General features: G+C 72.4%; 30 protein-coding genes and 1 riboswitch. Of the genes, 9 read left to right on the top strand and 21 right to left on the bottom strand.

What is annotated here, in order from left to right:
* The 14 genes from I6A81_RS34910 to fbaA form a co-directional block, all read right to left on the bottom strand.
* Positions 1-2,280 (bottom strand): tetratricopeptide repeat protein (locus I6A81_RS34910; RefSeq protein WP_203010416.1); only part of this gene is annotated, 2,280 nt, incomplete at its 3' end.
* 148 nt (positions 2,281-2,428) lie between these two features.
* Positions 2,429-5,002 (bottom strand): sensor histidine kinase, encoded by a 2,574-nt coding sequence (locus tag I6A81_RS34905; protein WP_203001171.1) that lies wholly within the window; start codon positions 5,000-5,002, stop codon positions 2,429-2,431.
* A gap of 113 nt (positions 5,003-5,115) precedes the next feature.
* A complete protein-coding gene (locus tag I6A81_RS34900; protein WP_307875124.1) occupies positions 5,116-5,757 on the bottom strand; it encodes a response regulator transcription factor in 642 nt (213 codons plus the stop codon).
* A gap of 992 nt (positions 5,758-6,749) precedes the next feature.
* On the bottom strand, positions 6,750-9,218 hold the full coding sequence (locus tag I6A81_RS34895; protein WP_203001176.1) for an MMPL family transporter: 2,469 nt from the start codon (positions 9,216-9,218) through the stop codon (positions 6,750-6,752).
* A gap of 295 nt (positions 9,219-9,513) precedes the next feature.
* Positions 9,514-10,425 (bottom strand): phosphoribosylaminoimidazolesuccinocarboxamide synthase, encoded by a 912-nt coding sequence (locus tag I6A81_RS34890; protein ID WP_203001177.1) that lies wholly within the window; start codon positions 10,423-10,425, stop codon positions 9,514-9,516.
* 168 nt (positions 10,426-10,593) lie between these two features.
* Positions 10,594-11,901, bottom strand: coding sequence for an adenylosuccinate lyase (gene purB, locus I6A81_RS34885; protein WP_203001179.1), 1,308 nt, complete (start codon positions 11,899-11,901; stop codon positions 10,594-10,596).
* Positions 11,898-12,416, bottom strand: coding sequence for a 5-(carboxyamino)imidazole ribonucleotide mutase (gene purE / locus I6A81_RS34880; protein ID WP_203001181.1), 519 nt, complete (start codon positions 12,414-12,416; stop codon positions 11,898-11,900). The genes purB and purE overlap by 4 nt, the downstream gene beginning before the upstream one ends.
* A gap of 66 nt (positions 12,417-12,482) precedes the next feature.
* On the bottom strand, positions 12,483-13,799 hold the full coding sequence (gene purD, locus I6A81_RS34875) for a phosphoribosylamine--glycine ligase (protein WP_203001232.1): 1,317 nt from the start codon (positions 13,797-13,799) through the stop codon (positions 12,483-12,485).
* Positions 13,800-14,292: 493 nt separating this feature from the next.
* A complete protein-coding gene (locus I6A81_RS34870; RefSeq protein WP_203001183.1) occupies positions 14,293-15,420 on the bottom strand; it encodes a hypothetical protein in 1,128 nt (375 codons plus the stop codon).
* 155 nt (positions 15,421-15,575) lie between these two features.
* On the bottom strand, positions 15,576-16,859 hold the full coding sequence (locus I6A81_RS34865) for an adenylosuccinate synthase (protein ID WP_203001185.1): 1,284 nt from the start codon (positions 16,857-16,859) through the stop codon (positions 15,576-15,578).
* 134 nt (positions 16,860-16,993) lie between these two features.
* Positions 16,994-17,425, bottom strand: coding sequence for a DUF3151 domain-containing protein (locus I6A81_RS34860; protein ID WP_203001187.1), 432 nt, complete (start codon positions 17,423-17,425; stop codon positions 16,994-16,996).
* 323 nt (positions 17,426-17,748) lie between these two features.
* The gene (locus tag I6A81_RS34855) at positions 17,749-18,489 is read right to left on the bottom strand and encodes a transglycosylase family protein (protein WP_203001189.1); all 741 of its coding nucleotides are present in this window, start codon (positions 18,487-18,489) and stop codon (positions 17,749-17,751) included.
* Positions 18,490-18,665, bottom strand: a riboswitch (cyclic di-AMP (ydaO/yuaA leader).
* Positions 18,666-19,332: 667 nt separating this feature from the next.
* Complete coding sequence (locus tag I6A81_RS34850) at positions 19,333-20,160, bottom strand: transglycosylase family protein (protein WP_203001191.1); 828 nt, start codon at positions 20,158-20,160, stop codon at positions 19,333-19,335.
* A 2,067-nt stretch (positions 20,161-22,227) separates the two neighbouring features.
* A complete protein-coding gene (gene fbaA / locus I6A81_RS34845) occupies positions 22,228-23,262 on the bottom strand; it encodes a class II fructose-bisphosphate aldolase (protein WP_203001193.1) in 1,035 nt (344 codons plus the stop codon).
* Positions 23,263-23,618: 356 nt separating this feature from the next.
* Between fbaA and I6A81_RS34840 the strand changes: the two genes are divergently transcribed.
* The 4 genes from I6A81_RS34840 (at position 23,619) to I6A81_RS34825 (ending at position 27,850) form a co-directional block, all read left to right on the top strand.
* On the top strand, positions 23,619-24,272 hold the full coding sequence (locus I6A81_RS34840; RefSeq protein ID WP_203001195.1) for a DedA family protein: 654 nt from the start codon (positions 23,619-23,621) through the stop codon (positions 24,270-24,272).
* Positions 24,273-24,526: 254 nt separating this feature from the next.
* Entirely contained in the window at positions 24,527-25,747 is a 1,221-nt protein-coding gene (locus tag I6A81_RS34835) for an NAD-dependent epimerase/dehydratase family protein (RefSeq protein WP_203001197.1), read from the top strand.
* 52 nt (positions 25,748-25,799) lie between these two features.
* A complete protein-coding gene (locus I6A81_RS34830) occupies positions 25,800-26,336 on the top strand; it encodes a GNAT family N-acetyltransferase (protein WP_203001199.1) in 537 nt (178 codons plus the stop codon).
* A gap of 413 nt (positions 26,337-26,749) precedes the next feature.
* Positions 26,750-27,850, top strand: a complete 1,101-nt coding sequence (locus I6A81_RS34825) for a nucleotidyltransferase domain-containing protein (protein ID WP_203001201.1) — start codon at positions 26,750-26,752, stop codon at positions 27,848-27,850.
* Positions 27,851-27,891: 41 nt separating this feature from the next.
* Here the strand turns inward: I6A81_RS34825 and I6A81_RS34820 are convergent, their stop codons facing one another.
* A complete protein-coding gene (locus I6A81_RS34820; protein WP_238428518.1) occupies positions 27,892-28,614 on the bottom strand; it encodes a hypothetical protein in 723 nt (240 codons plus the stop codon).
* Between the two features lie 336 nt (positions 28,615-28,950).
* Positions 28,951-31,113 carry an MMPL family transporter gene (locus tag I6A81_RS34815; protein WP_203001205.1) on the bottom strand — a complete coding sequence of 721 codons (2,163 nt, stop codon included), beginning with the start codon at positions 31,111-31,113 and terminating at the stop codon, positions 28,951-28,953.
* Positions 31,114-31,464: 351 nt separating this feature from the next.
* Here I6A81_RS34815 and I6A81_RS34810 point away from each other — a divergent pair, with 351 nt between their 5' ends.
* The 3 genes from I6A81_RS34810 to I6A81_RS34800 all read left to right on the top strand — a co-directional run bounded on the left by I6A81_RS34810 (position 31,465) and on the right by I6A81_RS34800 (position 34,413).
* Positions 31,465-32,244, top strand: a complete 780-nt coding sequence (locus I6A81_RS34810; RefSeq protein WP_203001234.1) for a hypothetical protein — start codon at positions 31,465-31,467, stop codon at positions 32,242-32,244.
* A gap of 508 nt (positions 32,245-32,752) precedes the next feature.
* Entirely contained in the window at positions 32,753-33,460 is a 708-nt protein-coding gene (locus tag I6A81_RS34805; protein ID WP_203001207.1) for a hypothetical protein, read from the top strand.
* A 188-nt stretch (positions 33,461-33,648) separates the two neighbouring features.
* Positions 33,649-34,413 carry a hypothetical protein gene (locus I6A81_RS34800; protein WP_307875123.1) on the top strand — a complete coding sequence of 255 codons (765 nt, stop codon included), beginning with the start codon at positions 33,649-33,651 and terminating at the stop codon, positions 34,411-34,413.
* A gap of 301 nt (positions 34,414-34,714) precedes the next feature.
* On the opposite strand, the gene I6A81_RS34795 is transcribed toward I6A81_RS34800, so the two are convergent.
* Positions 34,715-35,701: a pseudouridine-5'-phosphate glycosidase gene (locus I6A81_RS34795; protein ID WP_203001209.1), complete on the bottom strand. Its 987-nt coding sequence runs from the start codon at positions 35,699-35,701 to the stop codon at positions 34,715-34,717.
* Positions 35,702-36,181: 480 nt separating this feature from the next.
* Between I6A81_RS34795 and I6A81_RS34790 the strand changes: the two genes are divergently transcribed.
* Positions 36,182-36,961, top strand: coding sequence for a hypothetical protein (locus I6A81_RS34790; RefSeq protein ID WP_203001211.1), 780 nt, complete (start codon positions 36,182-36,184; stop codon positions 36,959-36,961).
* A 331-nt stretch (positions 36,962-37,292) separates the two neighbouring features.
* Here I6A81_RS34790 and clpB read toward each other — a convergent pair whose 3' ends face one another.
* Positions 37,293-39,911 (bottom strand): ATP-dependent chaperone ClpB, encoded by a 2,619-nt coding sequence (gene clpB, locus I6A81_RS34785; protein WP_203001213.1) that lies wholly within the window; start codon positions 39,909-39,911, stop codon positions 37,293-37,295.
* Positions 39,912-40,290: 379 nt separating this feature from the next.
* Between clpB and I6A81_RS34780 the strand changes: the two genes are divergently transcribed.
* Positions 40,291-40,998 (top strand): hypothetical protein, encoded by a 708-nt coding sequence (locus I6A81_RS34780; protein WP_203001214.1) that lies wholly within the window; start codon positions 40,291-40,293, stop codon positions 40,996-40,998.
* Between the two features lie 123 nt (positions 40,999-41,121).
* Here the strand turns inward: I6A81_RS34780 and I6A81_RS34775 are convergent, their stop codons facing one another.
* From I6A81_RS34775 to grpE, 3 genes are all read right to left on the bottom strand, one after another.
* The gene (locus I6A81_RS34775) at positions 41,122-41,754 is read right to left on the bottom strand and encodes a heat shock protein transcriptional repressor HspR (protein ID WP_203001216.1); all 633 of its coding nucleotides are present in this window, start codon (positions 41,752-41,754) and stop codon (positions 41,122-41,124) included.
* 402 nt (positions 41,755-42,156) lie between these two features.
* On the bottom strand, positions 42,157-43,317 hold the full coding sequence (gene dnaJ / locus I6A81_RS34770) for a molecular chaperone DnaJ (protein WP_203001218.1): 1,161 nt from the start codon (positions 43,315-43,317) through the stop codon (positions 42,157-42,159).
* 98 nt (positions 43,318-43,415) lie between these two features.
* Positions 43,416-43,928, bottom strand: coding sequence for a nucleotide exchange factor GrpE (gene grpE, locus I6A81_RS34765; protein ID WP_407661427.1), 513 nt, complete (start codon positions 43,926-43,928; stop codon positions 43,416-43,418).
* Positions 43,929-44,134 lie beyond the last annotated feature (206 nt).

The raw sequence follows: 44,134 nt of genomic DNA, 5'->3' as shown, positions 1-44,134 counted from the left end.
GAGGACGTCTTCGAAGAGGTTGATTGCTTCGTGGACGCGGCCGGCGACTCGGTAGGTGTAGGCGAGGTTGTGCCGCGCTGTCAGTGTGTCGGGGTGGTCGTTGCCGAGTACGCGGACCTGGTCGGTGAGGACGTCTTCGAAGAGGTTGATTGCTTCGTGGACGCGGCCGGCGACTCGGTAGGTGTAGGCGAGGTTGTGCCGCGCTGTCAGTGTGTCGGGGTGGTCGTTGCCGAGTACGCGGACCTGGTCGGTGAGGACGTCTTCGAAGAGGTTGATTGCTTCGTGGACGCGGCCGGCGACTCGGTAGGTGTAGGCGAGGTTGTGCCGCGTCGTCAGTGTGTCGGGGTGGTCGTTGCCGAGTACGCGGACCTGGTCGGTGAGGACGTCTTCGAAGAGGTTGATCGCCTCGCTGCCTCGCCCCGCGACCCGGTATGTACCGGCCAGGATGTTCCGGGTGGTCAGTGTGTCGGGGTGGTCGTTGCCGAGTACGCGGACCTGGTCGGTGAGGACGTCTTCGAAGAGGTTGATTGCTTCGTGGACGCGGCCGGCGACTCGGTAGGTGTAGGCGAGGTTGTGCCGTGCCGTCAGTGTGTCGGGGTGGTTGCCGCCGAGCATCCGGACGCGATCCGCCAAGACCTGTTCGAAGAGGCGGATCGCCTGGTCGACCCGGCCCGCTGTTCCGTAGGCGCCCGCCAGGTTGTGCCGCGCGGTCAGCGTGTCCGGATGGTCGACACCGCGGTGGGCGGTGTCGAGGTCCAAGCCGCGACACAGGTAGGGGATCGCGAGGTCGGGCCGGCCGTGATGCTCCAGATACCGGCCGACGAGGTCGCACAGCAAGGAGACGATGGGGACGGCATCGTCGTCCCAGGTGGCATCGTCACGGTCGAGTATCGCGAAGACGTGGGGGAGCAACGTGCGCCACCGCGGCCAGCCGGCCGGATCGTAGATGTTGCGTGGCAGCGCTAGGGACAACATGCGGGTCACCGTGGCAACGGCGTCGTGGTGGCGGGCGACGTCCAGTGCGGCGCGGGTCGCGGCGGCGGTCAGGCGGTGTACGACCAACGAGCGACCGTCCCGGCGGGCCAGACCGTAGCCCACCAGCGCGCCCACGGCGTCCGCCCACGCCACAGGGTCTTCCGCCGCGCGACGCAGCGGTCCGTCTCGAAGTTCGTCGATGCCGTCAGTGACCAGGTCGAGCGGGACGGGATCGGGAGCGCAGACCGCGCATATCTCCAACAGGCTCACCGCTGCTGGTTCGTCAGCCTCCAAGCGGGCTGTGGACAGTCGCCACAGGTTCGCGACAGTGTCCCTGGGCCGATCGGCTACGCGGCCGCGCGAGAGCATGTCACTCAGCCGGGTCTCGAGAAGCGTCACGTACTCGCTGGGCGGCAGGCTGGTCTGCGTCAGGTAGCTGGCAGACTGCTCCAGGGCCAGCGGCAGAAAACCCAGTAGAGCGGCGATCTTTCCTGCTGTCGCCGGGCCGATCCCCGGCAGCCTGCAAGTGAGCAGTCTGGTCGCCTCGTCGGCCGTGAACTCCCGGACGGTTATCGCCTCGCCGGCCCCGTCCAGGCCGGCGAGCCGAGATGTCACCAGCAGCCGGCCGTAAGGGTCTGCCGGCCGGAATAGGCCGACGATGTCGGGATCGTCGACGTTGTCGAGCACCAGCAGCCAGCGTCGCCTGTTGGCGCGCAGCGATGCCGCCACCGCTGGCCAGTCCGCGTCGTCGCCTAGCCCGAGGGCCGCACCCAGCGCGGCGACATGCCCCGACAGCAGGTCCTGATCCTGTGCCGGCAACCACCAGACCACCTCGAACTGGCTGGCCCGAAGGTGCGCGTATTCGACGGCGAGGGCTGTCTTGCCGACTCCGCCCAGGCCCTGCAGCGCGCATACCGCGGCTGTTCGTTGTTCAGCCAGCACCAGGTCCAGTTCGTCAAGCAGGTTGGCGCGGCCAGTGAAGTGCGCGAGCCGCGGCGGCACGCTCCACACCCCCGGCAGGTGGTGCGCGCCGCCCACGACCTGGCCCGGTGCCGGATCGGCGAAGACGTCGTTTTCCGGATACCTCGCCCGCAGTACGTTCAGCAGCCGGTCCCTTCCACCGGCCGAGACGCCCGCGGCGAGTTCGTCCGACAGCGCTGTCCAGAACGTCCTCGGGACGAACGAGCCCCAGGGGAGACCCTCGGTCGGAATCCCCGCCTCGGCGAGCAGTTGGCGCGCCGCCAGCTGATCGGCGAACAGCCCCGCGAGCGCGGCGACCTGCCGGCCGGTCAGGCCCGGTTCCATGCCACCCTCGACTGATCGAGCTGTCCCGGACGGACAACGTCCTCTCGTTCGTCAACCTCGTTCGTTCGCGGCACACCGCCTGGGCGGCGAGGAGCTCGCCGCGGGCCCGTGCCGCCTTCGGTGGACCGGTTGACAGATCTGAATCGAGTCATGGGGCGACATCCCGGGTGCGCGTGCACGGGACGTTTGCTGTCTTGCCGCGATTCGGATTCTCCTGATGCCTCTCGTCGGTAGGGGTTGGCTGCGGCGGATCAGGAGGAAGCAGAGGCCACCGGAGCTCGACGATTGCCGTTCCCTCCTCGACGCTGGCATCGACGGAGATTGAACGGGAACCCGTGTCCACCCGTTTCGCTGGCTGGTCAGATCCGCCGGTGAAACGACCGGGAGGTGGTACCGTCGCTGGATAGGAAACGTAACCTTCGCCAAATGCTCCGCCGGAAAGGAGGGTGATCGTCACCCGACCGGGAGGCGCTCCTTCCAGGGTCTCGCTGAGAAGGTCAACGAGTTCGTCGCGCGCGTCCCGGGGAATCGCGGCGAAGTCGCCGGCCACCTGCAGGGTGACGACGACGCCCCGGGCCTCAGCCGCGTCGATCGCGGTCTCCAGCTCAGCCAGCGGGCCAGCGCGTCCCCCTGAGCCCGCGAGCATGCGGCGCACTGCCCGCGCCCGGCCCGCATACAACCTGCGATTGCTCTCATCGGTCGGATCGGCCAGGCCATCCGCGATCGCCCGCAACAGCGGCAGCACGTCACGGTTGAGCCGAGCGAGCCTGCGCGCCCGGTCTCGCCGTACGGCGGCCGCCGCGGCCTGACCCGCGTCCAGCTCGGCGTCCAGCCTGGCGGCCCGGATGACTGACTCGGCGGTGGTCCGCAGCGCCGGCCAGATCATGGCGATGAAGAGCTGCATCACCGAGAACCCGTACAGGGTTCCTATGAGGCGAACCAGCTCGAGCGGTGCGGTCCCGACCCGGCCAAGGCCGAGTACCAACTGGGTCACAACCACCGCGATGACCCCGCCCGCCCACTGCTTCCAAGGCCGCGAGACCGTGACTGGCAACAGCAGCAATGCCGGGGCGGCGATGGCCACCCAGTTGTAGATGCTGATGACGTCGCCGCCGGAGGTGGCTGCGGCGCCGGCGAGCACTAGGAGAACGGTGCTCCCCTGCGTGACCAAAGCCTCGATCACCGTGAGTGGCCGCCGCCAGATGATGGCGACACCCCACGTCGCGAGGGCGGCAACCAGCAACCACAGCACGAGCGACACAGCCGGCGAGAACGGGGCGAGCGCCGCCACCGACGGCGGTGAGAGCCCGCGGTAGGCGACCGCAGGCAGCGCGAGGAGAGAGACACCGACGACCACCGCGACGCCTGCTGCCCGACGAGCGGCGCGCTCATAGGACTGGCGCAGGTCGGTGGCGTCCGCGGGCGGCACCATGGGTGAATGGGGTCGTTGCCAGTTCAGCTCGACGCGGGTGCCAAGTCCCGGAGTGGAAAAGATCTGCGCCCATCCGCCCACGTCTGCCATTCGGCCATGGATTGACCGCGTAATACCCAGGCGAATGTCCTCGGGGTGGTGGTCGCCGCCGCCGGGCACCGCGGAGAGCGGATCTGGCCCAAAACGGGTGGCGTCAAAACCGCGGCCGTCGTCGTCGATCCTCAGCTGTACCCCGTCGGTCCACCGCGTGACGCTGATACGAGCGGAGTTCTCGCCCGAGTGCCGCTGAACGTTTCTCAGTGCCTCGCGTAGCGCCGCGGTGAGCACGGCAACCACGTCGGCCGGAATCTGCTCCTCCGTCAGGACCGACGGCCTGTCGGCCGGAGCGGCTCGCTCTGGCCATCGCGGCTGGCCGGTCCGCGTGAAACCGACGGTCACAGTCAGGCCGTCTGTCGTCGCGTCCTCCGCCAGCTCGGCCACCCTCGCGTCCAGCAGCACATCGGGGTCACCGGAGGTCTCGTCGCCGGTCCTCAAGCCGTCCAGTGAGCCCTCGACCAGCGCGATGATTCGCCGACATCGTGACCGCACCTGCGCCAGCGTCTCGGAGTCGGCCGCCCCCGTAGCCACCGCGCCTCCGAGGCTGAGACCAGCCAGCGTGTTCAGAACGGTGTCGTGCAGAAGGCGCTCATGCGCGCGGTCGGCCCGGGCCCGGGCCACCGCTATCGTCTCGGCACGCGCTCGGCCCGCGACGGCCGCCAGCCAGGAGTCGGCCTCCAGCGCCACTCGTCGTAGCCGCGCCGTCGCCTGGCTCAGCCCGGCGCCGACGAACAGCATCAGCGCGGTCGATGTGAGCACCTGTGGGCGGTAGTCGATGGCCGGCCACAGGTGAGCGGCGCCTAGCAGGACCATGGCGATCAGCGCCCAGACGGCGCGTAGTGCGATGACTGCGTTCATTCCGGCCAGCAGGACGGCGAGCAGGACCCACGAACTCGTGTCTCCCACCGACGCGTCCGGCACCGTCCACGGGGCCGTCAGCCCGACAAGACAACCGATGACGATGTCGGCGACCACGACAGCGCGCGGAGGTGCCCGGCGGGCAGCCGCCACCGCGCAGTACAGATTCCAGGCGGCCACGATGCCCGGGACAACCAGGGCCCATGGCCGCGGGTGATACAAGGCACCCCACCAGATCGCGACGTAGGAAACCGTGAAAACCGCCGCGAGGGCACGCAGGACCGCCAGCCCACGGAAGAGCACCGCAGCCAACGCGTCTTGAGCGCGGGTGCTCATCGACGCTCACAGTGGGGAGTCGTCATGGGCCGTCCGAACGGAGATAGATTTCAGGTCTCCTTCGACGCTGACAGGCTCGTGGAGTGGCGGATGGATGATCTCCGGGATCCTGGCTACTCCGGAATAATTCCGTCCTCAACGGCCCGCAGTCGTAGGTCGATCTTGCTGCGCGCGTCGCGACCCGCGTCGCGGTACTTCCTGCGGACGCGAGCGATGTACTCCTTCGCTGTCTCAGGGGAAAGGTCCATGCGCTTCGCGACCACCTTCACGGGAAGGCCTGTGCTATACAGCCTGAGAACCTCCCGTTCTTGCGTCGACAACTGCGGCCTGCTCGGGGCGTCGTCCGTCAGCATGATGAAGGCCAGGGCCGGGGAGACCCAGCCGCTCCCCGAGCGCGCGGATCTGATGGCCGACATCAGGTCTTCCAGCGCGTCGGTCTTGGTGATATAGCCGGCAGCGCCCGCGCGAATCGCAGCGCGAACTGTCGCCGGATGCGCCGCCGCCGAAAAGACGAGAACCGAGACTCCTGCCTCCATCAACCGCCGGATATTATCCGCCGGCCGAGAGCCATCCCCGAGGTCGAGATCGAGCAGTACCACATCCGGAAGTGCCTCCTGGCCATCGAAGAAATTACCGAGGTCGGTTGCCGTCACGGTGATCATTAGATTTTCCTGCTCGTGGAGGGCTTTTTCCAGTCCATGCAGGACAATAGGGTGATCATCGATGACGCCGACCCTGATCACGGCCTCGGTCACCGGGTGGCCTCCCGTCGGTGTCGGCCATCGCCCGCCTCGGTCGGGCAGGCCTCCGCCGGTGGCGACTGTCATTCCAGACGCGCTGGAGACAGCGTAGCCCGGTCCGGGGGCAATGTGTAGCCCGAATGGGGGACATCGTGGCGCGGAAGGCATCCGGAGCTGGACGGCGGGTCGTGTCACCTCGCCCTCTGCCAGCAGATGTGTGGTTCGAGGCGGCAGCGGGAGGCAACGAACTGGGCGGTTATCTCGTCGACCCCGGGGAGGCGCGCCTCGCGTCGGTCTGCCCGTGTCCCCCGCGCGGGGGACACGGTGCTGGACTGGCTGAAGTTATGGCGTGGCGGCGGTGAGTGTTCTGTCGTGCTGGCCAGCCTGGCGGCCCCCGTGTCGGCCATCGGCATGATCGGGCGGATCGGGCTCATCTTTGGGCGTGGATCCGGTCGCTGACGTTGCTGTCGGCGCTACTGGGCCCCTGATCTGCCGCGCCGTCGCCCCACGCGCCGTCCATGTCGGCGACGCCAGCTGCGACGTGCGGCGCGCCCGCGCGGCGGGGTCACCTTCGTCGCAATCACCGGTGGTGATGTTGGTGATCCTCTACCCCCGTCGCGGATGTCATCGACCACCCGCTCCTCTCGAAAGATCCATCGCGGGTCCGCGGCCTTCTGTGGTCATTACGTGAAGGCCGAAGACTCCCTGTGGATCTTGCCAGGGCTGTTGGATCGCTGATCCGTGCACACATCGGATGATCACTCTCGTATGTAAGGCCTGGCGCATCCTTGATCGTCAAATGTGTGCGGCCTTCGGCGATTTCTGTCCGTTTTGTCCCTGAACTTCGCACAGATCTGGCGATCTTCCAGAGAGGCGGGGCTGGGACGGATTGATGATCGCTGGTTGTGTGCACGGATCGGCGATCCTGGTTGCGGCGCTGGCTTGACGGACATGGCTGTGCCCGCCCTGCCGGGGAGCCGGCGAGGGCGGGCACAGGAACGAGTGGGTTAGCTGGTGTGTGAGTGGGCTCGGAGTTGCCCGGTCTGCTGGGCGGGGAGAGTCGCCGCCGGGAGGTCGCCCGCGCCGGTGCCGGCTGCGGGCGTGGCGCCGGCCTTGGGCCGCCACACGCGGTCGCCGAGCAGGGTGAGCAGGGCCGGCATCAGCAGCACCCGGATGATCGTCGCGTCGATCAGGATCGCGGCGCCGAGGCCGATGCCGAGCTGCTTCATGCTGACCTGGGACAGCGTCGCGAAGATCCCGAAGATCGCGACCATGATGATCGCGGCGCTGGTCACGACGCCGGCGCTGCGGCGCAGGCCGGTCAGCGCGGCCGTCCGCATGTCCTGGCCGGCCATCCGGGCCTCCCGCACCCGGGAGAGCAGGAACACCTGGTAGTCCATGGACAGGCCGAACAGGATCACGAACAGCATCAGCGGCATCCAGTTGGCGATGGTGCCGGTCGCCGTGTAGTCCAGCAGCCCGTCGGCCCAGTGGTGCTGGAAGATCAGCACCAGCAGGCCGTACGCCGCGCCCACGGACAGCAGGTTCAGCCCGACCGCCATGGCGGCGACCGCCGCGCTGCGGAAGGCCACCAGCAGCAGGCCGAACGCCAGGATCAGCACGAATCCGATCACCAGTGGGGTGCGCACGTTCAGCTGGCTGTTGAAGTCCAGCGAGCCGGCGGCCCAGCCGCCGACGTCGGCGCTCGCGCCCGGCACCGTCTCGATGGTCGCCGGCACGAGGTCGTCGCGCAGCGCGCGGACCGCGTCGATGGAAGCGTCGTCGGTGCCCCCGCCGGCCAGCGGCAGCAGCACCCGCGCGACCTGCTTGTCCTCGCTGACGGTGACGACCATCGGGTCGAAGCCGACCTTGGCCTCGATGGCGCGGGCGCGCAGGTCGTCGATCGCCGCGGTCACCGGGGCGGCGGTCACGTCGGGGGCCGAGACGACGATCACCGCGGGGGTCGGGCCGCCGGGGAACGCGGTGGTGATCCGCTGGTAGGTCTTCATGATCGGGATGTCCTGGGGCAGGTCGGACACGCCCTGCTCGGCGGTGTGCATGCCCAGCGTCGGCACGGCGAGCGCGACCAGCAGACCGCCGGTGACGACGGCGACCGTCCCCGGCCGGCGCATCAGCCGGTCGAGCAGCCGGACCTTGCCCGGCCGGCCCGCCGCGTCGGGGGCCGCGCGATCCGCGGCGATGGTGGCGCCCAGCACCTGGGTAAGCGCGGCGGTGTCGCCACCCGCTGTCCCGGCCCGGGCGGCGCGGCGCGCGGCCCGCCGGGCCCGCCGCGACCGCGGCGCGTCCGGCGCGGCCGGGCGGTGCCAGGGCAGCCGGCCGAGCTCGATCCGGTCACCGAGCATCGACAGCAGCGCGGGCAGGACGGTGAGGGAGCCGAGCAGCGCCACCAGCACGACGACCATCGTGCCGATCGCGATCCCGGTGAACGCGCTCATCCCGGTGATCATCAGGCCGGCCAGCGAGACGGCGACGGTCAGGCCGGAGACCAGCACGGTGTGCCCGGAAGTCTCGGCGGCGATCTCCAGGGCCTGCTTCGGGCTGTGGCCCTTCGCGCGCTCCTCGCGCTCGCGACGGATGTAGAACAGCGCGTAGTCGACGCCGACGGCCAGGCCGATCAGCAGCATGACCGATGTCGCGATCTCGTTGGTCGGCATCAGCCGGCTGGTGAACGCGACGACGCCGAGCGCGCCGACGAACGCGGTCAGCGCGAGCGCGACCGGGACGAGGGCGGCGACCAGCGCGCCGAACACGACCAGCAGGATCGCGATCGTCATCGGGATGGAGAAGATCTCGGCCCGCTGGAAGTCGTCGCCCATCGTCTCGTCGAGCGCCTTCTCGCTGCTGGCGTCGCCGAACTGCTCGACGGCGAGCCCCTGGTGGGCCGCGCCGGCCGCGGTGACGGCGTCCATCACCGGCTCGACCCGGTCGGCCGCGGTGTCGACCTCGCCGGTGATGTCGAAGGTGACCAGCACGGACCGGCCGTCGGTCGAGACCAGGCCCGGGTCCTCGGTGGCGCCGGGCGCGGCGACCGGGGCGCGCACCGCGGTCACCTCGCCGGTGGCCTGGATCCGCGTGACCACGTCGGTGACCGCGGCGGACACCGCCGGGTCGGTCAGCGGGCCGCCCGCCGGGGCCGTCGGGAGCTGGATGAGGACGTTCTCGCCGGCGTGGCTGACGAAGCCGTGGTCGCGCAGGGTCTGCTGGGCGCGGCCGTCCTCGCCGAGGAGCCAGTCCTCCTCCTTGAGGGTCGTCGTGCCGATCAGGTTGCCGATCAGCAGGACGCCGACGACGACGCCGAGCCAGCCGAAGACGGCGAGCTTGCGGTGCCGCACGCTCCAGCGGGCGGCCCGGGCGGCGAGGTGGCTGGGACGGGCCTCGGCGCCCGAGGGCGACCGGGCCGGGGCGGGGTGGCCGGCGGGCTGGCCGGCGGTCTGCTCTGGGGATCGTCTGGGCATGGCCCAACGTTCCCGTAGCGGGCCCGCAAGGTCATTGGAGCGGGCCGCCGACTCTGAGGTCGGGCCAGCAGTGTGGCCGGTGGTAGGTGAACACCTCCGGCCGGGGTGGGGCTGTCCCCACCCCGGCCGGCGCCGTCGGCGTCGACTCGCCGCCCGCGGGCCCGTGACCAGCGCGTTCGCGGCGGCCCTCGGGCCCCCGCCGGCGCGGGTGCCGACGGGGGATCCCCGCGCGAGCCGGTGGATTCCCCGCGGCTGACCCCGCCGGAAGCGGCCGCGCGGGGTCAGCCGGGGGGTGTCAGGAAGTCGACAGGTAGTCGTCGAACGAGATGCCGGTCAGTCGCTCGTACGCCTCGACGTAGCGCGCCCTGGTCGACTCGACGATGTCGTCCGGCAGCTCGGGCGCGGGGGTGTTCGGGTCCCAGCCGGTGTTGACCAGGTAGTCCCGGATGAACTGCTTGTCGAACGACGGCTGCGCGCCGCCCGGCGCCCAGCCGTCCACCGGCCAGAACCGCGACGAGTCCGGGGTGAGCACCTCGTCGCCGAGGCGCAGCACGCCCGCCCGGTCATGGCCGAACTCGAACTTGGTGTCGGCGAGCAGGATCCCGCGCTCGGCCGCCAGGTCGCTGGCCCGGCCGAAGATCTGCAGGGTGAGCTTCTCCAGCTCGGCGGCCAGCTCGTCGCCGACCCGGCCCGCCGCGTCGGCCCGGCTGATGTTCTCGTCGTGCTCGCCGATCGGCGCCTTCGTGGACGGCGTGTAGATCGGGTGGGGCAGCTTCGAGCCGTCGACGAGGCCCTCGGGCAGCGGGTGGCCGCTGACCGAGCCGGTCCGCCGGTAGTCCTTCAGCCCGCTGCCGGTCAGGTAGCCACGCGCGACGGCCTCGATCAGGACCATGTCGAGCCGGTGGCACAGCATCGACCGGCCGCGCAGCTGTTCCCGGTAGGGGGCGAGCTCGGCCGGGTACTCGTCCACGTTCGAGCTGATCACGTGGCTGGGCACCAGGTCGGCGAGCTGGTCGAACCACCACAGGGACAGCCCGGTGAGCACCGCGCCCTTGTCCGGGATCTCCGTGGGCAGGATGACGTCGAACGCCGAGATCCGGTCGCTCGCGACCAGCAGCACGGCGTCGTCGCCGACGGCGAACATCTCGCGGACCTTGCCCGAGCCGAGGTGGGTCAGCCCGGCGAACTGCTCGTGCGTAAGCGGCATGATTTCTCCGAACTCAACTGACTGAGCGCCGCGAGGCCTCCCCCCACCGATCTGCCTGGTAGACCCGATCCGCGGGTTCGGCGCGGTCGGTGGGTCGGGGGCAGCTCGGGCGGGGACCCTTGACAGGGTTGAGGTCTTCTCGAAGCACCTGAGACCGATGTTTGTCTGTCAGGTCAACGCGGTGAGACGGTCGAACACGGGGGAGAGTCGTTCCACGTAGCGCTCGGGGCGGCTGACCTCGTCGAGGCGGGGCTCGTCGAGGGGGAGACCGCGGTCGGCCGCGTGCTTGCGCAGCGTCTCCCGGAACGGCACACCGGTCTGCCAGGTCTCCATCGCCGCCGCCTGGGTGATGGCGTAGGCGTCCTCGCGGGACAGCCCGGTCTCGACCAGCTCCAGCAGCACCGCCGAGGTGTAGACGAGGCCGCCGGTGGCGTCCAGGTTCGCCCGCATCCGGTCCACGTCGACGACCAGGCCGGTCACCAGCCGGGTCGTCAGGTTCAGCAGGTAGTCGACGCCGGCGGCGGCGTCCGGCAGGGCGATCCGCTCCGTCGACGAGTGCGAGATGTCCCGCTCGTGCCACAGCGGCACGCCCTCCAGGACCGGGACGTACTGGGCACGCACGATCCGGGCCAGGCCCGCGATCCGCTCGGACATGATCGGGTTCTTCTTGTGGGGCATCGCGGACGAGCCCTTCTGCCCCTTGCCGAACGGCTCGGACAGCTCGCGCACCTCGGTGCGCTGGCCGTGCCGGACCTCCAGGGCCACCGCCTCGCACACCGTCGCGAGCCCGGCCAGCGCGGCCACCCAGCTCGCGATCCCGTCGCGCAGCACCACCTGGGTGGCCACCGGCGCCGGGGTGAGCCCGAGCCTGTCGGCGACGTAGCGCTCGACGTCCGGCTCGATGTTCGAGTACGTGCCGACCGCGCCGGAGATCTTGGCGACCGCGACGTCGGCGCGCGCGGCCCGCAGCCGGTCCCGGCAGCGGGCCAGGCCGAACGCCAGGTCGGCGACCCGGTGGCCGAACACCGTCGGCTCGCCGTGGATGCCGTGGGTGCGCCCGACCCGCAGCGTTCCCCGGTGCGCCAGGCCCAGGTCGCGCAGCGCCGCGACGAGCCCGTCCGCCTTGGCGAGCAGGATGTCGGTCGCCTCGACCAGCTGGCAGGCCAGCGCCGTGTCCAGCAGGTCGGACGACGTCATCCCGAAGTGCGCGTAGGCGGCGGCCGAGCGCGGCTCGGTCCGGTCGGCCCAGGCGGTCAGGAACGCGATCACGTCGTGCTGGGTGACGGCCTCGATCTCGGCGACCGCCTGCGGGGTAGGCGCCGGCGCGGCCCGCACCGGCTCGACCGAGTCGGCCGGGATCCGCCCCGCCGCCGCGTGCGCCTCCATGACCAGCACCTCGACGCGGCACCACAGCTCGTACTTGTGCGCCTCCGACCAGACCCGGCCCATCTCGGGCAGGGTGTAGCGCTCGATCACGCCGAGGTCCCGGCCGCGGCGCGGGCCAGGCCGTCGGCGGCCGCCCGCTCGAAGTCGTCCTTGTAGGTGGCGAGCCTGGCCGCGAGCTCCGGGTCGGACAGGGCCAGGATCTGGACCGCGAGCACGGCCGCGTTCGTGGCGTTGTTCAGCCCGACGGTCGCGACCGCCACACCCGGCGGCATCTGCGCGATCGCGAGCAGCGAGTCCATCCCGTCGAGCGCCCCGCCGGAGATCGGGACGCCGATCACCGGCAGCGTGGTCAGCGCGGCGACCGTGCCGGGCAGCGCCGCGGCGAGCCCGGCGCCCGCGATGACCACCGCGACGCCGCGGTCACGCAGCCCCTCGATCCAGTCGGCCAGGGTGCGCGGCGCGCGGTGCGCGGAGAGCGCCGCCTCCTCGTACTCGACACCGAACCGGCCGAGGGTCGCGCCGGCCTTGCTCATCGTCTGCGCGTCCGACGCCGACCCGTACACGATCGCCACCTTCGGGCGGCCAGAAGACGGGGTGCTCGACATGCCTGCTCACTTCTCCTCGTCGTCGGGGAGGGCCTCGCCGGGGCTCTCACCGCCCCGGCGGCCTGGTCAGCCGGGTTCGCCCGGCGCGCCGCGCCGGTCGGCGGGGTCGCCGACCGTGCCCGCTCGGCGGACGTCCGCCGCGTGCCGCAGCCGGGCCGGGTCACCGATGTCGGTCCGGTACTGGGCACCGGCGAGCGAGATCCGGCTGATGGCCTCGTATGCCGATCCTCGCGCGGACTCGAGGTTCGAACCGATCGCCGTGACGGACAACACCCGCCCGCCCGCGGACACGACCTGCCCGTCGGGGCTTCGCGTCGTGCCGGCATGCAGCACGTCCACCCCGGTCAGCTTCTCGGCGGCGGCCAGGCCACGGATCGGGTCACCCAGCCGGGGCGTGCCCGGGTAGCCCGCGGCCGCCACCACCACGGTGACCGCGGCGCCCGACCGCCAGGCCGGCGCCCGGCGGCCCGAGAGCACGCCGGTCAGCGGGGTGGTGAGCAGCGCGAGGATCGCCTGCGTCTCCGGGTCACCGAACCGCGCGTTGAACTCGACCACCCGCGGGCCGCGCGAGGTGAGCGCGAGGCCCGCGTAGAGCAGGCCGGTGAACGGGGTGCCGCGCCTGGCCATCTCGACGACCGTCGGGCGGATCACCGAGGTGACGATCTGGCCGGCCAGCCCGCGCGACGCCCAGGGCAGTGGCGCGTAGGCCCCCATGCCACCGGTGTTCGGGCCGGTGTCCCCGTCGCCGATCCGCTTGTGGTCCTGCGCCGGCAGCAGCGGGACGACGGCGCCGTCCTCGGTGACCACCGCGAACAGCGACACCTCCGGGCCGTCCAGATACTCCTCGATCACCAGCCGGTCGTCCGGCCCGCGCAGGCACTGGCGGACGGCGGCGACCGCCACGTCCCGGTCCTCGGTGACCGTCACCCCCTTGCCCGCGGCCAGGCCGTCGTACTTGACGACATAGGGCGGGCCGAAGGTGTCGAGGTCGGCGAGCGCCGGCTCGACCTCGGTGTGGTCCCTGGCCGCGGCCGTCGGGACTCCGGCGGCCCGCATGACGTCCTTGGCGAACGTCTTGCTGCCCTCCAGCCGGGCGGCGGCGGCCGACGGGCCGAAGACGGGCAGGCCGCGGGCCCGCAGCTCGTCGGCGGCGCCGGCGACCAGCGGGACCTCCGGTCCGACGATCGTCAGCTCGGCGCCGACGGACTCGGCGAGCGTGGCGACGGCGTCGGGGTCGGCCACCGCCAGCGGGCGCGGCTCGGCGAGGGCGGCGGTGCCGGCGTTGCCGGGCGCGCAGACGATCGAGCCGACGTCCGGGTCGCGCGCCAGTGCCCGGCACAGCGCGTGCTCCCGCCCACCCGAGCCGACGACGAGAACCTTCAGGCCCACGTCGGCACCCCCATGCCGCCAGAAGCCCCCGCGCCGCTGGAGGCGCACCGGGACAGGGCCCGCTGTCGTGGGCGTCGTGCGCCGTGCGTCATGGCAGGGTCGGTCCTTTGCCTGTCGGTAGCCCGCGAATGCCTGTCGGGTAGCCCACGAAGGGCCGGTGCGGACCGCGGCCCGGTAGGGACCTTGGCCCGGCCGCACCATACTCCGCCCACGGCCGCCTCGGGGATGGCCGGGAACTGGCGGCCCACGGGCAGGCGCGCGCCGACGCCCCGCGGGTCGCCGTCCGGGCCCACCGGACGCGCCCCCACAGGCGTTCCCCGCCGTTCGCCGGCTCCAACCCGATCCGGACGTCGCGCCCGATCGGTGCCCGATCGGGCAGATCACGGACCATCCTGCCTGTCGGCGTCCCTGCGTGTCGGCGTCCCTGCTCGTCGACCCGCCGGCATCCTCTTTCATGCTGGCCTGGCCTGGGCTCCGGCCTGGCAGGTCAGAGCCCGACGCCCGCCCGCCACAGCAGATGAGCCATGCCGTCGACCAGGTGCAGCGCGCAGCGGCGGGCGTCGACCTCGGCCATGCCCTCGACGATCGACGGCGCGTCCACCGGCCAGACCCGGACGAGGCGGCCGAGCACCGTCAGCGGGGCCGGGTCGTCGCGGCCCTCGAACGTTCGGCCGCCCGGCTCGACGAACAGGTGCAGCGACCGGCCGGCTGACGGGAAGCTCTCGCACCGCCAGTAGAGCAGTGGCCAGGCCACCAGCTGGTTCCGGCCGCGCCAGCGGGGCGGATGCCCGGGATCCCCGGCCGACCGGGCGCGTGGCCGGTCGGCGGGCGGGCGGTCGGGTTCGGCGGCCTCCTGGTCGGCCAGGACCGGGCCGACCGGCTGGTCCTCGCGCAGCGCGGCGCGTGGTCGGCCCTCGCCCCGTTGCCTGGCCCGCCGGGGGACGTCGCGTACCACCCGCACGGTCACCGGCGGGACGAGCTCCGCGCCGGCGCACAGGTCGAGGAACTCGGCCAGCTGCGCCTCGACGTGGGCGGCGATGGCGGCCGAGCGTTCCCGCCGCTGCGCCTCGGCCCGCCGCGCGCTGCGCACCCAGTGGCTCCCGCGCAGCAGGACGTCGGTGAGCGCGTTGGGCGGCGCCTCCCCGGGCGGCGAGAAGCCGACCGTCCACGCGTCGGAATCGGCCCCGCCCCGGTAGCCACCGGGACCGACCTCCCAGTGGATGTCCCGGGGCCAGGCATCCTCCTGGATCGGCGACAGCGTCCCCGCCGAATCGGCGAAGCCAGGGGTGCCTGCCGGATCCGGGGGGTCGGCGATCGGGGAGGTCTGGAAGCCGTGCTGGGAGGTGAGCGATCCGCCAGGTCCGGAAGTTGCTCCAGGAGACGCCGATCGACCCACCACGGCCGGCCGGGACCCGTACTCGGCGGCTTCATGCGCCACCACCAACGAACCGTCCGGATCCGCGTCGCGGAACCGGATGGGAACGAGCGCGTCCGACGGTGCCTGGACCGGCCCTGCCGTCTCTCCGGCCGGTCTGAACGGGAAGCCATCCTCCTTGCGGGCCTCCGGGGGCCCGGACGGCTGCTGCGACGGCTCCTCGAACGGGTCGGTGACCAACCGATCCACCTCCCGGAGATCCCGGCGACTGCGCGGAGTGACCAAACGAGCGTCACCCGCCACCGTGGTGGCCGCAAGCCGGACCGGGACCCGCCAGAGGCGGCGGGTGGCGCGGTCGAGCGGTTCGCCGGATACGCGCTGGGCGGTCTCGCCGGCTAGAGGAGGTCGCGCAGGACGAGGGTCTGGTCCCGGCCGGGACCGACGCCGATCGCGGAGATCGGCGCACCGGACATCTCCTCCAGCGCCTTGACGTAGTCGCGCGCCTCGGGCGGCAGCTGGTCGAAGGACGTCGCCGCGGAGATGTCCTCGTGCCAGCCGGGCAGCTCCTCGTAGATGGGCTTCGCGTGGTGGAACTCGGTCTGGGTCATCGGCATCTCGGGCATCCGGGTGCCGCCGACGTCGTAGGCCACGCAGACCGGCACCCGGTCAAACCCGGACAGCACGTCAAGCTTGGTCAGGAACAGGTCGGTCAGGCCGTTCACCCGCACGGCGTACCGGGCGATCACCGCGTCGTACCAGCCGGTGCGCCGTGCCCGGCCGGTGGTCACCCCGAACTCGCCGCCGATCCGGCGCAGCTCGTCGCCGACCTTGTCGTCGAGCTCGGTCGGGAAGGGACCCGAGCCGACCCGGGTCGTATAGGCCTTGATGATCCCGATCACCCGGCTGATCCTGGTCGGGCCGATGCCGGCACCGGTCGCCGCGCCGCCCGCCGTCGGGTTCGACGAGGTGACGAAGGGGTAGGTGCCGTGGTCGACGTCGAGCAGGGTGCCCTGCGAGCCTTCGAGGAGCACGACCTTGCCGTCGCGCAGGGCGGTGTCGAGCACCAGGCCGGTGTCCGCGATGTGGGGGCCGAGCTGTTCGGCGTACTCCAGGTACTCGGTCACCACCGCGTCGACCTCGATCTTGCGGCGGTTGTAGACCTTGGCGAGCACCTGGTTCTTCTCGCGCAGGGCCAGCTCGAGCTTCTGGCGCAGGATGCCCGGGTCGAGCAGGTCCTGCACCCGGATGCCGGTGCGCGCGACCTTGTCGCCGTAGGCCGGGCCGATGCCTCGCCCGGTGGTGCCGATCCGCGCCTTGCCCAGGTAACGCTCGGTTACCCGGTCCAGCGCCCGGTGGTGCGGCATGATCAGATGCGCGTTCGCGCTGATCAACAGTCGGGACGTATCGATGTCGCGGGCGCGCAGGCCGGCCATCTCGGCGAGCAGCACGCCGGGGTCGATCACCACGCCGTTGCCGATCACCGGGACGCATTCGGGACGCAGGATGCCACTGGGGATGAGGTGCAGGGCGTACTTCTCTTCGCCGATCACTACCGTGTGGCCGGCGTTGTTGCCGCCCTGGTAGCGCACGACGTAGTCGACGGCGCCGCCCAGCAGGTCGGTCGCCTTCCCTTTACCCTCGTCGCCCCACTGGGCTCCGATCAGGACAAGCGCAGGCACGGGGCAAGACTGTACTAAGAACCGGGCCTCGCCATCCGGCGCCGGGCAAGCAACCAGACCGGCGTGGGCGGGCCGGCGGCGCCTTGACCGGCCTCCGCCGGCCCGCCCACGTCAGTCAGTGACGACCCGCTTCCTCAAGGTGCCAGCGGGCCGAGCTGCCGGGCCGCCTCCGGATCGCTGTCCGCCAGGAAGGTCTCGATCCGCTCGACCTCGGCGGTCTCGCCGATGATGGCCGCGGCTCGGCCGAGCGCTGCCAGCGCGCGCAGGAAGCCCTGGTTCGGCCCGTGCGACCACGGCACCGGCCCATGCCCCCGCCAGCCGGAACGCCGCAACGCGTCGAGCCCGCGGTGGTACCCGGTACGCGCGTACGCGTACGCCTCGACCGCCCGCCCGCCGTCGAGCGCCTGCTCCGCGAGCGCCGCCCACGCGGCACTGGACGTGGGGAACCGGGCGGCGACGTCGGTGGCCGCCTCACCGGCGGCGAGCGCCGCGGACGCGGGGTCGATCGGCAGCAACGTGGCCGGCGGCCCACCCAGCAGATCCGGCCGCCCAGACGGAGTGGTCATGCCGTAACCGTAGTAGGTGGAAAGCCCCGACACCCCGAAAGGCTCCGGCGGAAAGCCCCGGCACGGCCCGGCGACGAGGCCCCACGCGGCGTGCGTGGCCGCTTGGACGCGGACCCGTCCGCGGGCCGACGCCCCGCCAGCCTCACCGCGGACACCTGGCTGATGAGCCTCGCGCGAAGCGCGGGCGAGGGGGGTGTCGGGGGGCGAAGCCCCCCCGACATTGGGGGTTCCAGGGGGTCATCCCCCTGGGCGGACATCCTGACCGGCCGCCAGGCGAAGCTGGCCGAAGGCCAGCGAGCAGGGCCGGCCCACCCCCCGGCCGGTCAGCTCTCGACGGTCGCCTTCCAGAGGTTCTCGCCGACGACACCCGGCTGGCCGTCGCTGACCTTGGTCAGGTACGAGTAGAGCGCGGCGACGCCCTGCGACTGCGGGCCGAACTTGCCGTCGACGGTGAGCGCGAACCGCTGCTCGCGCATCTCGTGCTGCCAGACGTACGCGTCGGCGCGGACCTCGCCACCGTCGGCCGTGGAGATCGTGCCGCCGAAGCCGGCCTGCTGGATCTCCTGCTGCGCCTTGTCCAGCGTCATGGCGGGCTTCACGGGCTCCTGCTGGAGGTTGCCGGCCGCGCCCGACGAGGACACGCCGATCTGCCCGTTGTTGGTGAGACCGAGCTTGCGGGCGCAGGCCGGCCAGGGAGACCAGCCGCGCGAGTTGTAGAGCCGGTAGGCCGCTTCGTCCTGGACGGCCGGGGCGGCCTCGTGGGGCAGACCGGAGTAACCCAGGCCCTGCCACGTCCGCTTGTCGAACTGGTAGGCGCCGTAGTACCCGTTGCCGGTGTTGATCGCGTAGTTGCCGCCCGACTCGCACTGGCGAAGCTTGGCGAAGTCCTCCGGGGTGGCCGCGTGGGCGGGCGCCGCGGTGACCGCGAGGCCGCCGCCGACGAGCGCGGTCACCGCGCCGGTGGTGCGCAGCAGGCGGGCGGTCGACGACGGCCCCTGGGGGGCACGATGCCGGCCGCTGGCCCGGCGGCTGGGCCGGGAGTCACCGGTCTGCTCAGACGGCATATCGGTCCTTCCCTGCGCCTACGGGGTGAGCTGTCGGGTTCGGGCTGGGAATGCCCGGCCGGTGTGGACCCGCCCGCGCGGTGTCGCGCGAGCCGGCCGACCGGCTTCACCCCAAGGACGCGGCCAGGCCGCGCCCGAAAGTGGGTCCCCCGCTCCCGCCCAAGCGGATACGTGCTCCGTGCACGCGGGTGGGGCGGGATTCGGCGTCCGCCCGCGCGACCCGCCCAGGACGGGCGAGTAGTACCGGACTGTAGCGAGCCGGGATCGTTCGCCGCAAACCGGGGTCGTCCTCGCGAGGGACGGCCCCGGTTCACGGTCGGCCCGGCGAGACCGCGCGGCCTGGACCTTCCGGAGCGGAAGGTCAGCGAGGTTGGCGGCCGGCGCGCTTCGCCGGGTTCCCGTCCACGGCCAGCCCTTGGCCGCCCGGCCGGGTGGACGCACGCGTCGACGCGGCCGGGCGGTTCATCGGGAGCAGGGCAGGGGCTGTGTCCCACGTCCGGCTGGCGGCCGGTGGGTGGGATGGGGACGGGATCCCCGCTGCTGGCGAAGGGCCGCGACCGACGGAACCGGTCGCGGCGGAGGGTTCCCAGCCGCGGCGGGGTGCCTGCGGATCTCCCGGGATCGGGTTCGACGGGTCCGGCGCGGGCCCCGTCAGCGGGGCCGATCCGGCCGGAGGGGCCGGGCGGCGGACCTTCCGCCGGGCCCGTAGGGGCTTCCAGACCCGCGTTCCCGACCGCCTGAGCCGGTCGAGGCGGGATCCAGGTCCCGGCACGTCCCGGCTTCGCCGGTCCGGGAGGAATCCCACACCTCGTCGACCCGGCGGAACCCGGGTTCCAGGGAGGATCAGGTGAAGGTGGCCGACCAGGTCTCCGGGCCGACGGCTCCGTCGACCGCCAGGCCCTTCGCGGCCTGCAGCGAACTGGCCGCCGCGGCCGATAGCGGCCCGTAGTGGCCGTCGACGGCGAGCGGGTAGCCGATCTCGTTCATGCGGGCCTGCCAGGACGCGACGTCCGCGCGGTACTCGCCGACGAGGGCCGTCGTGAACGGCAGCCGCGCCAGCGTCGTCGAGGCCGGCTGGACGACCAGCGACAGCGGGACCACGGGGGCGGCCTGAGGTGCCGGCGGTGCCGGAGGGGCTGGCGAACTGGCGCCCGGCGCGAGCTGGTCGGGGCCCATTCCGCGGCCGCACACCGGCCACTGGCCGAATCCGGAACGCTGGGCGAGCCGCAGCGCGGCCTCGTCCTGAACCGCCGGTGGCGCGTCACTTGGCAGCCCCGAATATCCAAGGCTCCGCCAGGTGGACAGCGAGAACTGATAGGCGCCGTAGTAACCGTTACGGGTATTGATTGAATAGTTTCCGCCGGACTCGCACTGGCGCAGTTCGGCCCAGTTGGACGAGGCGTTGGCGGGTGAGGCGAGCGCCAGCGTGCCGCCGACGGCCGCGGCGATGACGGGAGCCGCGGCGAGAGTTTGCCGGAGCCTCCGGTTGGGGCCGGTGACGGCAGGCCGAGACCGCCGGGGCTCACGCCGGGCGGGCGGAGCGGTTCTGGCGGTCGGAGAACTGGCCCGGCCGCGCGCGCCGGTGGTGCCGGCGGTCGGTCGGTCGGCCGATGGCGGGGCAAAACGCCCGCCCGGCACGGGATGTCGGCCAGGGGTGCGTGCTTCGGACATACGAGGTTGCCCTTTCCCCACGCCTGCGAGGTGAGCTGTCGGGTTCGGGCTGGGGAAGAGCGAGCCTTTTCCATCACCTTCACGCACCGTGTGTCATCGGTCGATTGGGTTAGCTGGAAAGGCTCGTATAGCCCGGCGACGCGACGTCTCCGTCATGTGTCCTTGAAAGAGCGCGGTCTGGCGCGCTTCCAACGATCGCGGATGTCGGTCGGCTTCACCCCAAGGACGCCTTCTCGGGCCAGCCCGGCGCGGCGCTTATGAAGCCGCGCTGGCGATGCCCGGTTTCTTCCAGGGTCTCTGGTCCTGGCGTCCGGAATTCGGGTCCCCCGTTCCTGCCGCTGGTTCAAAACTCGCCGGGCGGGGGCAGGATTCGGCGTGCCGCCCGGTGGATGCCTGTCCTGTCGTCAGGCACGGCGAAGACCATAACCACATTCCGCGGCGTGGCGACAAGCACCGAATAGGGCACGTGAAAAAGGCCACACCGGCGTGTCGGTTCTTGAAACCCGCTGTTAACACTGCTAACGCGCGCGTGCGCGCGCTCATCTAAATTTCGCGGCGTCCGCCACCGGCGTGTCGTCACTCGCCGCCGAAGATCCAGCCGGCGGTCGTTTCCCACCCCAAGAAGTGGTTTTGACAGAGATCGCGCGCCATGCGCGGGTGGTGTGTGGCCCGCCTGTCGCACGCGAAAAGAAACCTACCAGTCTGCCGCCCGAAAGAGTGCCTCGGGCCGGACTCGCGAGAAATGCGATCCTGGCTACATCCGCCGGACGCGTCCCGAATGCGCGACCGAAGGTAGTTGGTCGGGTACGGGCAGTTCTGGATCTTCTGGGCTCGCCACCTCGCCCTCCCGGGCGGAGTGATCCTGGCGTGATCCGTGAAAGTGGCACACTGTGTGGTGAATCTTGCGGATAGTGACTATGCCGGATGTGCCTGCCGGCCCGACGGTGGCCCAGGCGACCGTCGGTGTCCGCCGGCTCGCCCCGGCGGACGGCACAGGCCACATGGCCATCGAGGGGCCGGTACCACCCCGGCGAGGCCGGCCCGTTCCGCCGTCCTGTGTGATCTTTATTCCAGCCTTCCCGGGACCATGGGCCCGGCTGGGTCGTGACCACCGGCGGGCGCGGCCGGCAATCGGGCACAGGAGGCGCTGGCTCGCCGTGCTGTGGCGCATCCGGTGGACGTTCACGTGCGCGGATCCCGCGGCGCCGATCCGCGCACGCATGTGGCGATCTTCGTTGGGTCTTGGCCCGGCCTGGTCCGTAGATCGTCAGATGCGTACGGGAACTCGGGGACAAAACGGACAGGAAGCGCCGAACGGCGTACGGGTCTGATGATCAGGAGGGGTGTCGCGGCTCCTGGCGACTCATGATCGGCGGTTGTGCGCGCGAATCAGCGGTCGGGTGATCCCGACAAGATCGCGGAGGAGCTGGGAGCGCCCTGCGTGGATCTTGTCGCGTGGGTGCCTGGGCCGCGCTGGGCGCCGCGAAATGTATACAGTCGCCGACCGCCGACCGCCGACCGCCGACCGCCGACCGCCGACCGCCGACCGCCGACCGCCGACCGCCGGGCCGGCTTCTTGATCTTCGTGCCGGGCGGGATCGGCCCGCCCCGTCCTGTCCTGCCTCGAACCCACGTCGAGAGATCGGCGTTCGGCGGGCACCGCGAACGTGAAGTCCGCCGGATCCGCGCGCGAATCAGCGGTGATGAGCCGGAGCGTCGCGGACCGAAGGGAGCAGCCGTGGCCGGAGGCGCCACGGGACGCGGCCGTCCGCCCGTTCCCGCGACGAAGGCGTGAGGTGAGCCCCTTGCGGCCTCGGCCCGGACATGTCCGCGGCCGCGGCTAGCGGAGAGAGCGGAGAGAGGAACGGCCACGGCTCGCGGATAGAGAGGAATAAGCGGATAGAGAGGAATAAGAGGAGAGAAGAGGAAGAGGAGAAGGCTCGGTGGGAGCGGACGGGGCCCACCGCCCGCCTGACCGCCGGACGCGAGCGGCGCCGTGGGCCTGGCGCCGGGTCGGATCGGGTCGGTGAGCGGAGCGGCGGGCGGTGGAGCCCCGGGCAGGGTCGGTCAGGCGCCGAGCGTCGTGCCGGCCGAGCGCAGGTCCGCGCAGGCCTGGGCGACCCGCTTCGCCATGGCGGCCTCGGCGGACTTGCCGTAGGTGCGCGGGTCGTAGGTCTTCTTGATCCCGACCTCGCCGTCGACCTTCAGCACGCCGTCGTAGTTCTTGAGCATGTGGTCCGCGATCGGCCGGGTGAAGGCGTACTGGGTGTCGGTGTCCACGTTCATCTTGACGACGCCGTAGTCGAGCGCCTCGCGGATCTCGGTGAGTTCCGAGCCACTGCCGCCGTGGAAGACCAGCTCGAACGGCTTGGCGTCGCCGCCGAGTCCCAGCTTGGACGCCACGTACTGCTGGCCGTCGCGCAGGATGGTCGGGCGCAGCTTCACGTTGCCCGGCTTGTAGACCCCGTGCACGTTGCCGAAGGTGGCCGCGAGCATGTAGCGGCCCTTCTCCCCGGTGCCCAGCACCTCGGCGGTCCGCCACATGTCCTCGGGCGTGGTGTAGAGCTTCTCGTCGATCGCGCCGACGACGCCGTCCTCCTCGCCGCCGACGACGCCGATCTCCACCTCGAGCACGATGTTCGCGGCCTTGCAGTCCGCGAGCAGCTCCTCGGCCAGCTTGAGGTTCTCCTCCAGCGGCACCGCGGAGCCGTCCCACATGTGGGACTGGAACAGCGGGTCGCGGCCGGCCTTCACCCGCTCCTTGGAGATGGCGACGAGCGGGCGCATGTAGGAGTCGAGCTTGTCCGCCGGACAGTGGTCCGTGTGCAGGGCGATCTGGATCGGGTAGGCCTTCGCGACGTGGTGCGCGAACTCGGCCAGCGCCTCGGCGCCGAGCACCATGTTCTTGATCGTCGATCCGGACAGGTACTCGGCTCCACCCGTGGATACCTGGATGATGCCGTCGCTACCGGCTTCGGCGAAGCCGCGCAGCGCGGCGTTGAGCGTCTGCGACGAGGTCACGTTGATCGCCGGGTAGGCGAAGGCGTTCGCCTTCGCCCGGTCGAGCATCTCGGCGTAGACGTCTGGCGTCGCGATAGGCATCGAAGGCTCCTGTCAAAGGCGTCGGATCACCGAGTAGGCGGGGCGCGTTCGGCCTCCAGGCGCGTCGGTCCACTCCTGACCGGCGGGCGGCCAGGAGTGGGACGACGCGAACGGGGGCGCGACCGGAACCCTCACGCTGTGGGCGGGTGTTGCGCGAAGGGTATGACGCGGGGGCTCCCTGAGGGAGCCGCTTGCGGCCTCCAGCGCGTGTGGCTTGGCGATCCGGGCCTCCGGCCCGGAGGGCGTCCTGGCGGTCCGGGCGACGCTGGCCGAGCGGACGGCCCCCGCGTGGCCTGCCCGCAACGGCGTGCCGGCGTTGCTGGGGCCAGGCCCCGTCCGCCCTGCACACTGAATCCATGGATGTCGACCGTCTATCCGGCCTGACTCTGTATGCGACCGTCTTTATGATCGTCTTCCTGGAGAGCGGCGTGCCGTTCGGGTTCTGGCTGCCGGGCGACGCGATGTTGTTCGCCACCGGCCTCATGGCGGCGGACCCGAAATACGAGATCTCGTTGCCGGTCCTCGCGGCGGGGGTGACCGTGGCGGCGGTGGCCGGCGTCTGGGTCGGTTACCTGACCGGACGGCGGCTCGGCCGACCGTGGCTCGAACGGCGCCATAAGAAAACATTGCAACGCACTGAGGCGTTTTACGAACGTTTCGGGGCTATCACCCTGATTGCCGCGCGTTTCGTGCCGTGGGCGCGTACCTTCGCCCCGATCCTCGCTGGAGCGGTGCGAATGCCACCGGCACGCTTCATGGTCGTAGCCGTGGTGGGAGCGGTGATCTGGGGCACGGGCCTCACCTCGCTGGGATATGTGGCCGCCTCCGTCCCCTTCCTGGAGGAGATGGCCTGGTGGCTGGCGCCGGTCGTCCTCGTCCTCGCCGTCGCGTCCGGCGTGGCCGGCGAGCTGCTGCGCCGCCGGGCCGGCCGGCGCGGCGGGGCGGCCGCGCGGGCGACGGACGAGGAGGGCGCGGCCCAGCTGGCCGCCGTGGAGAACGGCCGTACCTGACCGGAAGGCGGAGTGGGTCGAGTGGGCCGAGCGGTGCCCGTGGGTGGTGCGTCGTTACGGTGGTGCCCTGGGTGCTGGACATGGCCGAGGTCCCGGTGTGCTGTGATGCGGCATGCTCGTTCCCGGTCGTGCGACAGTCGCGCGACAATGGCGGCGCCTCGCGCGGCCGCGAGCGCACCGGTTGACGCGGGCGCGATCCACGCGCCGGCGCCGGTGCCTGGGACGGGTGCCGGCAGGCGGTCAGGAGGCTGACGTTGGCTCGGGTGGTGGTCACCGGCGCGGCGGGATTCGTCGGCGGGGCGATCGCCCACGCCCTGCGCGGGCGCGGGGATGAGGTCGTCGCGCTCGACGTCGCACGCGGCCCCGGGGTGCACGCCGCGGACGTCAGCCGGCCGGGCGACTGGGAGAAGGAACTGGTCGGCGTCGACCTCGTGGTGCACGCGGCGGCGGTCGGCATGGGCGGGGTCGGGGAGCTGCCGCGCATCCGCGGCGGCCGGCCGGCCGGCCGCGCCCGCGTGCCGGCGGCCCGGATGCGCCAGGTGCTCCTCGGCGGGACGGCGACCGTGCTCGACGCCGCGGCCCGCGGCGGGGCTCGCCGCCTCGTGCACCTGTCCTGCGTGTCGGTGCTCGGCCCGGACATCGCCGACGGCGTCGACGAGACCGCCCCGGTCGGGCTGACCGGCGACGCGCGGGCGGACACGCTGGCCGCCGCCGAGCAGGCGGTGAGCGCCGCGACCGCGTCCGGCCTGCCCGCGACCATCCTGCGGCTCGGGGACGCCTACGGGCCGCGTGCCGGCCGCTGGACGGTCTGGCCCGTGCTCCTGCTGCGCGCCGGCCGCTTCGTCCTGCTCGACGGCGGCGCCGGGTGGCTCAACCCGGTTCACATCGACGACGTGGTGGCCGCGGTGCTGGCGGCCGCGGGCACGGACCGGGCCCGCGGCGAGACCCTGCACGTCACCGGCCCGTCGCCCTGCACCGTCGCCGAGTTCGCCGGTTACTACAGCCGGATGCTGGAGCTGCCGGCGCCGCGCTCGGTGCCGGCCCGGATGTACGGCGCGCTGGACGACGCCACGCTGGCGGTCGGTCGGATGCGCGGCCGGGTCGAGTCGCGCCGCGGCGGCCGGTCCGAGCCCGGCGACGCCCTGGCGGCCTCCGCCGGTGGCGGCCAGGGACGCGCGAACGGGGACGCGGGCCAGGCCGGCGCCGTCGGCCCGTCGGTCGGTTCGACCGCCCTTGGGGTGGTTCGCGGGCTCGGGGCCCGGCTCGCGGCGGGAGTCGACCCTCGGACCCGGATGGACCTCGGCCCGCTCACCGTCGCCGACGTCACCAGGACGGGCCGCTGCTCCGGCGACCGGATCACGGCGTTGACCGGTTGGCGTCCCGGGGTGGAGCTCGCCGACGGGATGGGCCGTACCGAGGCCTGGCTGCGCGAGCGCGGCCTGCTCGGTGTCCGCGAGCCGTCCCGGCGCGGATGACCGGTCGTCTGCCGCCGGGTGAGGTCACCGATGGGACTGGGTGAGGTCCCCGATGGGCGATGACGGGCCGACGCTGACGACCACGCGGCTGCAGGCGTTGCCGGTGACGCTGTGGAACGCGGCGTATGTCGCCGAGGAGCTCGCCCAGAAGGTGGCGCTGGCGCCGCGCCCGGCACCCGGCCTCGGCGTCGGTGGGCTGTTCGCCGGCCCGGACGCGCGCGGGACGGCGGAGCCCGCGGCCCTGCGCCACGAGCTGCGCCACCGGGCCGGCGCCGGCCGCGCCATGCTGACCTGGGTCGTCCGCGACCACGACGCCGCGGCGGTCGGGCTGCTCGGGGCCGACACCCGGGCCAGGCGGGCGGCCGTCGCGGTGGTGATCGGCCCGGCGGAGCGCCGGCGCGGGTATGCCGCCGAGATCATCCGGGCGCTCGCCAGCTGGTTGGAGGCCAACCGGTTCGCGTTGGTGGAGACCCGCGTCCGTGCCGGCAGCCCGGCGGCCGAGCGGCTCGCCGCGACGACGTCGTTCGTCCCGACCCGGGTCGTGATCACCGTTGGCTGGCGGGTCTGGTGCCGGCCGCCGACTCGTTGACCCCTTGGAGCCACCTCACGGAGAGTGATAGCGGGCTGGGGTGCTGGGTCCGCCTTCGTCCCACCCGCCGGTGGGGGTCGACGTGTGGTGAAGCCGGTTCTCCGCGTTATCTTCGCAGGTGGGCGCCCTGGTCCCAGGTGTTCTTCGACGCGCGCGCGGGCCGTGGGTGCTGGCAGACTGTCGGCAAGCCGACAGCGGTTGAGCCCTTGTTTCTTCGCCGGTGCTTATCTTCTGGTCCGCTGTGGGGTGTCCCGGCTGTTCACTCGGTTACGACCTGAGGCACCATGGGAACGATGTCGCGACCGGAGGCGCCACCCCGGCCTCCGGACGCGGGATTCGCGCCGGCGTGGGGGTCGGCGTGTGTCCGGGAGGGGGATCCCGACGGTCGGCGCAATGCGCCGGGGAGGTGCAGCATGAGCATCGATACCCCACGCCCGGTCTCGTCGCAGACCCCGCCCGCGGAGGTCACCTACGACCATCTGATCATCCCGCCGCACTGGCGGAGGCCCGACGAGTCCGGCCCGGGCGCCCCGAACGCGTTGTTCCCGCACAACGACTCGCCGGGAGCGCACCCGCGGGCCTCCCAGCTCGGCTACGCCGATCCGACGGGAGCCACCGGCCCGCACACCGGAGCGATGACCGGCCCGCTGCTCGTCGGCACGACGGCGCGCGCGTTCGCGAAGCTCGACGACATGGTCCGGCTGTCCGCCGACGACAAGGCGGTGATCGACGCCCGCCGGGACGAGGCCGAGCGCGCGCTGCGCGCGATCTTCCCGCCGCGCTGCGCGCTGCCGCTCGTCGGGGTGGCCACGATCGGGTCGGCCGGCCGGGACACCATGATCCGCCCATTGGACGAGGTCGACATCTTCGCCGTGTTCAGCGCGGCCGGGGGTGCCTGGAAGCGGTTCCGCTGGGACTCGCGTGACCTGCTGCTCTGCGTGCGGGGCGCGATCGGCGGCGACCGGGTGCAGACCATCGGCACCCGCGGCCAGGCACTGCGGGTCGTCTACGACTCGCCGCCGGACGTGCACCTCGTGCCCGCCTTCGACCATCCCCGGGCCGGCTACGTGATGCCGGACCGGGTCGGCGGCTGGCTGCCGACCCGCCCCGAACGGCACGCCGGCTGGACCGAGGACCTCGGTCCCCGCGTGATCTCGGCGGTGCGGCTGCTCAAGGCGTGGAACCGGGTGTGCGGCAGCCACCTGCGCTCGTTCCACATCGAGGCGCTGGCCGGGACGGTGCTGGCCGGCCGCGGCCTGAACACCCGGCAGGGGCTGGCGACGGTGTTCCGGCACATGGACGAGGCCGGCCTGTCGATGAAGGACCCGGCCGACGTCGGGGGCGACCTGTCGACCTACCTGCGGCCGGACGACCTCGGCGCGCTCCGCGAGTCGATCCGCCTCGCCCGGTCCTACTCGGAAAGAGCGGTCCTCGCGGAGGCCGACGGCCACCACGAGGACGCCGTCGCCCTCTGGGCCGCCATCTTCGGCCCCGAGTTCCCAACCTTCGGCTAAAAGTCGCCTCAAGGTCGCGAAGCGACCTTGAGGCGACAGCCTTACTGGTTGGTGAGCTTGTCGGCGATCTGGTCGATCATGGCCTGCTCGACCGTCGGCGACATCGCGTTGTCGACGCTCTGCAGGTTCAGCTGGGCGGCGACGTTGCCGACGTAGAAGTAGACGGTGTCGAGCACGAAGCCGAAGGTCTCGCCGGTCTCGTCGGTGACGCCCATCGAGACGCGGACGAGCGCGGTGGCGCCGCGCGGCGGCTCCGGCGTCTCGACCGCGACGATCTCGTAGCTGACCTCGTCCGTCTGCGCGTCCGCCAGCGAGGTCTCCAGCATCTCGCGCATGCAGTCGCCGAAGGTCGGGTAGGTCACGATCCGCTCGCCCAACGCCACCTCGTCCTCGGTGAGGATCTTCGCGCGGCTGCTCACCTCGATCATGAGGTCCTCGTCGCTGACGAAGGTGTCGCCGTTCGCCTCGTCGAACGGCTCCGGCGGCTCGTAGCCGGGGACGCCGACGCACTCGGCGACCTGGGCCAGAGCCGCGGCGTCCGCCGGGTCCTCCTCGACCCCGCCGGAGCCCGAGAAGCCCTCGGTCTCCGGGCCGGCCGTGAGCACGTAGTCCGCCGCCACGAGGTTCGGCGCGCTCGCCGCGGTCGCCTGGGCGGTCGGCGCGGCCGACGGGCCGGGCGTGGCCGGGCTGGTCGGGAGTTCCTCCTCCTGACAGCCAGCGATGCCGACCGCGAGCACCGACGCCACGATCCCGCCCAACACCATCCGGCGAACCCGCCGAGCTCCCGAGCCCATCACCGTCTGCCTCCAACCATTCGGGCCGCCAATAACGATCGTTATCCGCAGCCACAACCTTGCTGGAGAAAAACGTGGCGAGACCACCAGTGAAGGTGTCGGAAGGAGGACAAAGAACGTGTCCGGAGTGTAGATCTTCCCTTCTGCCAAGAACCCGACACGCGGGGTTCGGAACTCGGCGCGGTGGCGCACTTGACGCTCTGTCCCGGGTCGGCCCAGAAGGATGGAGCCAGGTCGCGACGACATTGTCCGGTGGCCGACAGGGCCGGTGGAAGGCGCGGGGGAGCCCCGTCCGGGGCGCGGCCGTCAGGCGCGCATGCTGTCGGCGTCGTCCGGCTCGACGACGTCCGGCGCGGGGGGACGGCGCTCGCGGCGGCCCAGTCGGCTGGGCCACCACATGGCCGAGCCGAGGTCGAGGGCCAGCGCCGGCACCAGGACCGAGCGGACCACCAGGGTGTCGAGCAGGACGCCGAAGGCGACCAGGAATCCGATCTCGGCGAGCTGTATCAGCGGGAAGATGAACAGCACCGAGAACGTCGCCGCGAGCACCACCCCGGCCGACGTGATGACGCCGCCCGTCACGCTGAGCCCGCGCAGCACCCCTTGGCGGGCGTCGGACCGCGCGGTCTCCTCGCGCACCCGGGTCATCAGAAAGATGTTGTAGTCGACGCCGAGCGCCACCAGGAAGATGAAGCCGAACAGCGGCAGCGACGGGTCGGCTCCCGGAAATCCGAACACGTGCTTGAAGACCAGCGCGGACACGCCGAGCGCCGCGAGGAACGACAGCGCGACCGTCGCGATCAGGATCAGCGGGGCCACGACGGAGCACAGCAGCAGCCCCAGGATCGCCAGGACGACGCCGAGCACCAGTGGGATGACGAGCTCGCGGTCGCGGATGGCCGCCTTCCGGACGTCCAGGTTGACTGCCGTGTTCCCGCCGACCAGCGCGTCCGCGCCCGGTACGGCGTGTACCCGCGCGCGCAGCCGTTCGATCGTGGCGAACGAGGCATCGCTGTCCGGCTCGTCCGTGAGGATGACGACGTACTGCGCGCGGCCGCCCCCGTGGCCGTTCTCGACCGCGGTCGCCACGCCGGGCGTCTCTCTGATCGTCTGTGCCAGCTCGGTCGACGCGCTGGTCGCGCCGATCACGTAGGCCGGCGCGCTCGCCCCCGGCGGGAAGTGCGCCGCGACGAGCTGCTGGCCGGCGATCGAGTCCGTGCGCTCGCGGAACGCGTCCTGCTGGCGCAGCCCGGTGTCGAACGCGACGAGGCCGAGGGCCATCCCCGCGAGCACCGCGCTGGTCGCGAGCCAGACCAGACGAGGCCGCCGGGCGATCGTGACCCCGATCCGCGCCCAGACCCCGGAAGCCGCGGCCAGCTCCGCCACCTGGACCGACTCCGCCACCTGGACCGACTCGGCCACCTGGGCCAACTCGACGTCCAGCTGGGGGATGCGCGGCCAGAACAGCCGCCGCCCGCAGATCACCAGCGCCGCCGGCAGCAGCGTCATCATCGTCACGAACGCGGTGATGATGCCGATGGCGCCGACCGGGCCGAGGCCGCGGTCGGAGTTCAGCTCGCCGAGCAGAAGGCAGAGCAGGCCGATGACGACCGTGCCAGCGGAGGCCAGGATCGCCGGGCCCGCGCGGTGGATCGCGACCCGCATCGCCTCGGCCGGCGCGGCGTACCTGGTCAGCTCCTCGCGATAGCGGGCGATCAGCAGCAGCGCGTAGTCGGTGCCGGCCCCGAACACCAGCACCCGCAGAATGCCCGCGCTCTGCCCGTTGACCGTCAGGCCCGCGTGCTGTGCCAGCAGGGAGACGATCGCCGTGGCCGCCTGGTCGGCGATGCCGACCGTGATCAGTGGGACCAGCCACAGCAGCGGGCCGCGATAGACGAGCAGCAGGATCACCGCGACCACGGCCGCGGTCACGAGGAACAGCGTGCCTTCGATCTGGACGAACGCCGTGTAGGTGTCGACGATGACGCCCGCCGGGCCGGTGACCGACGTCTCCAGGCCCGGCGGCGCCAGGCCGCGCAGGATCGACCGCATCTGGTCGATCCGGTCGGCGAACGCGTTCGCGTCCGCGGACTGGGCCATTGGGATGATCAACAGCGCCGCTCGGCCGTCCGGCGCGGGCACCGCCCCGGTCAGCGTGGTGGTCGCGAACGGGGCGAGCCGGGTGGCGGCGGCCGCGATCGCCGCCTGGTCCGCCGTCGTCAGCGGTCTATCCGTCCGGGCGAACACCGCGACGGCGGGGATCGCGTCCCCGCCGGGCAGCGCCCGCTGCTCGGCGAGCACCCTGGTGGACTCCGCTTCCGCGGGGAGGAACGCGGAGGCGTCATTGGTCTGCGCGTCCCCGAGCCGCGCGGCCAACGGGGTCGACACCACCGCGACGGCCAGCCACAGCGCGACGATGACCCAGCGCGCCCAGCGCCCGGTAGCCCACCCCGCGACTCGCCATATCACGCGGCGGCCCCTCCTGTTCGTATCGGCGCGCCGTAGCGCGTCCGATCGTCCCAGCTCCGCCCCCGCGGCGCCGCCCGTCCGTGTGCCCCGTACCGTTTGGCGCCCGCCACCCCGGACGGGCCGCGGAGTCTGGTTGGCGCCAATCTGTCAAGGGCGCCATCCTGATTCCTGTCCTCCTGGGCGCCGGATTGGCGTCGGCCACGTGACGGCCGAACGGATATGTCCTTCTCAAGACATGGTTGATATTGGCGCCAGCGCGTTTTCCTCCGGCATGGTGTTGCCCGTAGATAACGGTGGTTATCGCGGGTCGGACCGGCCTGGGTGAATGTTCGGAGGGACACGGTGAGCGTCATGGGGCGGGACCGCGGATTCGGGGTGCGTCGAACGGTGCGTGGCGGGGTCGTCGCCGCGGCCGCGGCGCTGGCGCTCCTGGCCACGGGGTGCCAGGAAGGCGAGATCCCGACCGGCCCGGGGGCCACGCCCCCGCCCGCGACGGGGCAGGCCGCGCCGCCATCGGCGGAGCCCACCGAGGACGGGGTGCCGGACCTGTTCGCCGCCGACTACGTGCTGGCGGCCGGCCCGGAGACCGAGGGCTTCGAGAGCTCGGGCGGGGTCGTGGACGAGGACGCCGACGCCAGCCTGACGCGCCGCGAGGTGGCCGAGTGCGTCGGCGTGGCCGACTTCAACCCGTCGGAGCCGTTCGACGAGAGCCAGGGCGACACCTTCACCTATGTCGAGGAGTCGGAGTTCCAGGCGACCAGCCGGGCGAAGATCCTGCCCGAGGTCGAGATCCTCCAGTACGAGGCGATCGTGACCAACCCGGCGTTCGGCGACTGCTACCGCGGCGCGCTGGAGGAGCGTCTGGCGGGCGCCGAGAGCCCGGACGGCTTCACCTACGAGATCGTCGCCGTCGAGACACCGCCCCCGCCCCGCGGCGCGACCGCGCTCATCCGGACCTCGATGGGTATCAGCGACGAGTTCGGCACCTACGGCTACGTCTTCGACACCGTGTACTTCTACGTCGGCAACGTCGCCGTCGAGCTGGAGGTCCACAACATCGCGGACGTTCCGCCACCCACGATTGAGCAGGGCATGATCGACCAGATCGCCGGCAAGCTGGCCGACCAGTAGCTCCTGATGGTTTGCCCGGCCTGGTGGCGCCGACCCCGGCGCTACCAGGCCGCGTCGTTTCCGGCCCGCTCGGGCCGCGTCGGCGGCCCCGCTGGTTCCCACCGGAGACGTCCCACCGAACGGCGTCCCACCGAACGGCGTCCTCCTGAACGGCGTGTCGCGGGACGTGTCCCGCGAGCCGTCCGCGTGCCCAAAGTGTCACTCACCGGACAGTGGCGGCGTGTCTGATCCGCTGCGAGAGTCTCAGACCAGCGGGCGCCGGTCGCGGGCAGGCGTCCCGTGGAGCGAGGACGACGCGGGGGACCCCACCAGCGGCGCGTCGGCCGCCGTCTCGTCGGTGGGCTGGGTTCATCGGCGCGCGGGCGGCCGCCGTGCGCGCTCGGGTCCGCCTCGTCCGGATCCCGCGGCGCGGTGGACTCCCGCCGCCGGAGGAGGAGCTGAGGAGATGGGCATCTTGTCGCCACGGACGCGGCAAGGGACACGGCCACGGACGAGGCCGCGGGGGGCGATGATCGGTATCCTCGCTGGTGCCTTCGTGCTGGCCCTCGTGGGCTGCGGTGACGACGGCTCCGGCGAGAACCCGGTGACGTCGTCCCGGATCACCGGGGCGCCGACCACGACCGCGCCGCCGAAGGAACTGGACGTCTTCGACTACCTCTACACGCAGGGCCCCGAGACCGCCGACTTCACGGTGGACAGCGAGGCGACCGCCGGCGACGTCACCGCCGCGGACGTGTCGCCGTTCACCGAGCTCAACAAATGCCTCGGCCAGACGGAGCAGGACCCCGTCGCCGCGGCGAACGGGGCGCAGCTGACCAGCTCGGACAACCTGGTGCAGGTCACCTCCGCGGCGCAGGTCATCACGCCCGAGCTCGCGGCCAGGCACGCCGAGCTCCTGCGCGACCCGCGGTGGGACGCCTGCGTCATGAGGTTGATCGCCCAGAGCGCGGCCGACGACCCCGCGGCCGACGACTCGGGGACGCTCGGCAAGATGAAGCGGCGCGACGCCGCCGTCCCACCGGGCGCGCAGGCGCGGTCCTCCTACGTCATGCCCATCGTGGCCGAGGGCACCTCGGTGGAGGTCTACGCCGACATCATCTTCGTCGGGACCGGGCGGGTGGAGAGCCAGCTGCTCGTGATCTCGGCGCTCGAACCAGCCGACCAGCTGGCCGAGGCCGCCACGGCCCAGCTTCTCGCCAAGATCGTGAAGCAGTAGGGCGTTCCGGCGCCACCCACGGCCGGGGCGGTACCCGGCCGTGGGGCGGGTCGCCCGGCTCCCTAGGCTTCGGACAGGATCGTTTTGCCAGGATCGGCCGATCCTGACGGGATCGCGGTCCCGCCGGTCAGGCGCCGCCGAACCGGCGGGCACCCGATCCTGGCTGGCCGAGGGATGGGGTGGGAACGGTGACGCGGTCGACCGGAGCGCGGATCATGGCCGGCATGGGGGCGGCGGCGCTGGCGCTCACGCTGGCGGCGTGCGGGCTGACCGGCGGGGACGACGACGAGCCCACGGCCCCCCAGGGCTCGCCCACCACGGCCATCACCACTGTTCCGGTCGCGCCGACGACGGCGCCCGCGCCCTCGGCCCAGGCCGCGGACTTCGTCCTCACCACGGCCGCCGGGCTCACCGGGTTCGCGCCCGCCACCGGCGGCGACGGGACCGGGGCGCCGCCCTTCATCGCCCTGGCCTCCTGCCTCGGGGTGTCCCCCGCCGACGTCGCGGACGGGTCCACGGACCAGGCGGCGGGCGCGAACCTGGCGAACTCCGGCACCGGGATCACCCTCTGGTCGGCCGCCCAGATCGTGCCGGCCGGCCAGGTGGAACGCGACGCCGGCCTGCTGCGCCACCCGCGGTTCGCCGACTGCGCGGCGGAGCAGGCCAAGACCGACGCGCTGGCCGCGATCGAGGCGAGCGGCGCCACGGCGTTCGACGCCGAGGCGGTGGTCCTCGAGACGCCGCTGCCGGCCGGGGCGCTGGGCCGCACCTCCGTCGTCGTGGTCGCGGGCACGTCGGCCGGTGGCCAGGCGCAGCTGTTCTACGACACCGTCTATCTCGGGTCGGGCCAGGTCGAGGCCCAGCTCCACCTGGTGGGCAGGATCGACCAGCCGGGCGAGGACCTGGTCAACGCGGCGGTCGCGCAGCTGACCGCCAAGCTCGGCCAGCAGTAGGGAAGCTCGGCCAGCGGTAGGGCGGCCGGCCTTCGCGCAGGGAGCCGAGTCGACGCCGCCCCCCGGGGCGGTCGTCGCCAGGCCCGGTCGGCGTGCCTACCGGGACCCTCGTGACCGGTCAGCGGGGTGGCCCCTGACATGCGGCTGGTCATGACCTGTGGGGTGTTCGGCCATGATCCCAGACGCCATGGTGCCGAAAACCTGCTCGTCTGGCACCACAGCCCATGGACCGATCCCAGGACCGGCCGGCCACCAGCGGTTTCCATCGCCCCACGTGGCCGGCCAACGCCGGCCCTCGGAACTAACGGCGTGACTGGCTCCAGGCGTTCGCGATCTGGGCGGCGACCGTCACGTTGCCGCGGACGACCGCCAGGTTGACCTCCAGGCTCGCGCCGGCGGTCTCGCGGTGGAAGGCGGCCAGCAGGAACGGGGTGACGGCCTTGCCGCGCAGCCCGGCCCGGCTCGCCGCGGCGAGCGCGTCGGCGAGCACCCGGTCGTGCAGCTCGCGGTCCAGCGCGTCGGGCGCGGCGACCGGGTTGGCGACGACAAGCGCGCCAGGCGCGCCGAGCCGGTCGGCCGCCGCCATCACCGCGGCGACCTCGCCCGCGTCCTGGACCCGCCAGTCCAGGCGATGGCCGGTGCCGGGCAGGTAGAAACCGGGGAAGTCCGCGGTCCGCCAGCCCAGCACCGCGACTCCGAGCGTCTCCAGCCGTTCCAGGGTCGCGCCGACGTCGAGGATCGACTTCACCCCCGCGCAGACGACGGTGATCCTGGTCGCGGCCAGCGTCGGCAGGTCCGCCGACTCGTCGTAGCTGTGCCCGTCGGATCCGTGGGCACCGTCGGCTTCCTCGTGGCCGGCGGCCCGGGAGGTCTGGCGGGAAGGCTGGGCCGAGCCCCGATGCACGCCACCCAGGCCACCGGTGGCGAAGACCCGGATCCCGACGCGGGCGGCCAGCCAGGCGGTGGAGGCGACCGTGGTGGCGCCGGTGCGCCCGAGCGCCGCCGCGGGCGCGAGGTCGCGCACCGACAGCTTCAGGACCTCGTTCGGATCCTCCGTGATCTGGGCGAGACCCGCTTCGTCCAGCCCGATCGTCGGCACGCCGGCAAGCACCGCGATCGTCGCCGGCACGGCGCCGTGCTCGCGGACCAGCTCCTCCAGCTCGGCGCCGACCGCCCGGTTACGCGGAGCCGGCAGGCCATGCGCCAGCAGTGTCGACTCCAACGCCACCACTGGCCGCCCAGCGGCCAGTGCCTCGGCAACCGTGGCGGACACCTTCATGTCGGGCATGGCCTGACGATAGGGCTACCCATGTCGGGGCGGGGCCCCGTGGGCGCGGTACCGCTGCCTTGGTACCGCGGGCTCGGTGGCGCGGGCTCGGTGGCGCGGGCTCCGCGCCGCCGCGGACGGCCCTCCTCGCCGTCGGCGGGGAACGGCGCCGAGGGCCGCCGGAAGACGCGCTCGACGAGCCAGGGCCTGGCGGGTGACGCTGGCGCCCTTGACAGCGGTGATTGCGGCTTCCAGGGCGGGGGAATGAGTGCTGGCCGGTCTCGGAACACGCATGCCAGCACCACTGCCGCCACCCGCTGCCGCCATTTCGCGGTGACCGCTTCGGCGCCTGCGCGGAACGCGGCGCCGCTCGCCGGGCGCCGGCCGGAGGACATCGGGTGAATCCGATGGAAAGGAGGTGTCCCGGCGCTGACACGGAGGTCGTGGGGGTGACATCCGCCGACGGTCCACAATTATTCCCGGCCGCCTATTCTCGATATCGTGAACAATGCATCGCAGGGTGGCCGCCACCGGAATCGGCGGCGCTTTCTTCCGGTTCTGGTGACGGTCATCGCCGCGGTGCTCGTCGCCGCGCTGGCCGGCTGCCAGAGCTCGGGCTCGCCCAAGTCGAAGAACACCAAGGGCCCCGACCTGGACGACGTGTCGGTCTCGGTCACGGCGACGGCGGCACCGAGCACGGCGCCGGCCGTGCTGCGGGCGGCGGACTTCGTCCTCGGTGAGGGGCCCGAGACCAGCGCCTACACGATGGAGCCGGACACCGACCCGACCGAGGCCTCGCTGTTCGAGGACCCGATCCCCACCTGCATGGAGCTGTCCCAGTCCGACCTCGGCGGGCGCTCGACGGATCACGCCAACGGCCCGGTCTTCACCGACGACGCGGTCGGTACCAACATCCGGTCGTTCGCCGCGGTCTACGCGTCGACAAGCACCGTGAGCAAGCACCGTGAGCTGGTCCGCCACGACCGGTTCGCCGGCTGCTGGGGCCGCGCTCTCGTGGACGAGCTCATCAGCGACGGCGACGACGCGACCCTGCTCGGCACGAACTGGGCCACGCCGCCGGCCGGCGCCACCGACCGGATCCAGATCCAGCTGACCCTGCTCACCGAGGGCACCGAGATCGAGCTGCACGTCGACATGGTCACCATCTTCACCGGCCAGGTGGAGTCCACGATCTTCATCATCAACCCGTTCGAGCCGATCGACGAATCCGTCCTGGGCACGCTCACCAACCAGGTCGAGAAGAAGATCGCCAAGCAGTAAGGCGGTCGGCTCAAGGTCGCCCAGGGGCGACCATCCGGACCTCCCAGATCGACTCCGCAGGCTCCGTCGATCCGGCAGGGACCCCGGCTCCGCCGTCGGGACGCTCCGCGCCCCGACCGGACCCGGTCGATGGTCAGTCCATATAGCCGGGGTAACCCCCGTCCGAGGTCGGTGGCATGGCCGGGTGGCGGTTGCCGTAATGGTGTGAACGTTTGTGTCCGGTCAGCGTTGTCCGGGCGGCTCGAAATACCAGCGAGGCGGTAGGACAGTGTCGTCCTACCGCCTCGTTCCGGCGTCTGGCCTGGCTGACCGCGCTGCGGGCTGGTCGCCGTCAGAGGGTCTTGCCCGCGGGGACGGCGGGGCGGACGGTCAGGCCGCGGCCGGTGTCGTCGAGGTCGACGAGGACCTCGTCGCCGTCGTGGACCTGGCCGCCGAGCAGCTCGCGCGCCAGCTGGTCGCCGATCGCGGTCTGCACCAGCCGGCGCAGTGGGCGGGCGCCGTAGACCGGGTCGTTGCCCTCGTCCGCGAGCCAGCCCTTGGCCGCGTCGGTGACCGTCAGGGTGATCCGCCGGTCGGTCAGCCGCCGGCGCAGCCGGTCGAGCTGCAGGTCGACGATCCTGGTCAGGTCCGCCCTGCCGAGCTGGTCGAAGATCAGTACCGCGTCGAGCCGGTTGACGAACTCCGGCTTGAACGCCTCCCGCACGGCGACCTGCACCATGTTCGCCCGGGCCTCGGGGGACAGCGTCGGGTCGGCGATGTACTGCGAGCCCAGGTTCGAGGTCAGCACCAGGATCGTGTTGCGGAAGTCGACGGTGCGGCCCTGGCCGTCGGTCAGCCGGCCGTCGTCGAGTACCTGCAGCAGCACGTCGAAGACGTCCGGGTGGGCCTTCTCGACCTCGTCGAGCAGGATCACGCTGTACGGCCGGCGCCGGACCGCCTCCGTGAGCTGGCCGCCGGACTCGAAGCCGATGTAGCCGGGCGGGGCGCCGATCAGCCGGGCCACCGAGTGCTTCTCGGCGTACTCCGACATGTCGATGCGCACCACCGCGCGGTCGTCGTCGAACAGGAAGTCCGCCAGCGCCTTCGCGAGCTCGGTCTTGCCGACGCCGGTCGGGCCGAGGAACAGGAACGAGCCGGTCGGCCGGTCCGGGTCGGAGATGCCGGCCCTGGCGCGGCGGACCGCGTCGGAGACCGCGCGGACGGCCGCGTCCTGCCCGATGACCCGGGCGTGCAGCTCGTCCTCCATCCGCAGCAGCTTGGCGGTCTCGCCCTCGAGCATCCGGCCGGCGGGGATGCCGGTCCAGCTCGCGACCACCTCGGCGACGTCGTCCGGGCCGACCTCCTCGTTCAGCATCGGCTGGCCGTCCGCGTGGCCGCCGCCGCCAAGGGCCTCGGTGGCGGCCGCCAGCCGCTTCTCCAGCTCCGGGATGGTTCCGTAGCGCAGCTCGCCGGCCCGGGCGAGGTCCAGGTCGCGTTCGGCGATCTCGGCGGCGCGGCGGGCGTTCTCCAGCTCCTCCTTGACCTTCTGCACCTCGCCGATGGCGTTCTTCTCCCGCTGCCAGCGGGCGGTCAGCGCGGAGAGCTCCTCCCGCTTGCCGGCGAGCTCACGCCGCAGCCGCTCGAGCCGGGCCTTGGACGCGTCGTCGCTCTCCTTGGCCAGCGCCATCTCCTCGATCTCGAGGCGGCGCGCGGCCCGCTCCAGCTCGTCGATCGCGACCGGCCGGCTGTCGAGCTCCATCCGCAGCCGGGAGGCCGCCTCGTCGACGAGGTCGATGGCCTTGTCCGGCAGGAACCGGGCGGTGACGTACCGGTCGGAGAGGGTGGCGGCGGCGACCAGGGCGGCGTCGGTGATCCGCACGCCGTGGTGGACCTCGTAACGCTCCTTCAGGCCGCGCAGGATGCCGATGGTGTCCTCCACCGACGGCTCGCCGACCATGACGGGCTGGAAGCGGCGCTCCAGCGCCGGGTCCTTCTCGATCCGGGTGCGGTACTCGTCCAGCGTGGTGGCGCCGATCATCCGCAGCTCGCCGCGGGCCAGCATCGGCTTGAGCATGTTGCCGGCGTCCATCGCGCCCTCGGCGGCGCCCGCGCCGACGACGGTGTGCAACTCGTCGATGAAGGTGATGATCTGACCCTCGGCCGCGCGGATCTCGCTCAGGACCGCCTTCAGGCGCTCCTCGAACTCGCCGCGGAACTTGGAGCCAGCCACCATCGAACCCAGGTCGAGCGAGACGATCCGCCGGCCACGCAGTGACTCCGGCACGTCGCCGGCGACCACGCGCAGCGCCAGCCCCTCGACGATCGCGGTCTTGCCGACGCCCGGCTCGCCGATGAGCACCGGGTTGTTCTTGGTCCGCCGCGACAGCACCTGGATGACCCGGCGAATCTCGGTGTCGCGGCCGACGACCGGGTCCAGCTTGCCGGCGCGGGCCTGCTCGGTCAGGTCGATCGAGTACTTCTCCAACGCCTGGTAGGAGTCCTCCGGGTCGCGGCTGGTCACCCGGCGGGCGCCTCCGCGCACCTTGTCCACCGAGGCGCGCAGCGCGTCGGCGGTCGCGCCGGCGGCGACCAGCACGCGCCCGGCCTCGCCGCGCTCCTCGGCCAGGGCGATGACCAGGTGCTCGACGGACGTGTACTCGTCGCCGAGGCGGGCCGCCTGCCGCTCGGCGTTGTCGAGCACGGTGATCAGCTGGCGGGAGAGCTGCGGCGGCGCGACGCTCGCGCCGGTCGCGTGCGGGAGCCGGGCGACGGCGCTCTCGGCGCGTTCGCGGACGGCGTCGAGGGACGCGCCGGCGGCCGTGACCAGCGCGGCCGCGGCGCTGTCGCGCGGCTCGAGCAGCGCGGTGAGCAGGTGCAGCGGGTCGACGAGCGGTGACCCGTCCCCGGTCGCCCGGGAGATGGCGGAGGAGAGCGCCTCCTGCGAGCGGGCGGTCAGCCGGTCAGCGTTCATGTGGTCCCCACGGTCCTCGACGTGTCAGCGACATCGGCGACATCAGGCGCGGTCTCCGCCTGAGATTCGGGTCCTCTCAGTGTGCGTGTTCCCGCCTGCCCAGCGCTTCATGCACTGAGCATACCTGAGCCTACTCCACTCAACTTGATGCCGGCGCGCTCTGCTCCGGCGCGGTCGCGGTCGCGGGCACCGGTCCTGAGGGACCGGCGGGAGCCCGCCGACCATGGCCGGTGGGTTGATCGACGGGAACACCGCCGCTCGCGGCCAATCGCCGCACCCCGGCGAGGGCAGGAAGATCGGGTCCCTTACAGTCGTCGTCCGCCCATGGTCCGGATCGTCCGGATGCGTCGGTGGAGGATGGGGACCTCCTGGCATGTGGATGACCTGGACGAACTCGCGGGCCCGGCTCATGCTGGCCGGCGCGGGCGCCGCGACGGCGTTCGCGCTCGCGCTCGGCGGCTGCTCCACGGCCGACGACAAGCCCGAGACCGCCGCGCCGTCGGCCGGCACGGCGACGGAACTGAACGCCATCGACTTCGTCTATGCCAAGGGCCCGGAGGACAACGACCTCACCGAACTCCAGGCCGCGGCGGGCGAGGACCCGACGGACCGCGACGCGTTCCCGTACGCGGACATCGCCGAGTGCTTCGGCAAGGAGGTGGACTTCCCGTCGTCCAGCGCGTCCGGGCCGGCGCTGCAGGGCCCGGAGGGTGTGTACTCCATCATCTCGTACGCGCACGTCGTCACCCCCGAGCAGCTCAAGCGCCACACCGCCCTGCTGGGGGAGGGTGACCTGACGGGCTGCCTCATGTCGACCATGGGGGAGGACGCGGCAGACGACGGCCTGTCGTCCGTGGACACCTGGACCAGCCGCGACACGCCGCTCCCGCCAGGGGCGCTCGCGCGGCTGTCGTTCGTCATGCCGTCGGAGGAAGGCGGCGCCACGGTCGAGTACTACTCGGACATCGTCTTCCTCGGCACCGGCCGGGTCGAGGCGGAGCTGATCGTGATGTCCATGGGCAATCCCGTCGACGACGTGGTGGAGAACGCCACCGCCCGATACGTCGCGCAGCTGAAGCTGCAGTAGTCGACACCAGCGCGGCCGGTCCGTGCCGGACTGGCTGGTGGAATCGCCCGCGGCCCGGCGTCCCCGGGGACCCTGGAGGCCGCGGCCGCCGCCCGGCCGCCGGGGCCGGACACCGCCGCGTGCCTATCGGCGCGGCCCCGGGCGCCAGATGACGATGGCGCCGCGGTCCACCGGGACGAGGTCGCGGCGGTGGCTGGCGTGCGCCTCGGCGACCCGCCGGTCGGCCTCGGCGCGGGTCTTGGCCAGCTCCTCGTGCAGCGCGCGGACCTCGGCCTGCAGCGCCAGCACCTGCGCGCCGAGCTGGAGGATCTGCCGGATGCCCTCCAGGTTGACGCCCTCCTCCTGGGACAGCCGTTGGACCTCGCGCAGCAGCGCGACGTCGCGCGCCGAGTAGCGCCGGCCGCGCCCGGCGGTCCGGCCGGGCGTGACCAGGCCGAGCCGGTCGTAGGACCGCAACGTCTGCGGGTGCATGCCGGCGAGCTCGGCGGCGATCGAGATCACGTAGACCGGGGCGTCGACGTCGTGCGCGGGCCCGGGCAGGCCCGGCAGCGGGTAGGCCGGCCGTTCCCCGGTGGCTCCCGGCGGTGGGCCGCCCGGCCCCGCCGCGGCGCCAGGGACGCCGGCGGGCCGCGCCCGGCCGCCGGCCCGCCCGGGCACGCCGGCGTCGTGGACGGCGCTGGCGGGGTCGCCGCCCGAAGGGCCGCCCCTGGCTCCGGTCATCGGTGGGTCGGAGGTACGGTGCGTTCTAGGATTCATCTGCCTGCCTCACTTCCTTGACCGGCCCGGAAGCCGGCTGAAGTGCCCTCCCCGCAGACTGGCGAACAGTAGGCCGTCTTCGGATGTTTCGTTGGCCCACCTCGTGGTCAAGGAGGCGCCGCTCGGGTCTCCGGCGTCCCGCTCCGGATCGGCGAAGCGATCGGGAGGTCCGGAAGCCGAAGGCCCGCCGGCAGGTCTTGCCCCGCCTGTGCCTCCGGTGCTGGTCGGGCGGTGACGCCCGGCATCGAAGGAATGGTCCCCGGCGGTTGTGGACGGCCGGACTACCGGGAAGCCGCGCGAGGCACGGCGAACACGGTGGCCCCCACCTTGGCCGTCAGTGTTCCAAGGTCGTCAGTGTCCCAAGGTCGTCAGTGTCTCAAGGCCGAAACTGTCTCAAGGCCGTTACTGTCCCAACAGTGTCATCAGCGCCTCGCGTGGGTCGCCCGGGTGCGCCTGCGCGAACTCCTGCAGCGCCGTTCGCGCCTTCGGTGACAACTCGTTCGGCTTGGGGACCGCCACCTCGACGGTGACGATCAGGTCGCCGTTCCCGCCGCCCGCCTTCGGGATGCCCCGCCCCTTGGCACGCAGCCGCTTCCCGCTCGAGGTACCCGGCGGCACCTTCACCGTCAGCGGAGCGCCGTCCAGGGTGGGCACCCGTACCGACGCGCCCAGCGTCGCCTCGGAGAAGGTGATCGGCAGCGTGATGGTCAGGTTCGGGCCCTCGCGGCCGAACACCTGGTGTGGCTGGACGTGCACGGTGACCTCCAGGTCGCCGGGGCTGCCACCGCGCTCGCCGGGGCTGCCACGGCCCCGGACCTTGAGCCGCTGGCCGTCCGCCACGCCGGCCGGGATTCGGATCCGCTGTTCCCGTTCCCGTCGCCCGCTGCCGTGGCAGTCCGGGCACGGGTGGTCGATGATCTGGCCCTTGCCCAGGCACTCCCGGCACGGCTCGGACAGGGCGAACCCGCCCTGCGAGCGAGAGATCACGCCGAGCCCGCGGCAGACCGAGCAGGTGCGCGGCACAGTGCCGGGCCGGGCGCCCAGGCCGTGGCAGGTCGCGCAGGTGGCTGCGCCCGGGATCCGGACCGTGGCCTCGAGCCCCGTCAGTGACTTCTCGAACGAGATCGTGACCTCGGCCTCGATGTCGCCGCCGCGCTTGGGGCCACGACCCGGCGAGGACCGCTGGAACAGGTCGCCGAACAGGCCGCCGAACCCGCCCGCGCCGCCGCCGAGCAGGTCGTCGAAGGGGACGTTGCCCTGGCCGCCGAAGCCGCCGCCATAGCCACCGGCGCCGCCGGGGCCCGTACCGCCGGGGAAGCGCCCGGACTGGAACAACGCCCGGGCCTCGTCGTACTCGCGCCGCCGGCGCTCGTCGGAGAGGACGTCGTAGGCCTCGGAGATCTCCTTGAATCGTGCCTCGGCCTTGGCGTCTCCCGGGTTCTTGTCCGGGTGCAGCTCGCGGGCGAGCTTGCGATACGCCTTCTTGATGTCCGCAGCCGGCGCGTCCTTGGGAACGCCGAGAGCGGCGTAGTAGTCCTTCTCGACCATGTCACGAACACTCACGGCGCCCCTCCTCTCTTCATGATGTCCTCAACCGGACCGCCGGTGCGCGGGGCCCCCTGTTAACCAGGGACGCGCACCGGCTGACCAGATGCGCGGGATCACGACTCCACGCTGGGGCCGCCCCCCGGGCCGGGCACGCTGCCCGTGTCGTCGGGAGCTGGCGTGTCCGCCGACGCGCCCCCCGGCTCGGCCGACGCCTCTGGTTCGTCGATCGGCTCGGCCACGGCGACCTGCGCGACCCGCAGGACCCGGCCGCCGTAGGAGTAGCCGGACCGGAAGACCTCGACACAGGTCGGCGCCGTGACGTCCGGCCGGTACGAGTGCATCAACGCCTCGTGGACCAGCGGGTCGAACTCGTCGCCGACCGTGCCGAACCGCGCCAGCCCGATCGACTCCAGCGCGGCCTCGAGCGCCTCGGCGACCGCCTTGAAGGGACCTTCCAGATCCCCGTGGTCCCGGGCGCGCCCGATGTCGTCGAGCGTGGGCAGCATCGCGCCGAGCACCCGCCCGGTCGCCTGCTCGGCGATCATCTGCCGGTCCCGGTCCATGCGGCGCCGGTAGTTGTCGTACTCCGCCTTCAGCCGCTGCAGGTCGGCCGTGCGCTCCTGCACGGCCGAGTTCAGCGACTCGATCAGCTGGAGCAGTTCGGGGCTGTCGGCCGTGGGCCCCGCGGCCCCCCGGGGGGGGCCGGCGGCCCGGCAACGCGCCCGGGGAGACCCCCACGAGGGCGCCGCCGCGAGGGCGGCCGCCCTGCGCGACCTGGCCAGGCTCCGCCCGGCGGACTAGATCCTTCCTGGATCAAGGCGTCCGACTGGTG

This window comes from Frankia nepalensis (assembly GCF_016786325.1).
In the GTDB taxonomy this organism is placed as follows: Bacteria; Actinomycetota; Actinomycetes; order Frankiales; family Frankiaceae; genus Pseudofrankia; species Pseudofrankia nepalensis.
Note: the sequence above shows the minus strand (reverse complement) of the source record. Positions and strands in the feature narration are given on the sequence as shown.

Coding starts and splice junctions, on each gene's coding strand:
- I6A81_RS34905 (WP_203001171.1), bottom strand. CDS start 5,002: ATGAGCACCCGCGCTCAAGACGCGTTGGCTGCGGTGCTCTTCCGTGGG.
- I6A81_RS34895 (WP_203001176.1), bottom strand. CDS start 9,218: ATGCCCAGACGATCCCCAGAGCAGACCGCCGGCCAGCCCGCCGGCCAC.
- I6A81_RS34890 (WP_203001177.1), bottom strand. CDS start 10,425: ATGCCGCTTACGCACGAGCAGTTCGCCGGGCTGACCCACCTCGGCTCG.
- purE (WP_203001181.1), bottom strand. CDS start 12,416: ATGTCGAGCACCCCGTCTTCTGGCCGCCCGAAGGTGGCGATCGTGTAC.
- I6A81_RS34860 (WP_203001187.1), bottom strand. CDS start 17,425: ATGACCACTCCGTCTGGGCGGCCGGATCTGCTGGGTGGGCCGCCGGCC.
- I6A81_RS34855 (WP_203001189.1), bottom strand. CDS start 18,489: ATGCCGTCTGAGCAGACCGGTGACTCCCGGCCCAGCCGCCGGGCCAGC.
- I6A81_RS34850 (WP_203001191.1), bottom strand. CDS start 20,160: ATGTCCGAAGCACGCACCCCTGGCCGACATCCCGTGCCGGGCGGGCGT.
- fbaA (WP_203001193.1), bottom strand. CDS start 23,262: ATGCCTATCGCGACGCCAGACGTCTACGCCGAGATGCTCGACCGGGCG.
- I6A81_RS34840 (WP_203001195.1), top strand. CDS start 23,619: ATGGATGTCGACCGTCTATCCGGCCTGACTCTGTATGCGACCGTCTTT.
- I6A81_RS34830 (WP_203001199.1), top strand. CDS start 25,800: ATGGGCGATGACGGGCCGACGCTGACGACCACGCGGCTGCAGGCGTTG.
- I6A81_RS34825 (WP_203001201.1), top strand. CDS start 26,750: ATGAGCATCGATACCCCACGCCCGGTCTCGTCGCAGACCCCGCCCGCG.
- I6A81_RS34820 (WP_238428518.1), bottom strand. CDS start 28,614: ATGGTGTTGGGCGGGATCGTGGCGTCGGTGCTCGCGGTCGGCATCGCT.
- I6A81_RS34810 (WP_203001234.1), top strand. CDS start 31,465: ATGGGGCGGGACCGCGGATTCGGGGTGCGTCGAACGGTGCGTGGCGGG.
- I6A81_RS34805 (WP_203001207.1), top strand. CDS start 32,753: ATGATCGGTATCCTCGCTGGTGCCTTCGTGCTGGCCCTCGTGGGCTGC.
- I6A81_RS34795 (WP_203001209.1), bottom strand. CDS start 35,701: ATGCCCGACATGAAGGTGTCCGCCACGGTTGCCGAGGCACTGGCCGCT.
- clpB (WP_203001213.1), bottom strand. CDS start 39,911: ATGAACGCTGACCGGCTGACCGCCCGCTCGCAGGAGGCGCTCTCCTCC.
- I6A81_RS34780 (WP_203001214.1), top strand. CDS start 40,291: ATGACCTGGACGAACTCGCGGGCCCGGCTCATGCTGGCCGGCGCGGGC.
- I6A81_RS34775 (WP_203001216.1), bottom strand. CDS start 41,754: ATGAATCCTAGAACGCACCGTACCTCCGACCCACCGATGACCGGAGCC.